This is a genomic window from Enterococcus sp. HMSC061C05, assembly GCF_001814765.1.
GTDB classification, from domain to species: domain Bacteria; phylum Bacillota; class Bacilli; order Lactobacillales; family Enterococcaceae; genus Enterococcus_B; species Enterococcus_B lactis.
The window spans coordinates 157,457-213,954 of record NZ_KV817725.1; the positions used below are offsets into that span (position 1 = coordinate 157,457).

Sequence of the window (56,498 nt, forward strand, 5' to 3'; positions counted from 1 at the left end):
TGTGACACGATTTTTGTCACATTCCCTTTTCGCTTCTTTTGAAAATTGGATGAGATAAAAATATGCCAATTGGCTGTTTTTCTTTTTTGAAAATTTCGTTATACTCTTATTCATGGAGGGAAATGTTATGAAAAGAATCTTGACGATTGGTGGTTCTGATCCATTTGCTGGCGGAGGAATCCAAACTGACTTAAAAACTTTTGAAGATTTTGGTCTATTCGGGCTAAGCGCTCTGACATCTATAGGGGTACTAGATACGAATGGGCGATTTATCTTGGAATCTATTCCTTCAGAGTTGCTTGAACGACAGTTGGCTTCAATTGATCAAATGACTACATTAGATGGAATCAAGATCGGGTTATTAAATTCAAGTGAAGCAATCATGGTTGTTCGAGACTTCATAAAAGCAAAACAAAATATCCCAATCATCTTAGACCCTGTTTTGGCATTCAAAGAAACTGAAACTGTGATCAATCAATTGTATATTTCACAGCTCATCGAAGAACTTTTTCCACTTGTTACGATGATTACGCCTAATTTGGCAGAAGCTGCTTTACTTTCTGGTCAAGCTCTCCCCTCTTCGTTGATAGAAATGATCCATCTCGCTAAAGAGCTCACTGCTTCAGGAGCAAAGAAAATTGTAATAAAAGGCGGCACAAGGATGGCTGGCGAACAAGCTGTGGATCTTCTCTATTCAGTTGACCATCATGAGGTGTTTTCTCAGAAAAAAGTCGACACCCCAACAGTAAATGGTGCCGGTTGTGCCTTTTCTTCTGCAATAACAGCGAATCTTGTATTAGGATTAGATGTTTCAAAAGCCGTAGCAGAAAGTAAACAATTTGTTGCCCATTGTATTTCCAATGGTGTGCTGATGAATGATCATACGGGAAGCGTCTGGTCTGGCGGTATCCAAAAAGGAGGAACGATAAATGAAAACTAAACAACTAACAATCTATGCGATGCTGATTGCGTTGACCGTTGCACTTTCATTAACTATTTTGATCCCTGTGCCGGCTACGAACGGTTTTGTGACATTATGTGAGGCTGGAATCTATACTGCTTCTTTTCTTTATGGTCCAATGGGTGGATTAGTTGTCGGTGCTTCCAGTGGACTATTAATCGATTTGATTTCAGGGTATCCGCAATGGGCTATTTTTTCATTAGTGATTCACGGATTACAAGGATATGTTGCCGGATCTTTCAGTAAATCTTCTACTCGCATGTGGCTATTTGGTCTTTTTTTAGGAAGCTTAGTTATGATCGTCGGCTATGGTATCGCCGGTTGGATTTTGTATGATTGGCCGGCTGGAGTGGCTTCTATCCCAGGGAATATCTTTCAAAATCTTATCGGTATGGGCCTTGCCTTTCCTATAACTGCAAGTCTTCAACGTATTCAAGCACGGAAGCAATATTAATTGAAAAGAAGGTTTTAGAGAATGAAGTTGTCAGAAAAAGAATTGAAAGTTCAATTGACTGAAATAGTTAATGACGTATTGGCTGAGGCACACCTGAAAAAAGGAGATCTCTTTGTTTTAGGGTGCAGCACAAGCGAAGTCGTCGGTGGACATATTGGAAAAAATTCCAGTGCGGAAGTTGGTCAGTGGATCATTCGTACGTTAAAAGAGCTATTAGATCCTAAAGAAATTGCGTTAGCTGTCCAAGGTTGCGAACATCTGAATCGAGCATTGGTGGTAGAACGAACAGTGGCAGAAGCAAAAAAATTCGAAATCGTCTCTGTTATTCCTGCATTACATGCTGGAGGTGCTTGTTCTGTTGCTGCTTTTGAGCAGTTCAATGATCCTGTCGAAGTAGAGCATGTAATTGGGCAAGCCGGCATCGATATCGGTGACACTTCGATTGGTATGCATATCAAACATGTCCAAGTGCCTGTCAGACCTCGTTTGAAAACCTTGGGACAAGCCCATGTGACAGCCCTTCGCTCTCGTCCTAAATATATCGGTGGTCCTAGAGCAAATTATTAAGATGGGTAAATCAGAAAAACTTCCTCGGAAAGTCCAACTATTGAACTTTAACGAGGAAGTTTTTTAATTGTTTGTTTTATACAGACAAGCTTCATAAGGTGCTAGTGTTCCTTTTTTTTCAAAGTTTCCGTTAGAAGAATTTGACAAGAGTAATGTCCATGACTGATCTGCTTCTTTTGGGAGTTCATAGTCAGCAAATGATTCTGTCAAGTTTACCATAATAAGATACTGTTCATCTTCTAAATCTCTTTCATAGACATATAGTTGTGGATGTTCATGAAGATATTCTTTAAAAGAACCGTATATCAGGCCTTTATTGATTTGTCTAATGCGGATCATGTTCTTATAGAATTGCAAGATCGAATCCGGTTCATGTTCTTGTTGTTCTACATTGATCGTTTTGGTATTTGGATTAGTGATCATCCAAGGCTCCTGTGTAGAAAAGCCAGCATATTCTTCTGAAGTCCATTGCATGGGTGTTCTGCTATTGTCTCTGGTGGTTTCACGAATAATATCCAATGCTTCTTCTCTTGTCTTACCTTCCGCAAGAAGCCTTTCATAAAGTCTTTTCGAATCCACTGCATCAACTTGATCGATCGATTCAAAAGGCATATTCGTCATTCCGATTTCTTGTCCTTGATAAATAAATGGTGTTCCTTGCAAAAAGAAATACATCATAGCGATTGCTTTTGCAGACATAGCCCAAAATTCGGGACGGGTATCTCCGAACACAGAAACGGCACGAGGAACATCATGGTTTTCCATATATAAAGCGTTCCATCCGATACCATCTAGGGAAGTTTGCCAAGCACTTAATGCATGTTTTAACTTAAGGACGTCTAATTGCCCTTCTTTTTCTTGCTGCCAAATATGGATATGATCGAATTCAAATATCATATCGAAATAACCGTCTTTTCCTACCCATTCCGGCCCTTCTTCTGCAGTGACGCCGCTTGCTTCTCCGACTGTCATGATATCGTACTCTTCGAAAACATGTTTTAAATCAGTCAAATGTTCTTCGATTCCCGAGACATTTTGAAAGGGTGAAAAAGGGTTCTCTGTGGCTTTTACTGAATATTCATCTTTTTTTACATGAGAAATCGCATCTAAGCGAAATCCGTCTATCCCTTTATCTAGCCACCATCGAATCATATTGAATAGTTCTTCTTTCAATTTCTCACTTTCCCAATTTAAGTCTGGTTGTTCTTTCGCAAAGACATGCAGATAATACTGTCCAGTTTCGTGAGAATATTCCCAAGCAGAGCCGCCGAAAATCGATGTCCAATTATTTGGTTCTTTGCCATCTACTCCATCGACCCAAATGTAATAATCTCGATAAGGACTTTCTTTGGATTTCTTCGATTCTTCAAACCATTGATGCTGATCCGAACTGTGGTTGATGACAAGATCCATAATGACTTTGATTCCTAGTTCATGTGCTTCTTTCAGCAATAAATCAAAATCTTCCATCGTTCCGAATCGCTTTTCTATGTCTTGATAGTCACTTACGTCATAACCATTATCGATAAATGGAGATTGATAGATTGGATTGATCCAGATAAATCCGATGCCAAGATCTTTCAAGTATCCAAGTTTTTCGCGGATCCCATTGATATCTCCTTGTCCATCGCCGTTGCTATCTTTGAAACTGGCCGGATAGATTTGATAGCCTACTGCTTCTTTCCACCATTTTTGTTCTTGTATCATATCGTTTCACTCCTTTAACGGTCCCTCTTGATTATAACCGATTCTATTTTAGAAGTATCCTTGTTACCGGTAACTAGAAACGAAAAGCTCAACGAATCTGCTAAGTGCGTTCGTTGAGCTTTATTTTATCATAGATAACGGGCAATCAATTGAATCATTTGCTTGGGAAATTCATTTAGGTCAGTAATATCTACAAAACGGCTTTCACCGTAGATCGACTTGATCTCTTCTTTGTCTTGACCAATAGCTGCGGAAACAAATAATATGCCTTGACGCTCGTATTCTTTCAAAACAGACTGGATGTCCTCTTTTGCTTTTTTGCCAGTATAATCTGGCAACGCCTTTGGCTGACCGTCACTAATATTAAGCAACAGTTTGGTTGTGGCGGATTGTCTGTTTAATTTTTCCGCTGCTAAACGAAGTGCCGCTCCATCACGATTGTTTTGTCTTGGTTTCATAGTGACTAATTTTTCATTTAACCATTGAAACCCGTCTTCAAATTCTTTATAAGAAAACAAAGAAGTCTTTTCTCTTGCTGAACGGTCTGCTGTATCCCCGTAAATCAACAAGGGGATATCGACTTTCTTAGCAAATTCGGCAATGGCGATCGCTGCTTTTTTTGCCGCTTCGATCCGATCATCCCGTATCATTGATCCAGATTCATCGATCCGCACAGCTACTGCTAAGGAAGGTTGCTCATGTGGCGGGTTCTTTTTGTCAAAATTTCTCAAATCACCATATGCTACTCTGCTGGCGTTAAACCGCTGTCCTTCATATTTTCCCTTTTGGTACGTCTCTGTTTGTTCATTATCCAGTAATTCTAAAATTTGTCGGCTAAGTGATTCTACTATCGGCATGACTTGCATTTGTAGCTCACGTGCTTCTTGCGTTTTTCCTTGGAAAGCTGGTCGGTGAACGATGAGACCTTCTTTTTCATGAATCGTTTCCTTCATGATTTGCCGCGCTTCTTTATTTAATTGCTTCTTGATTTCCTTATCATGTGTTTCCATGTCAGAGGCAGACATTTCTTGGGAATCCTCTTCTGTTTGTTGTTCCTTCTGATTTTTCCCTTCGATATCGCTCCTGCGTTCTTTTTGCATTTGAGGAGGCATCTCGTTTTTTTCTGTTGTTTTCTCTAGTCTCTCTTCTTCCACATTTGGTTCTTCAGCAGACAGTTGTTTCTTTTCATCTAAGCGCAAAGTTTCTTCAGCATCTTCAGTGATGTTTCGTTCGTTTGCTTCTTCGGCGCTGATAGTTCTTCCTTTTGCATGCTCAGATTGAGGTTCTATTTGAGGATCGCCCCATTTTTCTTTTCTCAAAATGTCTTGAAGTTCCAATAGCAATCCACTCTCAGACAAAGCTTGCTCAAGGATCGCCAATTCATCTGGATCAGTGGATAATTTATACAAAACTTTTGGATAAATCGACTGGAGTAAATCTTGTCCTTGCTTATAGGTATTCGCCCAATAAAAATACGAACGCATTCCTGCTACACCTTTGATGGCATTTGCTTTTGCAGTTTCATCCAATAAACGGATAATCTCTGCCATCTTCATAAGGAGTTCTTGATTTTGAATCTGGGTTTTCGCCATCGCACGTTCTGCCATGACTTCTAAGGCAGGAAGATCCATTTTTTCCGCATGCTGCATCCGATCTCTTAAGGATTCATTTAAGGGTCGATTTCCTTGATAGTTTCGATTTGTGGTAATGACAATAATACAATCTGGATGGCGACGAATGATTCCTGTTGGCAAATTCAACATCCCATTGGGTTCGAGCGCTGAGTTAAGTGCCACAAGAACAGAAGCATCACGGATGACAGTCGGCTCTTGGATCTCTAATAGATATCCTTTTTCGATCGCTCGAACGATTTCAGAAGGATAATAACTATAATGGATTGCATCTGGATAATCGGCTTCGATTCTTTGAACTAACTCTGCTAATTTTTCTTTGGCAGAAAAAGAATCAATGCCGTAATGGTTCTGGATCAGTGTCAGTACAGCTTCAAGTGTATCTGTTTGGTAAATAGCTTCCAGCAATTCTTGGTCTTGTTCTTTATCGGAATCTACTACAGGTAATAAGGCGCCGAACACATCTGATTTGTCCATATCTGCAAAACATGTCACTTTTGTATAGGGAAGTTGCAAATCAGCAGATAGTGCTTTTGCTAACTGTGTCTTACCCGATCCGGCGTCTCCTTCTAAAAGAACGTTACTGATTTTCATTTCAGGATCTTGCCAATTTTCTTTGATTTCAGAGGCGATCCGCCACTCTTCTGCACTTGTCCGATGGCTTTTCGGTTTCTTCCAGATCATTTGCTTTTCTAGCCGTGAAAAGGTCCGGTTTTCTGTTAGTGAGAAATTCTCCATGCTTCTCTTCCCCTTTTGATCATCTCTGTCTATTAATATCCTAACTCATCTAAAAGACGTTTTAAAATACGGAATCGTTCCCCAATCAGTTCTCCGTCTTTTTGTAGTGTATCGTAATACAAAATAATGTCTTCATCGATCTTTGGATTTTTGGTATCTACCTCGACTGTCATCCGGTTTCCCTGCAAACCAATGATGTCCACAACTGGATTTTCTGGATCATAGAATTTTTCATAACGATAAGCATCTTGAAAGTATAAACTTCCTTGTGCAGCTAAGATCGCTAAATCTAAAATACGTGTAATTGGTAATTCTTCTGATTGTCGAGACCATTTTTCTCCAGTATGTCGCCATACTTTGCCTGATATGTCGACTTTTCCACGGTCATTCCATTGAGCGAGACCCAAAGAAAGACCTTTTGCGTCCGTATTCAATGCATTTCTTCCATCAACTTTATCGTAGTCTTCTACAACGAGCACTGGTTTATGTTTTAAATTTGTAGGTATTTCCATGATTTTAACTCCTCGTCTTTCTATTTTTAGTAAACTAGTAAATCAGTAGTTTACTAATTTACTAAACTATATGCGACATTATAAATGACTGAAGAGAGAAATGCAAAGAAAAAGAGCCTGTTTGTTAGAAACACATAAAAACATCATCTTGCTCTTCTGCACGTTCATTTATCGCGTGAATAAAGAGCAAGATGATGTAGAATATTTTTGGTATGTTTTTTGAATAAAAGGAATTATTGCGCTGAAATGGCGATGCCGATGGCTTTTTCGCCTAAATGTGTACCAATGACTGGTCCAAAATGACCAACTTCGATTTCTGCATTTGGATATTTTTTCTGCAATTTCTCTTTTTCCGCAATCGCTACTTCTAAATTGTTTGCATGTATCACGTAAAGTTTGACTGGCGGTTGTATTTCGTTATTTCTTTTGCCAATGATTTCTTCAGCCCGAGCAAATGCTTTTTTACTTGAACGGATTTTTTCGAATAAAACAATTTTTCCTTCAGAAAATGTCAGGATCGGTTTGATTTTCAATAGGCTACCAATCAGTGCAGCGCCATTGGTCAATCGCCCTCCCCGTACTAAATTGTTCAAATCATCTACAATTAGATAAGCGTAAGTATTATCTCGAATTCGATCGACATGCGCAAGTATCTCATCAAGGGGCTGACCTTCATCATTTAAGTCTAAGGCAGCTTCTACCATATGTCCCATCGGCATACTAGTGATCTTAGAGTCATAAGGAATGACCGTTACTCCACTGATATCGTCTTTCATCGCAAATAAGGTGTTGACGAAACCAGAAATACCTGAAGAAAGATGGATACTTAAAATCGTGTCATACCCTTTCTCTTTCAATTCCTCATATAAAGCCAAAACTTCCCCTACGACAGGTTGTGAAGTAGTAGGAAAATCTTTACTGTTTTTTAAAAGTCCATAATATTCATCCGCTTCGATATCGATTCCTTCGTTATAAATTTTCCCATCCATAATCAAAGGGATTGGAATCACGAATAAGTCGGGATGGTTCTTGATACGTTCCGGCAGATACGCCGAACTATCTGTAACTACTGCAAGTTTCATGTGTTTAATTTCCTCGTTTCAAAGAATTTTTCCAGACCTCATAACTATATCATAAGTAAGATTAGATATGAAACTAAAATTGGAAAATAGAAAAACGACAAGCGTAATCATACGAGTTGCCGTTTTTCTAGCGACAGCAAAAAGACGACTAGTTAGCCTATTCTTTGCTTCCGCTACGATGTTTAACATTTTTCAACATTCGGAACCCATTTTTTCCGAATTGAGAAAATAAAAATACTAAACCCCCAATACTTCCTAAAGCCACACAATAAACCATTGCATAACTTTTTGATTCCATTGACAATCGCTGATTCAGCAAAAAGAAAATGATAAAACATACCGCAAGCATAATCAAGGTAGATCGGAAAGTTTTTAAGAAAAAACTGCTGATTTTTGCTAAAGGTGCTATTCGGTATTCTTTGCACATAAAGTGATAACCACGAACAAAGACGATGCCGAATGCCAAGCCATTTGATAAGCTCATCCCGTATCCGCCAACTAGACCTAGTCCGATTACTTGGAAGATGACTTTCAGGATAATTGCTTCTACAGTTAGTCGAATCGCAAAACGATGGTGGTTCAGAGATTGAAGCATCGTAGACAGAATCGTGAATAAAGAGAAAAACAAAGAAGCTAACAAAGCCATTTGGAAATAACCAACACTTTCAGGATCATAACCAAAAAACAATGTGTATAATGGACCAGCTAATAAAGACATCCCGGTCAATGAAGGAAGAAGGATCAATAACGCAATCGAAAAACTGTCTCCTACTGTCTTTTCGATTTGTAAACGATCTTTTTTCTTCATTGTGCTTAGTATTGGCAAACTACTTATAGCAACTGTTCCTACCATGGAAATCAGGATCAATGTCAGTTTGTTTGGATTAACAGAAGCACGACTGAATAAGAATTCCAGTTGCTGATCTGCAATCTCTGGACGGAAAAAGTGAAGCAGTGGTTTCATCGTTACTTGGTCGATCATTTGAACGATAGTAATGACGGAGCCGACAAAAATGAACGGTAGTGTTTCCCGAATGATAGAGACAGAGGCAGATCGGTTTTCTCTTTCGAAGTAACGGCTGGAAATCAAAAAGTCTTTAAGTTCAAAGAAGTCTTTTCTGCGTCCGACGATATACATATGGATAATCGCAGCTAATCCACCAAAGAAAGAAGCAACTGTACTGATCAATACAGCTTCTAATATGGTTCCGTCAGTCAATACGCGCAAGTAATAAGTACCAGCCAAGATAACGATCACTCGTACAGCTTGTTCAATAATCAAAGAAGTTCCATAAGGTCGTAAATCGTTTTTCCCTTGGAAGTATCCTCTCATTGCACTCAAAATCGGGATAGCAACCAAAGATGGGCATAAACTTCGGATAGCTAGTATCCCGTTGTTAACGTTAGCGATTGGACTGATTCCGGCTAATAAAGGAGCAAATAAATACATCAACGCAGCAGAGGCGATACCGATGACGAACATGATATTGATCGTACTTCGAAAAATCAGCCGACAAGCAGCGTTATCTCCTTCTTTTGTTGCTACAGCTACTTTTTTTGCAATCGCATTTGGAAATCCGACTGTACCAAGCATCAGGAACAATCCATATGGAAGATAGCCAACATTGTATAATGTCGTAGCAAGCATACCATCTTGATTGTTCCCCATCATACTTAGCCAGGGAATCAAATAGACTACCCCTAAAACTTTACATAGAAGATTAGCAAAGGTTAGCCAAAATGTTCCTTGCATCAATTTTTTATTCATCTAATTTCCCTCAACTATTCTTTCATAAAATAAACATCTTCCCTATTATAGCAAAAAAACATAGAAGGACAAATCCCTCTTTAATTCTTAAAACAAAAAAGAGCTTGCATCATAAGTCAACACTAATCTTTTTCTCCGAATAAATGAACTTGCATCCACAATTGGCTGATGCAAATGCAGTTTGGATAGATCAGTTTGAACAACTTATGTCGCAATCTCTGTTTTTTTAGGGAATAAAACAGTTTAAAGCATGGACAGTAAAAAGACAGACGCAAGTCCTGTCAAAACTGACAATGCCATCGAACGTGTTTTGTAAGCCACACCTGCTACTAGAATCATTGCAGCTATTTTGATATTCCAAGCAATATCCAGATGTTCATGAGTAATGAAGACATCTTTGAAAGCTAACGCCGCAAACAATGCTACTGGTACATACTTCATCCAGTCACTAAACCAAGATGGCACTTTTCGATGAGTAAAATAAAGCATCGGGAACAAGCGCGGAATATACGCAACGATGAACAGACAAGCAACTAAAAACAGCAAATATAGTTTAGTCATGATGGTTGGCCTCCTGTTCCGGGAAGTTGAAGAGCGGTTCATTGACATCTTTGCCGCGATCCCTTAGTTTCTTGGCTTTTTCTTTTTTAAATGCCTTCTCCAACATAAATCCGGCAAATGAAGCAATAACAGTAGCTGCAATCAAGCCGAATGTGTTTTGGAATAATACCATGAAGATCACCCCTAATACACCTGAAAACAAACCTGTAAAGATCAGTAGTGCGTTTTTCATTTGCATGACAAACATAAATATGAACATAGCAGTCAAAGCAAAATGGACAAGGTCAGCATCTACTCGAATCACCGAGCCAAAAAAATTACCGATCATGTTGCTACCGGCCCATGCAGCCATTGAGAACCAATTGACATATAAAGCCTTTCTTTTGTTCCAAGAGGGGTCAGTTGAGAACTTTAAGTAGTTCACCGCATAGTTTTCATCATTCAGGGATTGAGAAAAGACAGCTAAAAACGTCCGCTTTTCTTTTTTCATAAAACCGGCAAGACTTGCTCCTAATAATGTATAGCGTAATTCTAAAAAGAAAACCATCAATAATGTCGTTGCAAATGATGCTTGCGTCGTAAGCATAGATGCAACTAAAAACTGCGCGCCGCCGGAAAAGACCAGAATCGATAACAGCCCTGATAAGAGAGGATCAAATCCAACTTTTTGCAACAATACTCCGCAAGCTAATCCCACTGGTATATAGCTTATACAAAGCGGCATCACTGCATGCAAAGCTTGAAGCCATGGCGCACTTTTCTTTTTGTTCATTAAAATATCTCCTTTAATTACAACAAATAAACAGCGGACTCATTGTAACATAAATTCGCTAAATTGTAGCCGTTTTATTTAAAAACAAGATTATATTTTTCTCATTTTTGCTTCAATTCATGAACATACGTTTTATTTGTGAGAATAATTTGGGTCATATTTATCTGTTTCAATGTATATATACATCTTCTTGTCAGGAAGAGACTGACGCATATTTTTTTCAATATCATTGATGATCGAATACGTTTCATTTTCTTTGTTTCCAACAATATCTGCTTTTGCAGCGACTAAAATTTCCGTTGGACTTAAATGAACGGTTTTGATATCAATTAGCCGACTGATCTCAGGTCGTTCAAAGGCTAACTTGATTTTTGATAAATCGCTTGCTGTCACACTTTCACCAATGATCAGACTATAAAATTCTTTTGCTAGGAAAATCGCAGCTCCCATCAGTAAGAAACCGATCAGTAATCCGCTGATAGCATCAAATGCAGCAATCCCGGTTGCATAAGTCAAGATTGTTCCCGCTAAAGCCAAGACCAAACCGATTACAGCACACAAGTCTTCCGTAAATATAATCAGTATTTCACTATGTCGACTTTCGCGCAAAAAGCGCATCGTGGAAAGATTTTCAGTATTCAATTCTTTGATTTCCTTCATTGCGACACGCAAAGAACTTCCTTCGATTACCAAACCAAATAACAAAATGGCAATGACAATGATTGGATTACCAACTTCATGGGATGGATGCGTCAATTTTTCAAAAGCTTCCATCACCCCTAGTGCTCCCCCACCGAAGAAAAGCATCATTGCGACGATCGTACTAAAAAAGTATTTTGCTCGACCTTCACCAAATTGATGCAAGTCGCTCTGACCTTTATTAGCTTGTTTATCGCCAAATAGCAGCAAAATCTGATTACTACAATCAACGATACTATGGATGCTTTCATTCAGCATGGCGGCACTGCCACTGATTGCATAGCCGACAAATTTGCTGATAGCGACTAGAATATTAGCCCCTAGAGCAGCAATTACGGAAAACATTCCGCTTTTTTTAAAATTTTCCATATTCTTTTCCTTCTTTCATCAAGTGAACTGGCTAAAGTGCGGCAATATCCGCCCTTTAACAGTTTTTATGAAACTTATAGTTTAGATAAATTGAAAATGACCGATTGTCCATTGTTCAATTCGATCTCTTTTGCCCCAGTAGTAGCACTTTTCCCATCCACAGTAAACATCCAATAGGTTTGATTCTTTTCATCCTGAGAATGCCCTTCAAGCGAAGTGATGAAGCCATCATTTTCCTCGACTTCAAAATTTTGTTTCAAAATAGTCAGCAAAGTTTCTCCTTTTTTGAAAGTCACTTCTTTTTTCAAAAAGTTTTGACCATTTTCTTGTAACGTGATCGTTGCTTTTTGCGATGTTTTTACTTCCTCCTTTTGGTTGGAAGCCGATGGTGTGTTGGTTGTACTACAACTTGTCAACATGAGTACACTGACACTCATTGCAAGCAGACTATAAATTATTTTTTTCATTTTTTCCTCCTGAATGATTGTAAAAACGTTTGACGACTGGCAGAAAAACAAGGAAGAACACAACATTACCTATACTGTGCATCAGATCAAACGACACCCCTTGAAGGTAATAGACCCAAGGTTGAGGTAAATGATAGAGCAGCGTATCGAAAACAGTCATCCCTATTCCATAAACTATACCTGCTAGAAAAAAGCAGGTTCCTTTTAACCAGAGATACCTTCGGATTGTTCTTCTCGAGCAGAAAATTGAAAACAACGCCAGAACGACGGTATAGCTGAGCCACTGACCGAAGACCCATGGACCCACACCAAAATAAAAACTGCTGATTGCGATAGAAAGACTCATGACAATTAGCGCATCTTTCAAGCTTAAGTAAAGAACTATAAACAAAAAAATAGCAGTCATTGGCTGGAAATTCGGAATAAATTGAAAAGCGATCCTACCTGCTACACAAGCAGCAGACAATAAGCTAAGCTGGGCGATTTTATTTGTGGACATTCTTGATGTAACTCCTCCTTCACCAGCAGATGATTCACGTTCATTCAGTACATACAGAAAAGACTTGTGACAATTATTCTGGATAACTGCCGCAAGTCCTTTGGAACAGAATTATCTGAATGACCTCTGGTAATCCAACTTATCCAATCAGGACTTTCTCACCATTAACGGAACCAAGAATTCGTAATTGATAAAGAAATCAATGACGGATCGTGGGTAATCTCCAGATGAGATCGACAAGACCGTTTGATCTTTTTCGTTTGTTGCTATCGTTAAAGACTGTCCTTTATCTAATCGTACTTGATAAGTAGTTTCGTTGATCTTTTCCATATCATAGGATGGATTTTTCATCGCCACGATAAAAATATCATCCAATACTTCATTCGTCAATTCAAATTCGCTCTGAAGGTTCAAACGAAGTGGCTTCGTATTGTCTAGTAGTGTCTGATTAACTGTAAAACCAAGTGTTCTAGCGTGGGCTAATAATTGATTCAATTTGTGATTGAAAATCGTGATCTGTCCTGCTGAGAATACTCGATCAACTGACCAGTATCGGATCAAAGAAAGCACTCGATCATCTTGGACATCGATTTCCATCGTCTCTGGTGATACATTTAGAAGACTCATCGATTCCACTTGGTATCGTTGATCGATGGTCGGTAATACAAAGGAAAAGACTAATTCGTTTTGTCCATTCAACGTATAATTGATAGAGAAATGTCTTGTTTTCCATGTGTCATAAGCTGAATTTGATCGTTCCAGACCAATATCATTCAACGGTTTCAGTAATTCATATGTGAAGTATTCGATCAGACTTGTCTTTCCAATCGTTGAGATCGGTTCTTCATTCAATATAAAGCGGTCATATGATTCTAATAATTCGGGAAAATCTGATTCAATCAAATATTTTCTCATACGTAAATCCGCTAATTCTGCTTCCGCTGTTTCAATCAAACTGACGATATCTTGATGATCTTGCTCTTTTCCTTCTAAATACCCGGGATTTTCAGATACTTCATAAGCATGCGTGTTTTCTGAAGTATCCGTATTCGTCGGAGTTACTTTTTCTTTTTCATGGATTTTTGTTTCTTCTGGCATAGGGACTTCTTCTGTGTCATCCAGTGGCTTACTTGTTTGTTCCTCTAATGAAGTGTTCGTTTCTTCATGATCTTCTGTCTGTGCTTCATTTTTTGTCCATTCTGCTTCATCGTGTTCATTCATACTCGGAACCTCCTTCATTAGATTGATTATTAGGATTTTCATTACCAAGATAATTCATCAAGAATTCATGGATTGCTTGACCAAACCCCTCTTTGCTACCGAAATAGCGACTGATTTGCCGTTGCTCTTTTTCTACGATGGCTGCGCGAAGTTGGTCCGCTCTTGCTTCTTGTTTCAATGCTTCTTTTTGCTGCTGGATTGTTTCAGGTGTCTCGATATAAGGAAGCCAGCCTAATTTTTCATTAGATAGCACTTGCTTCTTCTTCTCTAATTCTTGAATTTCTTCCTCGATTTTCTTACGATTCAAGAATCCTTTATTATCGTCCAAATCAGTCATCTGCCGATTGATTTCTTTTATCTGTTCGTCTAGACGTTCGATCTCTGTCTGGGCTGTGATCACCTTCGCGTCTAGCTCATTGATTTTTTTGTCATAGTCCGTTGTCTCCGGTTGGGAATATTTCTCCCACTCTTCATCGATCCTAGGCAAAACAAAAATTTCTGGCAAACTTGCATCGATACCAATTGTAGGGCGATCATGGTAATAAGTGCCGATTTTGTAATAGCTCATCGTTGGTGAGATGCTTTCTACTTGTTCCATAAAAGGAAATTCTTGCAAAAAACGATCATGGATCTTACGCATCAGCAATTGGTCAATCTCGTGATTTTCATTTGAGCTTCGTTTTAATTCTTCGTTCAATCGGCCGTTGTACAAACGGTAGATCTCAGGAATATCTTCTTCGCGGACAGCTTTTTCAAAAGCCTGTAAATCTTCTAATAATTGGGAAAGATTCATGCTTGCTTTTTCTTTGATATCATAAAAAGAAGACGATTCTTTTGCTGTATCCTGATTCGTGCTCGTCTCCTCTAGTTCGCCTTGCTCATAATTTGTGTTTGTATCTGGCTCTTTCATACTACTTGCCTCCTCTTACTCATCTGATTTTCACTTATTAATACTTCAATAGTACCATTTTCTGTAAAAAATTGTTATAAAAAAGAGCGGGCAATGCTCCATAAAACAGGCTGCACCAAAATTTGGCACAGCCTTTTTTTCGATCAACTAGTCTTTGATATCTGATTCATCTGATAGGACAGAATCGAATACAATGACTTTTATCATATTCTTTTATTTACTAGGCAGATCTCTTGTTGTGAAATGAATGCGCTGATGGTCATCACGAGTTAGTTGCGTTTCTTCGTTTAAATAAGTAAACGTCAATTGTTCTAATTCGGGATCTTCAAGCATTTTTTCATAACCGGTAAAAATCGAACGGATATAGTGTTTATATGCGTTTTTCTTTTTCTGTCTTTTTTTCATGTAGCACCTTCCTTATCAAAAACTATCATACCAATGAATAACTATATAGACAAGTTGGTTTAAACCATTTTCTTTGTTTTTTTGAGGAATTTTGCTCTTCCAGTTGACGAATCCAAAAAAAAATGAAAAAATGCTTTAGTACTTAAGGAGGGAACCCAGTGAAAAAAATTGGTTTTGATTCAGAGAAATATATTGAAGAGCAGTCCGCGTATATTTTGGAACGAGTGAACCACTATGATAAATTATATTTGGAATTTGGTGGAAAGCTAGTGGATGACAAACATGCAAAACGTGTACTTCCAGGATTTGAAGAAGATGCGAAAATCAAACTGCTACAAAAATTAAAAGATCAGGCTGAAATACTGATTTGCGTCTATGCCGGAGACATTGAACGTAATAAGATCCGCGGTGATTATGGGATTACTTATGATATGGATATCTTGCGGCTGATTGATGAATTACGTGGTTATGGATTATTGATCAACAGTGTCGTTATCACTCGCTATAGCGGCCAGCCTGCCACGAAAGTCTTTATCAATAAACTAGAAAGACGAAATATCAAAGTCTATAAACATTCAGAAATCGAAGACTATCCAGTCAACGTAGAAAAAATCGTTTCAGAAGATGGGTTTGGGAAAAACGAATACATTGAAACAACTAAACCAATCGTTGTAGTGACAGCTCCTGGACCAGGAAGCGGAAAACTCGCTACTTGTTTGAACCAACTGTATCATGAAAGCCAAAAAGGACATGCGGCTGGTTACTCCAAGTTCGAAACTTTTCCAGTATGGAACGTTCCGTTGAAACATCCATTGAACATTGCCTATGAAGCAGCCACAGTCGATTTGAAGGATGTCAATATGATCGATTCCTTCCACTTTGACGCCTACAATAAAGTAGCTGTAAATTATAATCGAGATGTTGAAACCTTCCCTGTAATCAAACGTATTATTGAAAAAATTACTGGTAAAGAATCTGTTTATCAATCTCCTACTGACATGGGTGTGAATCGTGTAGGATTTGGTATCGTGGATGATGCGGTTGTCCAAGAAGCTTCTAAACAAGAAATCATCCGCCGCTATTTCCAAACAGAGTGTGACTTCAAAAAAGGATTGATTGACGAAGAAGCAGTTAATCGAATCAAACTGATTATGGAAGAAGTCGGATTACGCCCTGAAGACCGAAACGTTGTCGTTCCTGCCCATGATTATGCAGATAAAATTCAAGCACAAAGTCCTACAAAAGATCCTTCTGCTGTGATTGCCATCGAATTACCAGACGAAGTCATTATTACCGGACGTACAAGCTCATTGATGGATGCGTCAGCGGCAGTCATCTTAAATGCAGTAAAACATTTAGCGCATATTGCAGATGACATTCCTTTATTATCACCATTAGTTCTTGAAACAATACAAGGATTGAAGTCAAAGACACTTCATTCCTCTTTGGATGCACTAAGCATCAATGAGGTCTTGATCGCTTTATCAATCAGTGCAGTAACGAATCCAATCGCTCAAGTTGCTTATGATAAACTAGCTGAACTTGAGGGAGCGCAAGCCCACTCCACTGTGATGGTCAATAAAAATGATGAACAAACATTGAAAAAACTAGGAATCGATATTACTTGCGCACCTGTCTACCCTTCAGAAAATCTATACTACCAATAGAAAAAGTTTACTTATAAAGTTTGAAAACGAAACTATTAGCATTAGCTTAAACAATAGTTTCGTTTTCTTTTTTTAATAGCATAAATAACATTGACGCTATCAATAATGTCTTTATTTGTTTATTCATTTCCGACTTTCCTCCTCTATTCTTAGGACCTGTTGAAATTCTGCAGGAGATACCTCTAAAATTCCTCCTCCATAGTAAACAGTAATCTTGTCTCCTATCTGAAACCCATCATTTTTTTAACGGAAACACTAAATATCTGTCATTTTATTTTTTTTAGAATAGAAAAACATTTAATTCCTACAAGAATACTGCCGATAATAAAAAAATTTTTTTCATAACGACTTCCTTCATACATCAGAAAATATATTTCATACCCATTAATTATCAAAAACCTCTTAATTAGTCCTTTAATAGTCTTTTGGAAAGTAAAAAAAACAATGGAATATCAGTTTTTTTAGCGTCTTTTATCTGTTTTTTCAATTTATTTTGGTTGCTTTGTATTCTAATGGAAAATGAATGCGTTTTACTCTAAAAAAGTAATGAAAATTTCACTAAAGATTAGTATTTTATTTACAAAACAGGTAAAATAAAACGGAATTTGGAATAGGAGTGATTATTTGAGTTATTTATTAGGTATTATTGGTTTATTTGTCACATTAGGTCTTGCTTATTTGATTAGTAGCAACAAAAAAGCAATCAAATTGAAACCACTAATTGTGATGTTCGTTTTACAGCTTGTTCTTGGTTTCGTATTATTACGTACAACTTTTGGTACAGCGGTTGTTTCTGTATTGGCAAAAATGTTTGATCATCTTCTTGCTTTTGCTGGGCAGGGTGTTGACTTTGTTTTTGCCGGTGTAGCAAATAAAGGAAGTGCACCTTTCTTTCTTTCCGTATTGATGCCAATCGTATTTATTTCTGCTATTATCGGGATTTTACGTTACATCAAAATTCTTCCATTGTTTATGAAAGCCGTTGGTCTTGGGTTAAGCAAAATCAACGGAATGGGCAAATTAGAATCCTACAATGGAGTAGCTTCTGCTATTTTAGGGCAATCGGAAGTATTTATTTCCATAAAGAAGGAATTACCTTTCTTATCTGAGAAACGTTTATTCACCATGAGTGTCTCGGCTATGTCTACAGTTTCTATGTCAATCGTCGGATCTTATATGGCACTAATCGATTCTAAATATGTGATCACTGCCCTTGTTTTGAATTTATTTGGCGGATATATTCTGGCTTCGATTGTGAATCCCTATGTATTAGAAGAAAAAGAAGACGAACTAATTATTGAAGAAAACAAAGAACAGACCTTTTTCCAAATGTTGGGAGAATACATTCTTGATGGTTTCCATGTGGCAATCACGGTTGCTGCTATGCTTATCGGATTCGTTGCCTTGATTGCCATGATCAATGCTATCTTTCACGGGATATTCGGTATTACTTTCCAAGAAATCTTAGGTTATATCTTTGCCCCTCTTGCCTTCATCAGTGGAATCCCATGGAAAGAAGCAGTGGATGCTGGTAGTATCATGGCGACTAAATTGGTTACAAATGAATTTGTTGCTATGACAGAATTAGCTAACGGTCATTTCCAGTTTACTGAACGCACAACAGCGATCATATCTGTTTTCCTTGTTTCATTTGCCAACTTCTCTTCTATCGGGATCATTTCCGGTGCGATGAAGGGGTTAAACGAAGAAAAAGGAAATCTTGTTGCAAAACATGGGTTGAAGATCTTGTTAACAGCGACTTTAGTCAGCTTTTTAAGTGCTATTGTGACTGGATTACTGGTATAATAAACAAAAAAGCAATGTTGCTTTCAAAAGCTTTGGAAATATTTCCAAAGCTTTTTCAGTTGCTCAAATATCAAAGGAGAAATGATGATGAATTATTGCTATGTGTTTATCGGTCCTTCTGGTTCTGGGAAAACTTCACTCGCAGAAGCTGTTTTTCAGCCGGAACAAAAGATCATTACTTACACGAATCGATCACCAAGACCTGGAGAAAAAGATCAAGAGGATTATTATTTTGTATCTGACGATACATTCAATCAGATGATCAAGCGAGACGAATTTGCAGAGTGGGATCAATATGCTCAACATAAATATGGTTCCAGCAAAGCAGAGATTACCAAAAAACTGAAGGAAGGAAATTGTTATGCCGTTTTGACGGCAAATGGTTTTTGGCATTTATACGAGTATTTTGGCACGGTAGTCCGTCCGATCTTTATTACGATTTCTAAAGAAACATTACAATCGCACCTGAAAAAGCGTGGAGATTCACCCGAACAGATTTCGGCCAGAATGGCAGTTTATGCGGAAGACTTAGCTCAACTGAAACGGTTGGCAGCTATTCCCACACTTTTAGTCGTGTCAAACGATGGAGCGTTCCAAGAAGCAGCAGATAAAATAAAAAAAGGATTATTGATAGAAACAGATTAACAAAATATCCATAAGATAAGCTGAGAGGCCGCGACAAAAATGGTGTCACGACCTCTCGTTGAACGGTGTTTCAGAAGTAGCTTCTTCGAAAATTATTTCTTGAAGCTCACCACTACTGTCCCACCCTCTTAGCGATCAGCTAGTTGTTTTTCGTATTATTAAGTCTTCATCCTTGTGAAGATGCTTTTATACTCACTTGATTATTTTTTGATACGCTTTTCTTTCACCATGTTCAAAAGGGAATTCAATCATCCCTTGATAAGTGAATCCAGCAGAATAGATGGTCTTTTCCATCGGTTCATTAGCTGGATAAGTATCGATACGGACATCTTGAATATCTTTGCTGGCTGCAATCGTCAACAAATGTTCTAAGAACGGTTTTGCTAGTTTTTTTCCTCGAGTACTTTCTGCTAAAGCAACACGATGAATCGATAAATAAGGACCAGTTGATTCTTTCCAACTACCATCTATTTTTGTGTAAACGGGATCCACGCCTGAGACTAATGCAGCTGTTCCAACAATTTGATCTTCGACTATTAATACATAGCTTTCTTTTCTTTCAATATCGTTCAAAATCGTTTCTTTTGTTGGTTTCTGCCCGTTCTGCCATTGGGGAGAGCCTTGCGAAGCAATAAATTCCGCTGCAGCATCAATAATTTTTACCACTTCTTCTACTTCTTCTTTTCTTGTTAGCCGAATATACACATCCAGTTACCTCTTTTCTGTTTCTTTTTCATTTATATTCTCTAATTTTGGATCACTTCATACAGTTCAGGAACTTTTGAATAACTTCTAAGCCAATCTTTTGGATGATCCAGTAGTTGACTGATAAGTTCCAAATGATGCATTAGCGACCATTTTTTCAATACTCCGAGTCCTGGAAATTTTTGTTGCTGGTAGAGAGCCAGTAATTCAATCATTCCTGAAGTGATTAAGAGCTGATGATGGTGACGCATGATCCATTTTTTCATTTTATCTCCTGCTTCAAGAAACTTCAATGCTTGATCTTTAGCGGAATCATTACTGTCAGAGACAAAATGCTTTACGCGGATATTACCGTAAGCATCGATATACGTTAGATGGATAGCAAGCGCTCGGCTAGGAAACCCTTTATCGAAATAACGGCTGCCTTCGATCGTGAAATCAGAAAATCCACTATATCCGTCTTCGTGGAAAAAAAGATAGTCATCGCTAAAAAAGTCGTCCGTTTTATCTGCATAACTTTCAACATGCTTTCTCGTTTGAAAAGAGTCACGGATCACAATTTTGTTTTCGGGCAGCCAGATGCGAAAGCGGCTAGCATCTGGTATCAAGAATTTCGAATCGACTCCTGCCAGCTGTTTCCATACCTCTGCGTCTTTTGGGTAGTGTTGTCCATCGAAAATCAGAAACGTTGGAGGTGAATCCAGTACGTCGTTAAGATTTTCTGGCGTTAAAATCTGTGCAGAGACGACAGAGCTATGTTCCTTGACTGTCCAACTGTGCACATGCTGATCGAATAATTTGAATTGTCCTACTTGGGGATTTTGGATCACAGCGATTGGATGGTGCTTTTTTTGAAATAATTCGATCACGTTTTTAAGCGTAGCGGAATCACGTACTGGTTCGATCACCGGATGGATTTTATTGGAGAGCAGTCCTCGCGACAATGCTTCTTTTAATGCTAATAGGTCAAATTGTTTTCCTCTTAAATAAGGATAGTACATATTTTTCACTCCAATGGCTCTGTGGGCAACCGCCGGATCTGCTGTTGTTGCCTTAAGTATTCATAATCATGTTGAAGCGCAGCAACTTCTTCTTGCAACTCATTGATTGCCTGACTAGCTATTTCCTCTAAAAACCGTTCATAATATCGTTCGTTAGAAAATGGATCTTGGTTTTCTGAACGTCTTTTCAATTCTTTGTACAATTGATCTGTTGGAAAATATTTTACGCCTCGCTCCATTTGCTTTGCTTTTCTTACTTCTCTGAATAAAGAAGCCATAAAACGGTTTGTCAAAGCTTCTTCCGGTACAGCAAGCTCCTTCTTTGCTGCTTTTTTCGCAATCATAAATGTACCAGATGCAGGCATTTCCTCTTCGATCGTGTACGGGCGATATACTAGTACACCTATTCCTGTAGGGATCTCTGTTTTCACTTCTTCATATAGTTTACTTGGCAAAACAAAATAATTATAATGCCCGACAAATGACAGTTTGGCTGTAGAACGAAAATCTGCTTTTGTCACTTTCAGCTCATAGCATCGCCATTCTCGGCTTCCATCAAATTTTGTCAAGCAGCTAAGCGTATCTACAATTCCTTGGTCATCAGGCATCGTGACTTCTTCTACGACTAAGCCGCCCTGCTCGATGCAATATTGGTATAATGAGGATTCTATTTCGATGGTTAGCGGGGTTTTCATGTTTTTACCTCCGAACATATTTTCGTCTTACATTTTACATGAAATGATTTTAAAATACTAGACAGAATACACAAGAAACAAAAATAGAAATGATGCTTGCCGCGCTAGCACCATTTCTATTTTTCAGATTGACTGATGGACGGAACGTTTTTCTAAATACTGTTGCACTTTTTCGATCCCGATACAAATGACCCAATAAATCAATGCAACTAAAATATAGAGAGAAAAATAATCGAAAGTCCGACCACCTATGATCTTTGCTTTTTGAAATATTTCTGGCACTGTGATCGTTGCCGCTAACGAGGTACCTTTCACTAAATCCATAGCTACGTTACTGAGTGCCGGTACCGAGATTCGAAAGGCTTGCGGCAAAACGATATATTTCAAAACCCCAAAGAAAGAAAAACCAGAAGCTAAACCAGCGTCCCACTGACCTGAAGAAACGCCTGCTAGTGATCCTCGATAGATTTCACCAATAAATGCACTGCTGGTAATCGTAAAGCAGATGACTGAAGCCGTTAAGGCACTTAATTGATAAGGTAACCCGAAATATAGCAAGAACAGCAAGACTAGTGCGGGAATACCTCTAAAGAACGATAAATAAAAACGAATAAATACATTCAGAGGTAGCCAATCCAAAAGACCTAGAACTGTCAAAAGCAACCCTACCAAGTTTCCTAAAACAAAAGACACGAAGCCGATCCCTAATGTGTATACCAAGCCTTGCAGTACGAAAGGAAGTGAAGTCCACATGAGGGAAAAATCAATGAGAGGAAAGTACATCAATCACTCACCGACTCAGTCATCGTTTCTTTCGGTTTGACTGAAACATCAGTTTGAAAATATTTTTCAGATATTTTCTTTGTCGTCCCGTCTTCTTTCATCTCTTTTAATACGCCATCGATTTTCTTTTTCAGAGCATCATTTCCTTCTTTCAATAAAAAACCACTTTCGTTTTCATTGAAATAAACGTTCTCTAAGATTTTTACGGGGATATCTGGTAAAGCAGATACGGCCATTTTCTGTAAATAATAATCATTTAAAATAACGTCTGTTCGACCGTTTGCTACATCGCTTAAATATTGATCATTCGTGGCGTTATCGTAAGTGACTAATTTAGCTCCGTGTTTTTCCGCTAAACGCATATAGCTAGTATTGGGTTCGCCAGCTGCTTTTTTTCCTTTAAGATCATCAAGTGAGTGGATTCCTGAATCATCTTTTTTTCGTACGATCATACTGTCAAATGAATATTTGAAAGGCTCTGAAAGGGAGAATTTTTTTTCTCTTTCTTTTGTGATACCAAAATCGTTCGCAGCAAAATCTGATTCTCCTTTTGAAACAGAAGTGATTTGTCCATCCACATTGTATTCTTTAAAGGAGACTTTGACATTTAAACGTTTGGCTACCTCTTTCGCCAAGTCTACGTCATAACCAACTAATTCATTTTGATCATTATAATAAGAAGCGGGAAATAGTGTGCCAGAAGTTGCTACTACCAATTCTTTCTTTTTTTCCACATTACTCCAGCTGTGATCTTCTTGGTTAGCGGCAGCTGTACCGCAAGCGCTTAAAATAAAAAAGGCGCTAGTTATTAGAGCAAACAATCTTTTTTTCTTCATTTTTTCTTCTCCTTGTTTCTGCTATTTCCATGGATTTGGTAAATGGAACTGGTGACTTGCTTCAAATAGATAGCCGATTTGAAGCAGCAAATCTTCTCTTCCTCTGGCGGACATAAATTGAATTCCGAGAGGCATGTTTTCTTTTGTCAAATGAGTAGGCAAGCTGATTGCTGGTTGTCCAGTCAGATTAGCCAATTGTGTATAAGGTGTGATCTTCAAGCTGTCCTCAAACATAGAAGAAACAACTTCTAAAGCTTGTACTTCAGAACAATCATGGATGTGTTCCATCTGTGCTCTTATCGTATCACTTTGCAAATCTTCGCTGATTTTAGGGGCGGTAAATGCAGTCGTTGGTGAAAGGAATAAATCATATTCTTGATGCAAGTTTTCCATGGCAATTGCTGCTTCATCCCATACATGCAGAGAATCGATGTAAGTAGCGGCAGAAAGTTTCTGACCATATTGGAACAAAGTCCAAGAGATCGGCTCAAGTTCTTCTTTTCTGACAGTTCGTTGGATGCCTGCTTCAATCGAGTGGATCATTGCTGCTGTCTCTGCGCCATTCATCTGATAATAAGACGTAATCAGTTTACGACCATCTAGTGGATAAGGAATCTCCGTCAAATCATGTCCTTCTTTTTCAAGGAAATCTACAGCTTTTTTTACAGCAAGTACTGCCTCTTCACTAATCTGTGAGTGGATCGGTGAATCGATACAAAAAGCTATCTTCAAACGTTTTTTTCTTGGATGTGTTTGCCATTCAACTGGCGATACTTGATATGGCGCACCGGAATGGATGCTTCTCATCCCATAAAATAAAGCCTCCGTGTCTCTCATAGAAACCGTTAAACCGAAATCAATAGCAGCTCCTTGCCATCCTCGCCAAGCATATGGACCAACTGGCATCGTCCCTCGCGAAGGTTTCAGCCCAATCAATCCGCAAAACGAAGCGGGTATTCTAATAGAACCACCACCATCACTAGCGCCAGCTAAAGGAACGATTCCCGCTGAAACTGCAGCAGCAGCGCCTCCGCTTGATCCGCCCGGTGTACATTCAAGGTTCCAGGGGTTTCTTGCTGGGCCATAGATGACGGGGTCTGTAATATTTTTGAAACCAAACTCTGGCGCATTGGTTTGTCCAAAAGGAACTAGCCCTATCGCTTCTGCTTGCTGTACATAATTGGATGTATGAGAAGCTCGATGTGTTTCAAATAAACGAGATCCTGAAGTAGCTAGCCATCCCTTTTTTTCTTGACCGAGCATTTTTAAAGGGAATGGAATACCTGCCAATGGTCCTTTTTCTGACTGGGGAATCAATCGTTCAGTGGAACTATTCTCGAATGGTTCAAGTGCAACAAACGCATTCAATTCATGATTTTGTTTCTTTATTTTTTTCTGTACATCAGCAGCTAATTCTTGAAAACTAAATTCTTTTTCTTTAAGTCCTTTCGCTAATTCTATTGCATCTTTCATATTATCCTCCTTTTTTGCCCCTGTTATTTTCCCACAAGTTCGTCTAACATACAATGAGTACGCTTGCACAGAAATGAACAGACAAGTGTTTTTTATAAAAAAAGACGAAGATCATGATCGATCTTCGTCTTTTTACTAAGAAATAGTGCGTAATTTACCCTTAAATTCGTCAATAGACGCATATCCTTTTTCTGACATAATCTGAGTTAATTCATTTGTGATTCTAGAAAAGATTTCCGGGCCTTCTTTGTGAAGCTCGGTACCAATCTGCAACATGCTTGCACCGCATAGCAGATGTTCAAATGCATCTTGTCCTGTCCGAATCCCACCTGTACCGATGATTTGGATTTCTGGTTTCAAACGCGTATAAAAAGCGCGGACATTTGCTAAAGCAGTCGGCTTGATATACTCTCCGCCAATGCCGCCGAACCCTTCTTTTGGTTTGATGACCACTGCTTCTTTGTCTGTATCGATATACAACCCATTGCCCACACTGTTGATAGCATTGACATATGTCAACGGGAACTGATTCAAGATATCTGCCATCTGATCAAAATGAGCAAAATCAAAATAAGGAGGCAATTTGATTCCTAGCGGCTTAGAAAAGATGCTGAATACTTCTTTCAGTGTTTCATAAGTGGCCTCAAAATCGTAAGCTAGTTGTGGTTTACCAGGCACATTTGGACAAGATAAATTTAGTTCAGTAATCCCCTTGAATCCACTTTTTTCTATTTCCCCAAGCATTTCCAAGTTTTCTTGGACACTCATCCCGGCGATCGAAAAAAATAATGGTTGATTTGGGTTTTTCTGTGCTTTTTCATACGCAAGAGCATACTCTAGATAATAAGAAAAGCCTAAGTTGGGAAGCCCCATCGAATTGATACTGCCTAAAGGAACATCAAAATAGCGTGGTTCGGGATTTCCTTTTCGTTCATTGATTGTACAGCTCTTAGTGATAAATGCTCCTGCTTCTGAATGAGCCAGCTCGTCTAATTCCTGGGTAGTCATGCAGTGTACACCAGATGCATTCATAAAAGGGTTGGCAAAGGTATGATTGGCAAAGGTCGTTTCTAAACTCAAGTAAATCGCTCCTTCAAACAAGTTATTTTATCTAGTGTATCATGACTAAAAGAAAAATCAACTCTTGTTTTTCAACGAATTTCTTAATCATCCTGTTCGGTTGATAGTACTTCCCCTGTTTCACTATTGATCTTGACTGACATACTTTGATTGCCATCTTTTACTTTGACTTCCCAATAAGTAGTACCTAGATCTTTATCCAGATCCCAATCGGTTGCTGTACCGCTTCCTACTTTATCGACAGCAATCTTTGCGGCTTCCTCAATCGTGATCAATTTATCAACAGCTAGACCATCTTCTTTTTTCTTTTGACCATTTTGATCCTCTTGATCTAGTGTTTCTGGATTCTCTGTTTCCATTTTTTCATTCTGAGCATCGATTCTTGCTTCATATTCTTTTTGATCATCGACACCTTCTATCTTGTAGAAGTATGATCCCCAATCACTATCTAGTTCCAAACTAGTAATAGCAGTATCTGGATACTTATCTTTAAACAATTCAATCGCACGAGCTGCAGACACTTTGATAGCTGACTGGCCCATTGCCTCGCTCGAATTCTTTGTTTGACTAGATGAAGATGTACTTGCGTTTGTTGAGGATTCCGATACCTGAGAAGAGCGTTGTTCACTGCTGGAAGATGTATTCCCAGATGTTCCTTGATTGGTGTTTGATTGACAAGCAGCTAAAAACAAAGCCGCAAATAAACTAGTATAAATAACAGTTTTCTTCATTGATTCTATCTCCTTTATTATAAAATAGTATTCTATACAAGTATAACGAAGAAAAAAATTTCTGTCATGTTTAAAAATTAAAGAACAACGTTATTATTATGAAAATAAAAAAGAAACTAAGTTTTAGAGACAACCCTAGAAGTTAGACTAACATCTCACTTCGGGAGCATCATAACACTTAGCTTCCATTTATTAAATAATTAAATAGCTTTTAAACTGCCCATTTATATCAATTATGCACGATGCATTGGGATATCATTATTTCCAGGTTGAACAAGCAGATATTGAATTACATCGATATTGCTTGACTCAAATGAAGCTGCACAAGCTTGTAAATATAAATCCCACATTCGATAGAAGGAATCACCCATTTCTTTCGTGACTTGATCTTGGACTTGATGGAAATTTTTTGTCCAATGCTCTAATGTCAATTGATAGTCACGACGCAAACTTTCTAAATCGATCAATTGCAAATCGTTTTTTGTAATATTATCAACTAACTCAGTAACACCAGGAACATAACCGCCAGGAAAAATATATTTATTGATCCAAGCATTTGTCGCACCGCCTTGTTGTCGGCTGATTCCATGGATCAAAGCTGTTCCTTTTGGTTTCAATAAATCTTTTACGACTTTGAAATAACCTTCAAGATTTTCAGAGCCTACATGTTCGAACATACCTACGCTTGTGATATGATCAAACGTTTCGCCTTTTAGTTCACGGTAATCCATTAATAATACACGGCATTTATCTTCTAAATGTTCTTCTTTGATTTTTTTGGTGATCAAATCGTATTGTTCTTCACTTAGAGTGATCCCAGTTGCTTTGACGTTATATTCTTTGGCAGCAGTGAACATCAATGTTCCCCAGCCACAACCGATATCAAGCAACGTTTCGCCTTCTTTGATAAAGAGTTTGTCTAAAATATGATGGACTTTATTGATTTGTGCTTGTTCCAACGTATCTTCAGGTGTGTTGAAATAGGCACAAGAATAAGTCAAAGTTGGGTCTAGCCAAAGTTTATAAAAGTCGTTACCTAAGTCATAATGCGCATGGATATCTTCTTTGTTTTTTTGTTTTGTATGTTTTTCTTTCTTTGGCAGCCATTTTAGATAATCTTTTCCTCGTAAAAAACTGTTTGCTTGCTGATAAGCATCGTTGATCAATGCTTGGATACTTCCCTCGATCTCGATTCGATGATCCATATAGGCTTCTCCTAGTGCCAAAGAAGCGTTGCTGGTAATCTCTTTCATTGGGATTTCTTCATGGATATTGATTTTGATTTGGGGAGGAGTGTCCGTATCTCCGTATTGTTTCGTTGTACCGTCCCAATAATTTACTTCGACAGGGAGCGAGAAAGAACGTGAAAATAATTGATTGTATAAAGTTTTCTCTAACATGATTTTCCTCCTTAAAAAAACTACCCTATTACGTTAATACTAAAAAAGAAAAGAATCAACTAAGAAGTTTAATTTTTTCAGAAATTTTTCAAAAACTACTTTATTTTTCATTTTTTTCACATTCATTGTCGCACAAATCGCTTAAACTTGTCATTCGACACGCTTATCTTTGAATTTTGTCTTAGCAAAAACCCATAGAAGCAGCAAGACAGTTATCATTGTTTGGACACTTAGCATCAAGATAAAGTCAAAGTGGATAAACCCTACAACTGCTGCTACCATGGATCCTATCCCCATCACATTCAGCATCAAATTTGCACTCTCTTTGAATGTATGAATGGATGAAAGTTGGCTTTTTCTTGTCATCCACAAGAAAAAGGAAGCCCCGAATAAAATGAGACTCGTCATGACAAATAGGACAAGACCAAGACTTAAACTATAAGATAAAATGATTGTTGGACGATTACTGGCATAAAATTCTCTTTCTAAAAATCGTTGGAAATCTTCGGGCGTACGTACAGAATCTGGTTGGAAAGATGGACTATAATTCATCGTATAGCGGCGTATACCAGATTTATCCTTTTGTTGGATCACCCATTGTTCCTTCTCAAAATCAATAAAAGTTCCATGATCGGCTTGTTGTTTCTCAGATAAAGACACACCTACCAAAATTTCAGGGGTCACAGCTATCGTTTGTTGCGATGATTGTAACCCAGTTTCAGATAATTCAAGTTCAGAAAATTTTTTGGTTCCTTGTTCATCGATCAACGAATGAACAGATAGAAATTGTTCTAATGGAATCGCTTGGATCTGATTGGCATAAAAAAGAGTCACAGGCATGACCATCAAGGAAACTAAAAATACAAATATCAAGAAAAATTTTGGCCAGGATAATAGTTTGCGTCCCGCAAACACTTGAGTTGGCGTACGTAAAGTGGAAAAATAATTTAACGGAAATGTTTGCATGATCCTTTGCTCCTATCCTTTTGTTCCGCCAGATGTCAGGCCGGTAACAAAGTTCTTTTGTAAAAAGAAGAATAATAGACAAATCGGTAGGGCAATCAAGATTGCTCCAGCAGCAAACAAGGAGACCCTTTGATTTGTCACATCAGAAATAAATGTTTGCAGGCCGACAGCAACAGTCTGATTTTCAGGTGTTCGAAGCAAGAACTTCGCTAACATGAAGTCGCCAAAAGGTCCCATGAATGCCCATAATGCTTGAACGGCGAGCATTGGCTTGACAAGAGGTAATACAATCTGGAAAAAAATCCTGAAATGTCCTGCCCCATCAAGTTTAGCAGATTCATCTAAATCTATTGGTACTGTGTCAAAGTATCCTTTCATCAACCAAGTATTCATTGGAATCCCACCGCCTATATAGATCATCGTCAAGAACCAATACTTATCTAGCGCCTCTAATAAGAAAGCCATGACATAAAAGGCAGTCAATGCTGCCATAGTCGGTACCATCTGAATCACTAAAAAGAACATCAAACTTGATTTGCGTCCGATAAAACGATAACGGCTATACGTATAGCCGGCTAAAGTTACTACAGTTACTTGTACGATCATCGTTAGGACAGAGATGATTAACGTGTTTTTATACCAAGTCCCGTAAAGTGTTTCACTGAACAGCCGCGTGAAATTCCCTAAAGTCCAGTCGCTTGAAAAATCCAAACTGAAAGCCGCAATGTTCCCTGACTTGAAGGCAGTACTTGCTGTGATCAAAAGCGGATAGATAATAATGACTGATAACAGCAAAAGAAAAAAGTAAGTAAAAAAGTGAGAAAGCCGTTTTTGGAATCGTGCACTCGAATGAAATTTTTTCATTGTTTAATCCCCCATATTGAACGCATTTGTCTTTTTGAACACTAGCAAAGATACGCAGATAACGATGATGGAGATAATCAACGTGATGGCTGAAGCCATAGAATACTGCGGAGAAGTTCCAGTCGTAAGTTTATAAATCCATGAAATCAGGATATCAGTAGAACCAGCTCCTCCACCCACGCTTCCGGGGCCTCCATTGTTAAATAGGTAGATCATAGAAAAATTATTGAAATTCCCAGTATATTGGGTAATAAACGTTGGTGCTGCAACCAGAAATACAGCTGGAAGTGTGATATTTGAAAAACGTTGCCATGCATTTGCTCCATCGATTTTTGCTGCTTCATACAAATCTTCAGAAATCGACTGTAAAATCCCTGTAACCATTACATAGATATAGGGAAATCCTAACCATCCTTGAACTAAGATGATTGCCGCTTTCGTCCAGTTCGGGTCCGTTTTCCAAGAGATTGCACTGATGTCTACAAAAGGAAGCTGGTTTATGAAAGGAATCACTTGAGTATTGATGGCACCTACGCTATCGTTGAATATATTCGAAAAACTCATGATAGTAATAAAAGCTGGGACCGCCCATGGTAATAAGAAAATGATACCGAAAATACGTTTGAATTTAATAAATTTCTGGTGAGCAACAACCGCTGTGAGAATACCAAGGGTGATTTGCAAAGTTGTTGCACATAACGTCCAGATTACGGTCCATGAAAAGACTGCAAAAAAAGTATTGCGATATGAACTCAAGAAGAAGATGCTAAAAAAGTTTTTAGCCCCTACCCAATCAATCAAACTGGCTGGTGGAATATGATTAAAGTCATAATTGGTAAATGCAGTAAATAATGTGACTAAGACTGGGAAAATGATGGTAAAAATCATGAGAAGATACGCGGGAAGTGTCAATAGATAAGGAAAACCTTCATCACCTATATTATGTATGACTTCCTTCATCGTCCGATTGATTTTTTTGTCCTCTTTACGCATCCTTGCTACTCGATAGGCGTCTAAAAGATTCAAAGCGTAAAAAATCAAGAAAATGATCGTAATGATGAATTGCAAAGTGCCTTCAATCAAAATAAATAATGAATGATCTTCCATTGGTATACTTCCCAAAGTAACCAATCCTATCAATGCATGAAATCCGCCCAAGAACATCTGACCAATGAATAGGACGAATATGGCGAAAAAAATGATACCTTTAAAAGTTTGGCCATTTACAAACTGCCCCATCCCCGGAATAAGTGAACAAAGCGTGATTTTTTTTTCGTTGATCTGGCTTGTTTTATCTTGCTGCATCTGAATGCCCCCTCTAAACTTGCTGAACCGCAAACTACTTTTAAGATAATGGCAACAAGAGCAAGATAATTTTCCATCTCGCTCTTGCCACCTCTATCTGAAGCACCTGTTCCATTTTTTATAAAAATGGACGGTTATCATTTTAATCAGTATTTTTGTTCTATGGCTTCACTGATTGTTTTCACTGCTTCATCTGCGGATTCTTTTGGTGTTTTTGAACCTGATGCTGCATCGAACATCAAGTTTTCTGCACCTGTCCAAACTTCACCCATTTCTGGGATGTTTGGCATTGCTTGAGCTGTTTCATATTGTTCGATCACAGCTGTTGTTAATTCATCGTTTTTAGCCTTGGCTGTTTCCCGAGCTTGTTGATTTGCAGGGATTTCATTTACCATTTCAAAGAATTTCTCTTGATTCTCCTGATTCGTTACATAATCGAGCCATTTTTGAGAGAGATCTTTATTTTTAGCATAATTGCTGACTACCCATCCTTTTCCTCCGCCAAATGGTTGATAAGGCTGTCCATTGTTTAGAGTAGGGATTTTTGCAACACCATAATTGATATTGTTTTCTTTGTATGTTTGCGCTTGCCATGGGCCGTCAATAATTGCTGCAGTTTTATTGGACATGAATTGCTGGCTGGCGAAGTCTCCTGCACTTTTTATGTCTTGCATTCCCTTAGGCCAAACATTTTGGAACCAATCTGTTGCATAAGAAATTCCTTCTACAGCACCTGCATTATTCAAACCGATATCAGAAGGATCTGTACCATCATCACCGAATACATAGCCACCGTAACCTGCAATCAAACCATAGGAATAATAAAAGTCAGTCCATTTAGCTAAAAATCCTGTATTTTTTCCTGCTTCTGACTCAAAAGCAAAACGACTGTCTTTGGATAGATTTTCCAAATCTTTAAACGTCGCTGGTGCTGTATCGACTAAATCTTTGTTATAGTACAAAACAAGGGTCTCGATTACTGCAGGCTCTCCATAGATTTTTCCATCATAAGTCACTTGGGCCTTGTCTGTTTCATCGTAAGCTGATTCATTTCCCAGTTTTACTTCCGCCAGATGTCCTTGCTGTCCTAACGCACCGATCCGGTCATATGCTGCCATCATAACGTCAGGTCCCTTTCCAGCAGGACCATCTAACGCTAATGATTCTAACTGATCGAACATGTCCTTTTCTACCAGCTTGATCTTCACATCGTTTTCTTTTTCGAATGTATCTTTTATTTCGTTTATATAATCTTTATATCCAGAATCAACGGAGACTGTTAACGTTTTTCCTTCTTCCGTGTCCCCTTCTGCTGAAGAATTACCATTGCCACAAGCCGCTAATCCGCCTAAGATTCCTAAAGAGACTAACCCTAAACCTAATTTTTTCGCGTTTCGTTTTTTCATCTTCATTTCCTCCTGTGTATTCAACGTGCTGTTACACCATTATTATAATGGGCACAAATCTTCATTTGCAAACGCTTTCTTATTGTTACCGGTAACAGTTTTTCAACACATAATCAAAAATCCGTATTGCTGTATCTCTGCTTTCCCATCTTCTAATAACTGACAATTTTGACTAAGAATAACCTCATTTTCCTGTTCTACTATCCAAGGTTCTTCTGACTGATTGAAGTAAATATGGATAATCTGCCCCTCTAGTTCACGTACAAAATAGAGCTTATCTTCACGATCATTTACTATTAGCCATTGGGTAGCTCCTTCAGAAAGAATCTTAGACAACTGTTTCCTAAGAGAAACGAGCTCTTTTATAAAACCGAACAGTTCTAGATCTTGTTTTTCTTTTTCCCAGATCATACATTTTCGACAATCTGGGTCTTCTCCACCAGTCATCCCTACTTCTGTCCCATAATAGATACAAGGAGATCCTTTTTGAAGAAACATAAAAGTCATCACAGATTTCATCAATTCCTTGTTCCCATTACAAAGAGTTAAGATCCTTGCAGTATCATGAGAATCTAATAAGTTAAATGTCCCTTCGTTCACCTGATCTCTGTAAAGCATTTGCTGATGATTCATTCCACTGACCATTTGCGAAGCTGTAATTTTCTTTTTTGCAAAATAATCTTTAATTGAATCTGTAAATGCGTAATTCATTACTGCGTGGAATTCATCCCCTTGTAGCCAAGCTTGTGAGGAATGCCAGATCTCTCCCAGGATATAGATATCAGGTTTGATGGCTGTAACTTCTTCTCTAAGTTTTTTCCAAAAATGATGATCCACTTCGTTTGCAACATCTAGTCGCCATCCATCAATATCGAATTCTTTTATCCAATAGGTGGCAATATCTAGTAAATATTTTTGAACCTCTGGATTTGCTGTATTTAGTTTGGGCATGAATGGAGTAAAAGCAAAAGTATCGTATGGAATATTTTCAGCAGTTTCTGGCACATCAGTCATCTGATAGGAATCTACTGGGAAAAAGCGGATATGGAACCAGTCTTTATAGATTGAATTTTCTCCGTTTTCGAGTACATCTTGCCATTGGGGCGAATGGATCCCCATATGATTGAATACAGCATCAAACATGATACGTATCCCTCTTTTATGCGCTTCATCAATTAAGTTTTTTAAAAGTTTTTTATTTCCAAACGCGGGATCGACTTCATAATAGTCGATCGTATCGTACTTGTGATTGGATGTAGCTTTAAATATGGGACAAAAGTATATTCCATTGATACCAAGGTCTGTCAAATAATCCAGATGATCCATCACACCTTGTAAATCCCCGCCAAAGAAATCTTCACGATCTGGATCTTTGCTTCCCCAAGCCAAAGTATGATCGGGATCATTTTCTTTATCCCCATTTGCAAATCTTTCAGGAAAAATTTGATACCATACTGTTTCTTTCACCCATTCTGGTACAACGAAGCGATCAATTTGATGGAAATAAGGCATTCGAAAATAAAAATTTGGTTCAGCAATCACATTTTCTCGATAAGGAAAAACACCTTGATCCCCATAGAAACAATCCGTGCTGTCTTCTCCAATAACATGGAACGCATATTGTAATCGTCTTGTTTCACTTGTCAATTCAACTTCCCAATAATCATGCACATTTGTACTTAGACATTTTTTCATTGATCGTTCTTTTTGATACCATTTTTCAGTTGTTATGGTATACGGATCTCCGCTTAACACATATACTTTTTTGATGTCATTCTTCCGAGTACGAAGCCGGATACGGAATTTTGTATTCGTATATAGAAATGCATATTCACTTTCCGGTCGATGATAAATTGCAGCTGTGTCCATTGATTTCCTCCTTGCGATTTAATATTACGTCCTCACTATAAGTGATAGAGATAGAAAAGACAACGCTTTCAAAAATGTTATCGGTAACAGTTTTTTTGACACTTTTCTATTACTTTTTAAGCGAATTCAACAAATAGATTCAAAAACTTTTAAAAGTTTTTGAATCTATTTTCTACCTATTTCGAGTTCTATAGTTATCTTAGTTTCTCTGTTTCTCTGCTCTCTATATTCGATCCTCCTAATTGAAAAAGTTTTTTTAAGAGTTTTTGTTTGATCAAGTGATTTCAGATAAGTTGAGCATCCTAAATTAGCCAAGCCTAATTTTTTCTTAATCGAAGTTAACTTATAGTGAAAAATAAGTTATAATAAGATAAGAATGCTGTTAATCAACTAAAGGAAGTGGATAAATGAAAGAAACAAGACAATTTATATGGACATATGCCAAGATTATTTTTGCCCTCTTTATATTAGGAGTCGCTATCAATATGTTTTTAGGGCCTCATCATATCGCTGCTGGTGGTGTCAGCGGACTAGGAATATTATTGGAAGCTGCTTTCGGTTTTGACCGTGCTATAGTCATTTTAGTATTGAATATTGTTATGTTAGTGCTAGCTCTTCTGTTTTTAGGTAAAAAACCTTTTTTCAAAGTGCTTTTTGGAAGCTTAGTTTTTCCTTTGATCATCGCGGTAGTACCAGAGATGATGATTACTTCAGATCGGTTGTTATCTGTCATTTTTGGAAGTGCGATTTTTGCTTTAGGAGTGGCCATCTTATATAAAAATAACTCTTCCAGTGGCGGCACGACGATCCCTCCCCTCGTTTTTAAAAAATATTTCCACTTGAACACTTCGATCGGCCTATTTCTTACAGATGCTTTCGTCGTTTCTCTCAATCTGTTTGTTTTTGGAATAGAAGAATTTCTTTACGCTATCTTATCTATTGCAATCACTTCAATCGTCATGACCTATATCGAAACAGGGATCAATCGGAAGAAATCCGTCATGGTCATGAGCGAACATTCTTTGGAAGACATTCGCCTTCGCTTAAGTGCTGAAATCGGACGCGGGCTTACCTTGCTGGAGGCAAAAGGCGGCTATAACCGAAAGTCAAAAGAAGTGTTATTGATCGTTGTGACCGATCATGAATTCTCTCGAATGAAACCTCTGATAAAAGAAATTGATCCAAGCGCCTTTGTCATTGTCAACAGCGTAGCAGAAGTAATGGGACGCGGATTTACTTATCATCCAATCGAATGAGTTGGTAAGTAATCAATACCATTATTTTGAATGCGTTTTCTTTAACTGGTATAATAATAGAAGAAGTAAGTAAATGTTCGATTGAAAAAGAGAGGAGAATTTTATGCATAAAGGAACAGAAATCGATTTTGTATTAAATGACAGTTTGAAAGCTCTAAAACTTTATCAAACGATCTTTGATGAAATAGAACTGATTGAGGCAACAGAGTATCCTAGAGGCAATAATGAAGTCATTTTTTCCTTGTATGGCACGCGGTTCCATATGCTGGATGAAAATCCGCCCCTTGGTCTGACTGCCCCTACTGCTGAACATCCAAATACGATCTGGTTCAATATCATCGTCTCTGACATTAAGGGCACACATAATAAAGCATTACGAAATGGCTGTGTAGAGATCCAAGAAATGACAGAAATGATGGACTTTGGTGTGACCAATTCGATGTTCAGGGATCCTTTTGGTTATTTATGGATGCTTCATCAGGTTCATCGTGAAGTAAGTTTTGAAGAAAGAAAACAACTTTTTGAAAAATATATGTAAAGTTTATGATGAGATTAGTTCTTGTCACTGATATTTTTTTGTAAATGTTCTTATTAGAGGAAGCAAGTTTGTTCCATGTGCTTTCTCTTTTTTCTTGAATAATCAATTTCTTTGCTTTTCATAATTAAGTTGTGTACAATCTAATTGTATCAAATATAATAAAAGGTGGTAATCTTATGAAAAAAATGTATTCTACAAAAATGATCAACACAGGCGGACGTTCTGGAGAAGTCCATAATCCTGATCACACATTCGAATTAAATATTGCAGCTCCTGGTAAACGTGTTGAAAACGCAACAAATCCTGAACAATTGTTTGCAGCTGGTTTCAGTGCCTGTTTCAACAGTGCATTGGAGTTGATTAAACAACAAAAAAATATTTCTGGCGCTTCTACTGTCAGCGCACAAGTTTCTCTTTATTCCGAAAGTGAAATGAGCTTTGTCTTAGGCGTAGAGATTGAAGGATCTATCGAAGGCCTTTCTCTAGAAGAAACCCAAGAATTATTAGAAGCTGCACATAAAGTGTGCCCCTATTCAAAAGCGACAGCTGGAAATATCGAAGTTACTCTGAAAGCTGTTAGTGAATAGACTTTTTTGTGTAAATCCGCTATGATACACTATAGTGAAACAGCGGAGGTGGAAAAATGGAAGATCTATATTTAGCTAATCAAGTATGTTTTCCTTTATATGCCGCCTCTAAGGAGATCATCAGGCACTACACTCCCCTTCTCAAACCGCTGGATCTTACCTATACCCAGTATCTTGTGATGCTAGTTTTATGGGAAAAGAAAAAGACTACAGTGAAAGAGCTAGGAAATGATTTGTGTCTGGATTCTGGTACGCTAACCCCCTTACTGAAGAAGTTAGCAGAAAAAAATTATATCAAGCGTCAGCGTGAAACGGATGATGAAAGAATCGTAAATGTTACGCTCACTTCTCAAGGAGTTGCGTTGCAAAAACAAGCAGAAGGTATTCCACAAAAGATCAAGTCTTATCTTCCACTTGAACAGGAAGAATTGGATACACTGCAACATCTGACCCGAAAAATGCTAGATAATTTTCATCAAGACCAGAAAAAGGGCTGAAACTGCTAGATGAACGATTTTATGAGGAAAACCAACTCGTAAGATAACGTCATTTAGCGGTTTTTCTTTTTGCTCTTTCCCTTTCTTATTTTCGTATTCCATCATATAATGAATAACGTGTTTATTTTTGTTATTTGGAGGTTGTCAAATTGTCCGTTTATCAGCGTTTTTTGGCGAATGAAAAAATACGTCGCCTCACTGTTTTATTATCTGTCATTTTTGTACTTTTCTTAGTGAGAAGTATGATTACAACCATTTTACTCACATTTATCTTTACTTACTTGATGATCCACCTTGTTCAGATCATTCAGCGATTTGTCCGAATCCCTACAGGTATTTTAGCCATCATGATTTATACATTGATCGTTTATCTTATCTATCTGGCATTCACAAAGTATATCCCGATGCTTATTCATCAAACATTCGATATGATTCAATCTGTTATTGATTTTTACGAGCATCAACCAAAAGATGCGGATCCAGTTTTACAATACATCCACAATTATATCGAGCGGAACGATTTCTTTGAACAGCTTCAAAATGGTGCGTCAATTGCGCTTGGCTATTTACAAGATATAGGAAAACTGGCCGTGGCGTTCGCTATGTCGTTCATCTTAAGTTTCTTTTTTATGATTGAAAAGCAAAAAACGATTTTATTCTCACGGTTATTTCTAAAAAGTGAATTTTCTTGGTTCTTTCAAGATCTATATTATTTCGCCGATAAGTTTGTCAATACATTTGGCTTAGTATTAGAAGCTCAATTTATTATTGCTCTTTTAAACACATTACTGACTACTATTGCTTTGGCCGCATTTGGCTTTCACCAACTGCTGAGCTTAGCAATTATGATATTCATCCTAAGTCTGATCCCTGTAGCAGGCGTTATTATTTCTTGTATTCCTCTATCTTTCATTGCTTATTCCCAAGGAGGAATCAGAGATGTTGTTTATATCCTGATGACGATTTTGGTTGTGCATCTGATCGAATCTTATGTACTGAACCCAAAATTAATGTCTAGCAAAACAGACTTGCCGATTTTTTATACATTCGTGGTCTTGCTTGTTAGTGAACGATTCTTTGGCGTTTGGGGATTGATTGTCGGCATCCCGATTTTCACCTTCTTTTTAGATGTGCTGAAAGTGAAAAAGATTCCGAATCATTCACCAAGAGAAACAGATCTCCTTTAAATTAAAAATGAAGAAAGATAAAAATTAGAACGACCCTAAATATCAGATTTAGAATCTGTTATTCAGGGTCGTTTTATTAATATTACTTTTTCGTTTGTAAAAATGTGTTCTCCGACATTCTTCAAATGTCAGTGTCATCTATTTTGTTTAAATCTTTTTACAGAAAACATTGTTGTTATACTTAAAAGAATGATTCCGCTCCACAGTATGACTTTATTTTGTGCTTCTCCAGATTTTGGCAGCTGTTTATTTTTCGTATCAGGACTAGCAAGGATTGTATCTTTTCTACTTTTTAAAGTCTCAGCTGGGTGAGGGCTATCAAATCGTTGTGTGTCTGTATTCTGCTTCTCTTCATTTATTTGTTGAATGGTTGTATTTATTTTTTGACTCTCTTTCTTTTCATCCTTTTGGGTGCTTATCTCTTTTGCCGTTATATTTGTTTCAGGTGTTTTTTCTGGCATTTCTGGGGCCACATCTGGCTTTTCTTCAGGAACCCTATTTGGTGTTTCTGGATTCTCAACCTCATTATCCGTGTCTGGTTTTTCTTCTGGTGTTACTTCGTTGCTAGAGTCCGTATCTGGTTCTGGAGTCACATCTGGTTTCTCTGGATTCTCGGTTTCATTATCTGTGCCTGGTTTTGTTTCCGGTATTGTTTCGTTTCCAGAGTCTGTATCTGGTTCTGGACTGACATCTGGTTTTTCTTCGGGAGTTGTTTCAGGTTTTGATTCATTGTCTGGCTCTGGCTTCATTTCTGTATCAGGCTCTTCACCAGGTTCTATTTCCGGTTGTTGTTCTCCGTCTGGATTTTCTGTAGGCGGTATATCAGGCTTGTTTTCATTTTCTGGTTTATCCGTTGGTTCCCCAACAAGATCTCCTCCTCCTGAGTCGATTGCTGAATCTTGCTCAACTGTCTGCCGTTGACTATACGGCGTCAGATAATGAAGATCGTTCGGTAAGCCATCTGATACTTTGACAGTAAACAGTGCTGGTTTTAGCAAGTCCTGATTTAATGTGACGGTGAAAGTAAATGTTGCTTGCTTGTGTTGGATAGACAAAGTATTCTCGTCGTAACTGATCAATAAAGCAGGGTCAACATTCTCAAATGTAACAGCTGATTGTCGTATCGGTGCTAAGTCTCCCGAATAATCAACTGTTGCTTTGATGGTCGCTGTTTGTCCTTTTTTTAATTTTGTGACACCTGAATTGAAGGAAGAAAATTCATCTTGGAAAGTAATTCGATTGACATTGGCCCATTTGGTTTCTGCCCAATTTGCTGTTCCTATCTCCTCTGTATGCACTGTCTGATTTATAGTAAGCGATAAGCTTAAGGCTGTAAATGTTGAGATTAAGATGATTGGATATCTCATAACTCTCTCACTCCTTGATTTTTTTGTATGCAAGAAATAAGATAGTAGAGATTGTGCCTATATGTTTACTGTCTTTTTGTCTAGTTTCATGAAAAAAACAGTAATATTTTCAAGTTTTAACAATTTAACTAAAAAGGAGCGCCCTTCATGCAAACCCAAGAAGCGATAAAAACGTATCTTTTGAAGAAAAAAAGCAATACAAAATTAGATATTTTTCTTTACCTGTCTGAACATCGTTTCTTTATTACTACACAATATTTAGCAGATCATTTCCATATGTCTGAATCAAATTTTTTATTATACATCAAAGAATTAGAACAAGATTTTGAGCGTCTCAATCTAACAAAACTGCATATTGATAAACAAAAACCTTTTTTGAAGTTGAATTTTGAAGGAATTGATCCGGCTTATTGCTACTATCGTCTATTTGGAAGGTACTGCAACGAATCGGTCAGTTATCAGATCTTGACTTCTTTGTTCAGTTGTCAGACAAATTCGATTATCAGTTTAAGTCAGCAAACGAACTATAGTGCCTCTTATCTGTATACGAAAATGAAAAAAATCAATGCATTTTTAGCATTGTATGGTTTGTCTGTCTCCTTTTCTAATAATGGAAGAAAGTCCTTTTCTGGAAAAGAAGTACAAATCCAATATGCAGCATTAGATATTTATTGGAATATCTTTTCAAGTACTGCTACAGATTTTTATGATGAAGAACCACAGGTAGTTGCTTTTATGATGAATACTTTTTTTAAAAAAGAGGTACTTGACCGACTGAATAGCGGTATGATGGATAAATTATATTTGCTGTTGAAAATATGTAAAGAGAATTTTCCGGCTACTTCTGTGAAAGGTGTACAAAGAGAATTTGAAGAGTATGAATATATTGACTTTTTTATTGATCCCTCTGTCGATATTTTGCGCCCCAATCTGCCAATTTGTCGCGAACAACGCATCTTAGTGAATATTTTAGCTCGGCTCTCTATCACGAAAATCGAATCAGATAAAACAAGTTTGGAGCAATACGAACTTTTAAGAAAAGCAAATGTTCCTCATATTCTTTATTCAAGAAAAATGGTGGAATCCTTTTGTACAGTATTTGATTTGTTTATACCTGAAAAAGAAAAGATTCTTTACTCGTTGGCGTTCGCACGAAATAAACTTTATAATGGATTTCTTAACTTCAATCAACCAAATACGCCCCTTCCTACTTTTATGCTTTATCAAGAGCACAACGTATTGAAAGAAATCCAAACAGCTATCGAACGATTTTACATGGATTTCAGAGAACAAAATCAACATATGCTGCCAGATATTTTAGAAAAAGAAAATGTGCTATGGATGGTCGAAGATCTAGTACATTTATATGATCGTTACAAAAAACAACCGCTGATCGTGATTGGTGTGAACTATACGCGTGATTTTTATATCAGTAAAGATTTGATTGTTAAGATAGAACAAATTTTTTCAAATGAATCGATCAAAATACAAAACGATTTTATGGAGAACTGTAACATCGTTATCAGTGACTGCCCTTTGAAACAATTGCCTTCCCACATCAAAAAAATATATATTTTAAAGGGAATCATCACACCAGAAGATTGGAAAAAAGTGATTATGAGGATTTCAGAATATATTTTTGAATTAAAAGAAGAGGCTCTTATAAACCAATCAGAAAAAGAAAATCAAGATAACCTCTAGTTCCTAGACCAAAGAAGTGACATAAATCCGTATACTGTTAAAAAGCATACGGATTTATGTCACAAAAGTTTGAATATCTTTTTCGTTTACATAATAAAATTATAAATTATTTACTGATTTTCTTTACGTTCATTTCCTTTTTCAATTGCTTCCCATAATCCATTTAGATATACCGCACCTAATGCTCGATCATATAAGCCATATCCTGGTCTTCCTGTCTCATTCCAAATCATTCTGCCATGATCAGGGCGGATGTATCCGTCAAATCCGTTGTCATACATTGTTTTTAGAATACGGTACATGTCTAATGAACCGTATTCTGATTTATGCGGTGCTTCATAGAAATCTCGATTATCTAAAAACTTGATATTTCGAACGTGAGCAAATGGGATCCGATCTCTTTGGCAAAATTCTGCTAAAATTTCATACACATCATTTTCTGGATCTTCTGCAATACTTCCTGTACAAAGAGTGATTCCGTTAGAAGGACTGTCTACTACTCGGCACAACCAATCTAGATCTTCTCGATTCTTTACGATTCGAGGTAATCCAAAAATCGAGTACGGCGGGTCATCTGGGTGTACAGCCATTTTGATCCCTACCTCTTCACATGTCGGGATGATTGATTGAAGAAAATAGGCAAAATTTTCTCGAAGTTTTTCTTCGTCTACTGATGCATACGCTTCAAGCAAAGATTTGATATGAGCTAAGCGTTCAGGTTCCCACCCCGGCAACTCGAATTCATTGCTGGACTGTTCGATGCGTTCGACGATTTCTTTTGGATCATCTGGAATATCAGCGGATATAAAAGCTAACGTAGACGAGCCATCTTCTAAGCGGTAATCAAGATCAGATTTGACCCAATCAAATACAGGCATAAAATTATAGCAGATGACTTCTATTCCATATTCTGCCAAGTTTCGAATCGTCTGCTTATAGTTTTCGATATACTGCTCACGGGACGGTAATCCAATTTTAATGGCATCATGCACATTGACGCTTTCGATAACCTTTAGTGTCAATCCACGAGACTCAATTTCTTCTTTTAATTCTTTGATCCGTTCCCTAGGCCACACTTCTCCTACTGGTATATCCATCAATGTGCCTACAATACCTTTGACTGCAGGTATTTGTCTGATTTCATCTAAAGTAATCTTTTCCTCTTGTGAACCGTACCATCTAAAAGTCATTTCCATTATAAAGTTCCTCCATGTTCTTGTAAGTAATTCTGTAATGTTTTTCGTACGGCATTGGGTCCTGCCAACATTTTGATGAACATTCCTTCTATTTTTCTGCCAATCTCAGCTTGATAAAGATCTACACCAAAAATTTCTTTATTTGACAAAATAGGAGCAATTTTCTCTTGGATATGTGAGATATCTTGCGTACCCAATTGAATGTCAGAAAGCCTGTGCTGAAGTTCTATCAGCAAAGGATCTGGACTCGGTGTGAATGGTTTTCCTTGATCATCAAGGCCAATAAGGTATCGAAGCCAAGCAGCGAGAATCAATGGGATGAACACAAGAGTCTGCGGGTCCTTATTTTCTATTTCCATATATTTTTTAATCGTCTCACCGTAACGAATCGCCACCTTTTGAGAGGTATCCGTGGCGATTCGCTGAGGCATGTCAGGAATATTTGGATTAGGAAATCGCACAGTGACTACTTCTTCAAGAAAGGTCTTTGGATCAATGATTCCAGGCGATTCTACGACTGGAAGACCTTCATTGTACCCGATTTCAGAAACTAACAGCGACAAATCTGGATCATTCATCTCCTCAGCTATACTCCTATAACCCAGTAAACAACCCATAATAGCTAAAGCCGTATGCAAAGGATTAAGACAAGTCGTCACTTTCATCGTATCTGCTTTATCTACCGTTGCACGATCAGTCAAGAACACTCCAGCTTTTTCGAATCTCGGACGTCCGTTTGGGAAATGATCTTCCATGATTAAATAATGGATGTCTTCTGTATTGACGAATGGCGCAATATTGGTTCCCTTTGCGGTTTGCAAGATCGACATATTTGAAAAGCCTTCTTCTGCCAACATTCTGCTAACTGATATGGAAGGATTCGGAGTGATACGGTCAATCATTGTCCATGGAAACGCAACGATTTCTTCATTCGATAAGTATTGGATAAATGTTTCTGGTACATAACCTTCCTTTTGCCATTCTTTTGCGATCGCTAGCAACGAAGTACGTAATTGACTGCCGTTTTGTGAAAAATTATCTGTAGAGACAAGTGCAATCGGCCAAGCTTCCGATAAAAACCGTCTATAAAGTAGTGCAGTAAGAATACTCATCGTATGTGATGGCTTTTTCGGACCATTTTTTATATCAACTGCAATCGGTCCTATATATTTATTACTTGTATCTTTCAATCGATAACCTTTTTCAGTAATAGCAAAAGTAACTAATTGTAAACTCGGATTTTCAAAGTGCCCAATCATCTTAGCAAAGTGTTCCGAGCAATCTGGATGACAATACAGACTGTCAGCTGTCGCAGCTAATATACGTTTGACAAATTTTCCACTGCTTGGCATGACCACTTCAAGAATCAAATCATCAAAATCTCGGTAAGCCTTTTCAATTATTTCTTCATCGAATGTTTCACAAACAATGACACCAGTGGGCAATTCGCCTTGATCCGCTAAACGTTGAGCGATTTCTGCATGAAATCCTCGATAAAGATTTCCGCCACCAAAATGGATCCAGACAGGATTTCTTTGTCCAGTTTCTCTTAATGATGCACGGTCAAAATGAGGTATTTCTACTTCTTTTTGAGATAATTCAGGAATAAAATTCTCCCAGTTGTTTAAATCAATCATTTTTCCCCTCCTAAACTAACATATCAGTTTTCGTCTTCAAATGAATTTTATGCAATAAAAACCGCTGTGTCAATCAAAATTTTACTTTTTATACAAATTTACTAGTTTAAGTGACATATCAGATTGTTTTTCAGATCTCTTCTGTTATACTACGTTCATAGAAATGATTTTGGAGGTATAAAAATGAAAAGTAGCTTGCAATCTCAAGCTTATCAAGCGATTCGTAAACAAATCATCTATGCGGACCTAGAACCTGGAAGGAAAATATCTGAAAAGGTGTTGGAGGAACATCTTTCTATCGGCCGAACCCCCATTCGCGAAGCATTGATTCAACTACGTCAACAAGAACTCGTGTACACAGTTCCTCAAAGTGGTACGTATGTTTCAAGAATCAATCTCTATTCTGCAGAAAATGCTCGATTTGTTCGAGAGCAATTAGAACAGCAGATTATGATCGAATGCTGTTCCAAATTGGACCATCAAACACGAATAGTGTTAGAAACGATTTTAGAAGAACAAGAAAAAGCAGCCAAAATAAAGGATGAACGTGCGTTTTTTCGTGCAGATAATTTATTTCATGAAGCTTGTTTCGAAATTGCCGGCAGAAAAGAAGTTTGGAACTGGTTAGATGACCACAATACCCATTTAGAACGTTTTCGTTGGTTAAGAGTGACCATACAAGGGCTTCCATGGGAAACGATCATGGAACAACATGAAGATTTATTCAGAGCATTAGTCGATAAAAAACCAGAAGAAGCTCGTTTTCAAACGGGATTGCACTTGCACATGATGCTGAAAGAACAAGAAACTGTCACTCAACGTTATCCTGAGTATTTCAAGTAGTTGTATTTTCTTATGCCTCTTCCATTTTATAATTAACCAGCGTTTTTGAGTAATCTTTATTAAATAACAAAATATTCATTGACTTTCTAACTCCAACTAAATTACAATCATTATAAATAAATAATTATTATTGGAGGTTTTACTATGTCATTGATTGGGAAAAGAATCGAAGAATTTAACGCTCAAGCTTATCATCAAGGAGAATTTTTAGAAATTAGCGAGAAAGACCTTATGGGGAATTGGAGCATCCTATGTTTCTACCCAGCAGATTTCACTTTTGTTTGTCCTACTGAATTAGAAGACTTACAAGAACAATACAGTACATTGAAATCTTTGGGCGTTGAAGTCTTTTCTTGCTCTACAGATACCCACTTTACTCACAAAGCATGGCATGATACATCAGATGCTATTGGTAAAATCGAATACACGATGATTGGCGATCCTTCGCATCGGATTTCTCGTATTTTTGATGTGTTGGATGAAGAACAAGGATTAGCTCAACGAGGAACATTTATTATTGATCCAGACGGCATCGTTCAAGCCATGGAAATCAATGCAGATGGAATTGGTCGTGATGCTAGTGCACTGATTGATAAGATACGGGCTGCTCAATATGTACGTACCCACCCAGGTGAAGTTTGTCCGGCAAAATGGAAAGAAAGTGGCGAAACATTGAAACCAAGTTTTGATCTTGTTGGAAAAATTTAGGTAGTCGATATGTTAGATAAAGAAACTAAACAAAACCTCGAACAATATTTAGCGCTGATTGAATCTCCTATTGTTTTTTCTGTTAGTCTGGATACTAGTGAAAATAGTCAAAAATTAGCAGAATTTACGAAGGAAATATCAGAAATGTCTCCTAAAATCTCTTGGGAAAAAAAAGAGTTGACGCGGACACCTAGTTTTTCTATCAGCCCTCTTGGCAAAGAAAGTGGAATTGTTTTTGCTGGTATCCCCCTCGGTCATGAATTTGCTTCTTTTTTACTAGCACTGTTGCAAATTAGTGGACGGGCACCGAAAATCAGTGAATCTTTGAGTCTCAAAATCAAACAAATCAAACAAACGCTGCATTTTGACAGTTATGTCAGCTTGACTTGTCATAATTGCCCCGACGTTGTACAGGCATTGAATATATTAGCTGTATTAAATCCAAATATTACTCATACGATGATTGAAGGCGGTATGTTCCAAAAAGAAATCGATGATAAACAAATCATGGCAGTGCCAACAGTTTTTTTAAATGGTGAAGAATTTAGTAGCGGACGCATGACGATCGAACAAATCGTTGAAAAAATCACTGGTCCTTTGGTTGAAGAAGAATTAGTTGAAAAAAAACCTTATGATGTATTAGTGGTCGGTGGAGGACCAGCAGCTAGTAGTGCAGCTATCTATGCAGCACGTAAAGGAATCCGCACAGGGATTGTTGCTGACTCCTTCGGTGGACAAGTCGTTGAAACACTGGGAATTGAAAATATGATTGGTACCCCTTACACGGAAGGGCCAAAATTAATGCAACAAGTAGAAAATCATGTGCGTAGTTACCCTATCGATATTATGATCAATCAACAGGCTGTTTCCTTAAATAAAGAGCAAGATTTTATCACTATCGGCTTGGCTAACGGCATATCACTTCAAGCAAAAACGGCAATTATTGCGACAGGTGCGCACTGGCGTTCTATCAATGTACCGGGCGAAAAAGAGTTTAAAAATAAAGGAATTGCTTATTGTCCACACTGTGACGGCCCTCTATTTAAAGGAAAAGAGATTGCTGTTATCGGTGGTGGTAATTCTGGTGTTGAAGCAGCAATCGATTTGGCTGGGTTAGCAAAACATGTATATGTTCTAGAATTCTTACCAGAATTAAAGGCAGATCAAATCTTACAGGATAAACTAGTCTCTCTTGCGAATGTCACTGTTATCAAACATGCAGCGACGAAAGAAATCAGCGGTACGAATCAGGTAGAATCTCTCTCCTATATCGATCGCCGTACGATGGAGATGCATACACTAGCTGTTTCAGGTGTATTCATTCTAGTCGGCTTACTTCCTAATACGGATTGGCTAGATGGAACGATCGAAATGAACCCAAGAAATGAAATAGTGACCGAGAAAAATGGCGCAACGAATATCCCCGGCGTTTTCGCAGCTGGTGATTGTACAGATAGTCCATACAAACAAATCATCGTTTCAATGGGTTCAGGAGCTACTGCAGCTTTAGGAGCATTCGATTATCTGATGCGCACTTGAGCGATGAAGATTGTAAAAAAGTCAGATAGAGGTTGTGAGCCTACCGTTCAGCTCCGAGTCACAAGGAACAATTTCAATAAACAGTTTCTCGTGTTTGTTGAATATTGTGACTTGTGACTGAGGAGTTGGCAGGAAAACACCGTTTATTCGGAAAAAAGGATTGTGATAAGAATTTTGCCACAATCCTTTTTGTCTTTTTTTTTGAATAATCACTTTTTCTTCTCTTTTTCTTATATACTATAAGTAGTAAATAGTTTGAGAGAAGAAAGGTGACTGATTGTGGCGCAAAATCGTATTTTTAAGACAAGTTTTGCAAGCGTTTATCCCATGTATGTAGCAAAAGCAGAGAGAAAAGATCGTACAAAAGAGGAAGTAGATGAAATCATTTGCTGGCTGACAGGTTATTCCCAAACAGAACTAGAAGAGCAACTACAAAAACAAGTGACTTTCGAACAATTTTTTGCGGAAGCCCTTGCCCCCAATCCTTCTCGTTCTTTGATTACAGGTGTTGTTTGTGGTGTGCGAGTAGAAAACATCGAGGATAACTTGATGAAAGAAATTCGTTATTTAGATAAAATGATCGATGAGCTAGCAAAAGGCAAAAAAATGGAAAAGATCCTCAGAAAATGATCTTTCTTAAGAAGCTCTTCTCCTTCACTCGTTTTGTACCGTTTGATTTGGTAATATGACTGGTTCACGTTAAAATAAGTCAAAGGAGGTTTTCTTATATGTTTGAGACGATTAAACAAAATATTCAAAAATACGCCTTATTAAGAGCTGCTGTTTATATTATTTCTGGGATTGCGATTGTGCTAAACCCTTCTGCTGTTTTTCATTTTATCGGTTATCTGATCACTGCCTATCTTGTTTTGCTTGGGTTGTTGAATCTTTTTGAGGCTTACCGTTTTAAAAGGAAAACAGGTTCTTGGAGTATCGGTCTGTTTAGTGGTCTTTTTTTCCTGATCTGCGCGCTGATCGTTTATGCTTTTGCACCTGCAATCGTTTCTATCCTGCCGATTCTTCTTGGATTAGCTGTTATCATCAACAGCTTGTTCCAGTTGTTCTTCAGTATGAATACAAAAGCTAAAAGTTGGAGTGTTTATAGTATTCTGTTGTTGATTGGCGGATTCGTCTTATTGTTCAATCCATTCAAAAGCTTGATGGTTCTATTTCAAATATTCGGTTTCATCTTGATTTTCATGGGCATCCAGGAGATCATCAATTTTATCAGAATAAGAAGAATGTATTGAGTTTTATGCTTTAAAAACAATTCCATTGATTGTAGTATACACAAGAAGACCTTATTTTATAATTACGGGACTGATGAATCAGAATTGATTCTTCGGTTTCTGTTTGTATGTTATGAAAACCCTAGTTATGCTAAGGTCTGCAGAGAGTTTCCCGCGTGGTAGTAAAAAAACTCGTTAAACTATTAAGTTGAAGTGGATTTCCGATGAAAAGAAAACCTCCAGTTCACACTGGAGGTCTTAATTCACAAAGATAAAAAAATCTCAGAATTTTTCTTTTTATAATAAAAGAAAATGAACAACTCCCTATCTTTCGCTATATGCCTGAACAGTTCTGAGCTGTAATCTATTCTGCTGGCACCTTTGGACTTCCTTTTTTATAGTATCCATTGTTTTTTTTATTTCATGATGAGAAACGATAGTTCCAACATTCTCGATAATCTTTTGCTTATCTAAATCTGTTAAAAAATAAATACTAGTAGAGTCATTTGTTTTATTTTTACCCAAAAGTTTTTTTAATTTATTATATTTAGTTCCAGTATGGTTATGTTTAAGAGAGGCATTTAACATAGGTAAAGCAATCCGATCAAGCGGAAGCTTATTTTTAGTTTCAGTAAAATATTGATTGAACAACCTACTATTTTCCTGTTTTTTTGAAAATTTATTATTCATATCTTTTCTCTCTATTTTATTATAACTGTATAAGCTGTTCAATTCTCTAAAATAATAGATTGTTTTGGGACCATAACCTGCTTTTTCTAATTGACGACAGGCAATTTCTGTAAGTATTTTATTCAATGACTCATTACTCGGCTTACTTTGTTCTATACGAAACTGTTCCAATTTATCTTTCAATGCTCCTGTCCATGATTTTACGCAACAATTTCCTATAATTTGCGCACTTCTGATCTTATCACCATAATATTCCTTGGTTGCTACTTTACTGAGGAGTCTTAAAGGAATATACTCTTTATAATTTAGTTTTTTATTATTGATATCCAAAGGAATATTGAATTCTCCTCTGCCGTTCTCAAGGGCATAAATCATCTCTGCAAAATTTTTTTCTGTGTCTTTTATTTCATAAATGTAACTTACTTTCCTCTTCATCTGTTCCCTATTTTTAACAACTAAAGATTTCTCTGATCTTTCAGGAGGAGCTATTCCAGCTTTATCAAAAATTTCTATCTGAAAAAAACCAGCTTTTTTTTGGATGGATGCTGTTACAAGATGTGAACTTTTTTCAGTTTTGAAAGAAAGAGGTATCATAATAAAACTACTGGAATCATTAACAACCAATTCATTGGTATATTTGCGAAATAATTCAGCATTTTCAAGCGCATAAGTACTTCTTACAAGAGATTCTTTCATATTTTTTGTATCTATTTTAAATTCATCTTCACTTAAATCAACTAAGTTAATAAATAAAGGGGTCAAATCTGAAATAAAATTTGTTTTATTAAAGCGATTGATATCGTTTGTTTTAAAATGATATTGCTGAGCAAAGGCATTAGCAATATTGTTAACCCATTGATCATTTTCGATACGTGCTAATCTTTCGTTATCTATTTCTTGTATTAATTTATGCTCGCCCATAAGCTTCCTCCACTGTGATAAATATTTAAACGTTCTGATAAGTCATCTTAACATATTTATCCAATCCATAATTTTAGTATAAAAACTATTTTTTTCTATTAAAAGAAAAAATTGTGACTATAAGATTTGTTTACAAGTATATTGTCCGAAAAAATTAATAATATATGTTATGCTAAGTTCGGGCTATATTTTATACAAAGGAATGATGAGAATGGAATTTATTGGTATTCTATGCCTGATATTGATTTCAACAACGATTGGCTCACATATCTCTAGGAGATTAGGTATTCCAGCAGTAATCGGACAATTACTTGTTGGTGTTTTGCTAGGACAAGCTGGATTGAATTGGGTCAAACCGGATATTCTAGTCCATGACTTCTCGGAGATTGGTGTAATCTTATTGATGTTTTTAGCTGGTCTGGAAAGTGATTTATCTCTTTTGAAAAAATATTTCCGACCAGGCATGTTCGTTGCTTTACTTGGAATCATCTTCCCTGTTGTTTTTGGTTGGCTAACAGGCGAAGCATTCCAAGTTTCGGGAAATGAAGCGATTTTCTTTGGGATTATTCTTGCAGCAACTTCTGTCAGTATTTCAGTTGAAGTATTAAAGGAACTAAACGTGGTGAATACGAAAGAAGGCTCAACTATTTTAGGCGCTTCAGTTGTAGATGACATTTTGGTCGTTTTAGTCCTAAGTTTCAGTCTATCTTTTCTCACTGGAGAAGCTTCTAGCAATGCTTCTTTACCGCTTGTTTTGATTGAACAGCTCGTTTACTTTGTTTTTATTTTCTTATTAGTCAAATGGATTGCACCCTTCTTGCTTTCATTTGCAGAAAAAGTGTACGCAAATTCTTCTATTATCATCGTATCGCTAGTTATTTGTTTAGGTATGTCTTACGTAGCGGATCTTGTAGGTCTTAGTTCTGTCATTGGTGCCTTTTTTGCTGGGATAGCAGTCAGTCAGACAAAGGTCAAAGAAGAAGTATACCACAATGTTGAAGCCTTAGGATATGCAGTATTTATACCAGTATTTTTTGTCAGTGTAGGATTAGAAGTTGATTTTTCTGACTTTGGTGAGCAGCTGCTCTTTATTTCTATATTGACGCTTGTAGCGATTTTGACCAAATTGCTTGGAGGGTATTTTGGTGCTCAGATTGCCGGTTTTTCTCAACATAGTTCGTTGATGGTCGGGGCTGGTATGATTTCGCGTGGAGAAATGGCTTTGATCATTTTGCAAATTGGACAGCAAAGTCAATTGATCGAACCACAGTACTATTCACCTTTAGTAATCGTGATTTTATTAAGTACACTTATTTCTCCACTTGTTCTGAAATATTTTACAAAAAAAGTTTATGAAGTGTGAGTGACCCAGAAAGCGGTCGTGAACCTGTCGTTTATTCGAAAAAAAGGACTGTGACGATCCCGTCACAGTCCTTTTACTATAGTTAAGAAGTCGTTCTTTATTGATAATTTTGGTTGAGGTATTGTAATAGTTCGGGTGCTCGTTTAGTTGCTGAATCATCATCTTCTTTATTTTCCAACATGCTAACCATCATATAACCTTGGTTATCAGGGTTGAAAGCAAACAAGAAACTGTTCTCTTTCCCTTTTTCATCCTGTTTTTCTTTGATTTCCGCTGTACCAGTTTTCGCTGCCAACGGAATCCCTAAAGCAGAAAGAGAATGTGCTGTACCATTTACATCTTGCACAACTTCTCTCAAATCTGGCACGATCGTCTGTACCGCTGTTTCGCCGATGACATTCTTCTTGTCTTTTGTCTCTTTATCTGCAATCAATTTAGGATAGACAAGTGTGCCATTGTTGGCAAAAACAGAATACATTGCTGCTTGCTGGATAGGATTAATTAGAAGTTCGCCTTGTCCATATCCAGTATCAGCTAGCAAGATATCTGAATTAAAGCTCTCTTCATTAGAAATTTGTGCTGGATTCATACTGATTGGCAAATCAAGGTCTTCACCAAAAATAAATTTATCCAAACCTGCACGGAAATTCTTCTCCCCCATTTTCAACGTTTCTTGCGCCATATATATATTATCGGAATAAATCAAAGCAGTTTTTAAGTCTACTTGTGACACATCACTAACACGAGTTACTTGATACGATCCCCAAGAACTGTCTTTTTGCCATTTAAGTCCGTTGATCGTCAACACTTCATTTGGATCGATAGTGCCGTTGTCGAGACCGATTGCTGCTGTGATCATTTTAAACGTAGATCCAGGAGCATAACCTGTCGCAAATCGGCTGATGAATGGTTGTTCAGGATTTTCTTCATAAGCTTTGTAGTCTTCTTGTGAGATCCCGTTTGTCATTTTGTTTGGATCATAGCTTGGAGAGCTAGCAAGCGCAAGAAGATCACCGGTTTTTGGCGTTGTCGCAACAGTCGATCCAGCTTTTCCTCCTAGACTGTCGAAAGCTGTTTTTTGTGCCTTCGCATCGATTGTCAATTTGATATCTTTGCCGTTTTGGACTTCATGCTCGATCAGAACCTTTTTCTCGACACCGTCTGCATCTGTGATGCTTAATTTTCCACCTGTAGTCCCACGAAGATCCTTATCAAAAGCCATTTCCAAACCAGATCGTCCGATTTTTCCATTACTGCTTAATTCTGGATTTTTATCAATATCTTCTGCTGTGATATCTCCCACGTAACCAATCAGTTGAGCAGCTGCTTCACCCAAAGGATAATATCTGCCGTCTACTTCTTGGATGGTAGCTCCAGCTGGAAGTTCTGGCGTTGCTCCATCAATGATTTTCAATGGGACAAAGTAATCGGGTTGTACCCAGCTTTGTGAAATAGCCTGATTGATAGCATCTTCTGTTAAATCGAATGCGGAAGCAATGGCTTTGATATTGGCCGTTTTTTCGTCCCCATCTCCAAGTTTGCTTGGAACGACTCCTAATTGTTTTAGTTTGCCGGTTGTTGCTAATGGTTCCCCATTTCGATCTAAAATGTTCCCTCTTGTTGCTTCTTGCGTGGTCAGGCTTACTTTGTCATTTCCTTCCATTTCTGGAAAAACCAAGTTAGGCTGCCAGTTGATCGTGGTTTGACCATCATTTCTGTCTAATGTTCCTTTATAAGAAAGATCTTTCAATTCACCTAATGAGGTATTCATCTTTGCTTTATATGAAAAGCTATAAGTAGAATCATCTTTTTTATCTACTTTTAGATTTGATATCTCAAGTCCTTTGACATCGGCAGCACCGTATATATTTTGGTATTTTTCTAAAATCTCTTTTTCAGATAATGCACTTTTATTTTTGGCCTTTTTCGATGCCATTCCTGCAGCTTTGTTATAATCTCCTTTGTTCAAAGCTTGGACAAATTGCTCAACCGTCTTTTCTCCAGCTTCTACTGCTTGGGTTTCTTGATAGTGCCGGTAGTAAAAATAACCGCCACCTGCAGCTGCTATTAGGATCACTGCGCCGGCAATATAAGCGCCTGTTCGATTTTTGCCGTGCTTGTCACTTCTTTTCATTTTTTCCTCCTTCTTTTGCTTGCTATTCCTTTATTTTCACTATTTATACCTGTTTATTCTAACATAATAAAAGAAGTCAGAACATAACATAAATTGTTATTTCTAACTTCTTTTATTTTCTTTTCTTTCCTTAATTATTCAGAAATTTTTTGATTGCTTCTTGGTTTTTGGTCAAATCTAATTCCAGAACACTTCCGGAAGGCGTATTGTCGTTGAAGTCCCAACTGCCGTCTACTGGTACGGATAATGTATCGATCTTTTTATTATCGTCTTTGAGGAAATCCATACCGCAATCCAGTAGCACACTCTCAGGAAGGTTCGTTTGGATACTACCAAGTAGTTTTCCCACTGCTTTCGGTAATTTAAATATCGAAGTGACGTCTTTCAGCTGCTGAGAGATAGCTTTAATCACTTGTTGCTGTCTTCTAATCCTCCCAAAGTCCCCTTCTTCGTCTTCACGGAATCGAGCATACTGCAGTAACGTATTGCCATCCATTACTTGCTTCCCTTTTTTTATATATACGCCATCTAAATCTAAAGATTTTTCTGCATCAATCTTTACTCCATCAGGAAACAGTTCATTGACGCAATCGATAAAATCTTGAAATGTGATACTTGCATAATACGGGGCTTCAAATTTGAAATTTTCCTTTAATGTTTGGTTCAATAAATCAACTCCTCCGTAAGAGTACGCTGCATTGATTTTATCCATTCCATAACCTGGTATATCGACATATGAGTCTCTCATGATAGAGATTAGTTTTGCTTGTTGTGTTTTCTGGTCGTATTGTGCAACCATAAGTGAATCTGAGCGACCATTTTCGTCTTTCGAACGGGCATCCGAACCAATCAAAGCCACGTTTAGTGTGGTAGGGACACTTTTCGGCTCTACCTTTTTTACAGTTGAGGTCTGTTTTGCAGACGAAAATCCATGGACAAATTCAATCGAAAAAAAGCCGACTACTAGTGTAAGCAGTAACAAAACAGATAATATGATTTTTTGAAATACTTTCATTGCGAATTCCTCTTTCTAAAAAGAATCTCTCGCTTGAAAAATAAAAGATAGTCCTTTATGATAATTCAAACTGAGAGATTCTCAGTTTCTCTTTATTGTTTTTCAGGTCGATAGAGCGGCAACTCTTCGGCCTGTATCTTCGAAGAAATATTCAACGTGATCCCGATTCCTAAAGAAAGGATCAGATAACTTGTTCCTCCATAACTAACAAATGGTAATGGCACGCCAGTCATTGGCATAAGCCCTGCGATACTTCCCACATTCATTATCGTCTGAACGAATAGCAAAGTTCCGAATCCTAAAAGAAACAATCCAGCTTGCTGATTTTTACAACGACTGCTTAAACAAAAGATTCTCATGCATAATGAGAATAATAAGAAAAGTACACACAATGCACCAATTAGCCCAAGCTCTTCTGTAATGATCGAAAAAATAAAATCTGTTTCTGTCTCTGGAAGATATCCCTTTTTTGTGATACTGTTTCCTAATCCTCTCCCCCATATGCCACCATTGTATAGTGCATAAAACGAATGAGTCATTTGATAGCCCGCACCATGACTATCTATGAAAGGATCTCTTAAAGTCGCAATCCTTTCATAAGCATGATTGAACATCTGGGGAAGCCAGCCTTTGTTTCCTAAATATAATACTCCGCCGGCTGCTCCAATCAATAAGGCGGAAAAAGTAACAATCAGATAGATTCCTTTTTTAAATGGAACTGCTGCTGCCCAAAAAATGACCCACGCAATCGAAAGAATCATCAATGCTCCAGCAATCTTTGGCTGGAATAAAATCAGCAAAGTTATGCCTACTGTAATCAAGAAAGGTTTTTTTAGGTCTTTTGGCGGATTATTTCCGTCACGAAAAAACCAGCTTAGATAAAAAATCAGAAAAAGATTTGCTAATTCTGAAGGCTGAAATTGAATGCCAAACAGAGAAATCCAACGTTGCGCGCCATTAACAGTGACACCGAATATTCCTACTCGTACTAAGATCAAAAAGAAAATCGATAAAGCTAAACCATATCCTGCTATTTTAGGGTGAAGTAAATAGTGCAGTTTGATTGAACGAGCTAAGAAGATTACGCCCCAACTCAAAAATATGAAAATCAGTTGGCGCAATAATAGACTTTTTGTATTTTCATCTGCTTGCAATAAGCGATAAGAACTAGCACTGTATACTTCTAAAAGACCGATCATGGACAAAGTCAAATAAGGACCCAAAATCCACCAATCGATCTTTTTTCTTTTTTTCACCGCATCTCCTCCTCACACAGTAAACCACTTGTCAGGTGAGGAGCGAGTTTGTCTCATCAAATAAGTCAGTCTTGAAAATATAAAGAAAAGGTCAGAAACCTTTTCGAACAAGAATTCTGACCTAGCATCATCTCATCGTCCGAGTTTTAGCACTATACAACGTAAAGAAAACATTCTTAGCTATTGGAAAAAGCCTTAATCCGACAGTTTCTGTTTTACCCATTGGCGACTTTCGACGTTTCTGGGCAATAGCCTATGTTTGTATAGGAGCCTCACCTA

At 37.6% G+C, this 56,498-nt stretch carries 52 protein-coding genes and 1 riboswitch; of the genes, 18 read left to right on the top strand and 34 right to left on the bottom strand.

All coding sequences use genetic code 11. From position 1 onward, the window contains the following. Positions 1–127 precede the first annotated feature (127 nt). Genes HMPREF2988_RS02170 through HMPREF2988_RS02180 form a run of 3 tightly spaced genes read left to right on the top strand, consistent with a single transcriptional unit; the run spans position 128 to position 1,982 of the window. The gene (locus HMPREF2988_RS02170) at positions 128–940 is read left to right on the top strand and encodes a hydroxymethylpyrimidine/phosphomethylpyrimidine kinase (protein ID WP_070769909.1); all 813 of its coding nucleotides are present in this window, start codon (positions 128–130) and stop codon (positions 938–940) included. Then, positions 930–1,415, top strand: a complete 486-nt coding sequence (locus HMPREF2988_RS02175) for an ECF transporter S component (RefSeq protein ID WP_002290784.1) — start codon at positions 930–932, stop codon at positions 1,413–1,415. Before HMPREF2988_RS02170 ends, HMPREF2988_RS02175 begins: the two co-directional genes overlap by 11 nt. Before the next feature lie 21 nt (positions 1,416–1,436). Continuing rightward, on the top strand, positions 1,437–1,982 hold the full coding sequence (locus tag HMPREF2988_RS02180; RefSeq protein ID WP_002290783.1) for a TIGR01440 family protein: 546 nt from the start codon (positions 1,437–1,439) through the stop codon (positions 1,980–1,982). Between the two features lie 63 nt (positions 1,983–2,045). Here the strand turns inward: HMPREF2988_RS02180 and HMPREF2988_RS02185 are convergent, their stop codons facing one another. The 13 genes from HMPREF2988_RS02185 to HMPREF2988_RS02245 all read right to left on the bottom strand — a co-directional run bounded on the left by HMPREF2988_RS02185 (position 2,046) and on the right by HMPREF2988_RS02245 (position 15,323). Then, the gene (locus tag HMPREF2988_RS02185; RefSeq protein WP_002290782.1) at positions 2,046–3,689 is read right to left on the bottom strand and encodes a glycoside hydrolase family 13 protein; all 1,644 of its coding nucleotides are present in this window, start codon (positions 3,687–3,689) and stop codon (positions 2,046–2,048) included. 128 nt (positions 3,690–3,817) lie between these two features. Further along, positions 3,818–6,058 carry an AAA family ATPase gene (locus HMPREF2988_RS02190; RefSeq protein WP_070769910.1) on the bottom strand — a complete coding sequence of 747 codons (2,241 nt, stop codon included), beginning with the start codon at positions 6,056–6,058 and terminating at the stop codon, positions 3,818–3,820. Positions 6,059–6,090: 32 nt separating this feature from the next. Further along, on the bottom strand, positions 6,091–6,570 hold the full coding sequence (locus tag HMPREF2988_RS02195) for a DUF6530 family protein (protein ID WP_002290778.1): 480 nt from the start codon (positions 6,568–6,570) through the stop codon (positions 6,091–6,093). Positions 6,571–6,803: 233 nt separating this feature from the next. Beyond that, the gene (locus HMPREF2988_RS02200) at positions 6,804–7,652 is read right to left on the bottom strand and encodes a DegV family protein (RefSeq protein WP_002290771.1); all 849 of its coding nucleotides are present in this window, start codon (positions 7,650–7,652) and stop codon (positions 6,804–6,806) included. 157 nt (positions 7,653–7,809) lie between these two features. After that, positions 7,810–9,420 carry a polysaccharide biosynthesis protein gene (locus HMPREF2988_RS02205; RefSeq protein WP_002329213.1) on the bottom strand — a complete coding sequence of 537 codons (1,611 nt, stop codon included), beginning with the start codon at positions 9,418–9,420 and terminating at the stop codon, positions 7,810–7,812. Between the two features lie 243 nt (positions 9,421–9,663). Further along, complete coding sequence (locus tag HMPREF2988_RS02210; RefSeq protein ID WP_002290769.1) at positions 9,664–9,981, bottom strand: AzlD domain-containing protein; 318 nt, start codon at positions 9,979–9,981, stop codon at positions 9,664–9,666. Continuing rightward, a complete protein-coding gene (locus HMPREF2988_RS02215; protein ID WP_002306712.1) occupies positions 9,974–10,753 on the bottom strand; it encodes an AzlC family ABC transporter permease in 780 nt (259 codons plus the stop codon). Before HMPREF2988_RS02215 ends, HMPREF2988_RS02210 begins: the two co-directional genes overlap by 8 nt. A 132-nt stretch (positions 10,754–10,885) precedes the next feature. Next, positions 10,886–11,821, bottom strand: a complete 936-nt coding sequence (locus HMPREF2988_RS02220; RefSeq protein WP_002290766.1) for a cation diffusion facilitator family transporter — start codon at positions 11,819–11,821, stop codon at positions 10,886–10,888. A 74-nt stretch (positions 11,822–11,895) separates the two neighbouring features. Continuing rightward, positions 11,896–12,288: a DUF4430 domain-containing protein gene (locus tag HMPREF2988_RS02225; protein WP_070769911.1), complete on the bottom strand. Its 393-nt coding sequence runs from the start codon at positions 12,286–12,288 to the stop codon at positions 11,896–11,898. Continuing rightward, on the bottom strand, positions 12,269–12,787 hold the full coding sequence (locus HMPREF2988_RS02230; protein WP_070769912.1) for a hypothetical protein: 519 nt from the start codon (positions 12,785–12,787) through the stop codon (positions 12,269–12,271). Before HMPREF2988_RS02230 ends, HMPREF2988_RS02225 begins: the two co-directional genes overlap by 20 nt. Before the next feature lie 147 nt (positions 12,788–12,934). Then, positions 12,935–14,008 (bottom strand): hypothetical protein, encoded by a 1,074-nt coding sequence (locus tag HMPREF2988_RS02235; RefSeq protein WP_002290763.1) that lies wholly within the window; start codon positions 14,006–14,008, stop codon positions 12,935–12,937. Next, the gene (locus tag HMPREF2988_RS02240; protein WP_002290761.1) at positions 14,001–14,918 is read right to left on the bottom strand and encodes a coiled-coil domain-containing protein; all 918 of its coding nucleotides are present in this window, start codon (positions 14,916–14,918) and stop codon (positions 14,001–14,003) included. The genes HMPREF2988_RS02235 and HMPREF2988_RS02240 overlap by 8 nt, the downstream gene beginning before the upstream one ends. Before the next feature lie 213 nt (positions 14,919–15,131). After that, positions 15,132–15,323 carry a hypothetical protein gene (locus HMPREF2988_RS02245; protein ID WP_002290760.1) on the bottom strand — a complete coding sequence of 64 codons (192 nt, stop codon included), beginning with the start codon at positions 15,321–15,323 and terminating at the stop codon, positions 15,132–15,134. Between the two features lie 158 nt (positions 15,324–15,481). On the opposite strand from HMPREF2988_RS02245, the gene HMPREF2988_RS02250 reads away from it, so the two are divergent. The 3 genes from HMPREF2988_RS02250 (at position 15,482) to HMPREF2988_RS02260 (ending at position 19,441) form a co-directional block, all read left to right on the top strand. Beyond that, the gene (locus HMPREF2988_RS02250) at positions 15,482–16,990 is read left to right on the top strand and encodes a DUF1846 domain-containing protein (protein ID WP_002290758.1); all 1,509 of its coding nucleotides are present in this window, start codon (positions 15,482–15,484) and stop codon (positions 16,988–16,990) included. Between the two features lie 624 nt (positions 16,991–17,614). Then, complete coding sequence (locus tag HMPREF2988_RS02255; RefSeq protein ID WP_070769913.1) at positions 17,615–18,796, top strand: NupC/NupG family nucleoside CNT transporter; 1,182 nt, start codon at positions 17,615–17,617, stop codon at positions 18,794–18,796. Positions 18,797–18,883: 87 nt separating this feature from the next. Next, entirely contained in the window at positions 18,884–19,441 is a 558-nt protein-coding gene (locus HMPREF2988_RS02260; RefSeq protein WP_070769914.1) for a guanylate kinase, read from the top strand. 192 nt (positions 19,442–19,633) lie between these two features. Here HMPREF2988_RS02260 and HMPREF2988_RS02265 read toward each other — a convergent pair whose 3' ends face one another. The 14 genes from HMPREF2988_RS02265 to HMPREF2988_RS02330 form a co-directional block, all read right to left on the bottom strand. Continuing rightward, complete coding sequence (locus HMPREF2988_RS02265; RefSeq protein ID WP_002335053.1) at positions 19,634–20,146, bottom strand: GNAT family N-acetyltransferase; 513 nt, start codon at positions 20,144–20,146, stop codon at positions 19,634–19,636. A gap of 41 nt (positions 20,147–20,187) precedes the next feature. After that, the gene (locus HMPREF2988_RS02270) at positions 20,188–21,147 is read right to left on the bottom strand and encodes a sce7725 family protein (RefSeq protein WP_070769915.1); all 960 of its coding nucleotides are present in this window, start codon (positions 21,145–21,147) and stop codon (positions 20,188–20,190) included. 5 nt (positions 21,148–21,152) lie between these two features. Further along, the gene (locus tag HMPREF2988_RS02275; RefSeq protein WP_002290743.1) at positions 21,153–21,842 is read right to left on the bottom strand and encodes a hypothetical protein; all 690 of its coding nucleotides are present in this window, start codon (positions 21,840–21,842) and stop codon (positions 21,153–21,155) included. A gap of 123 nt (positions 21,843–21,965) precedes the next feature. Further along, entirely contained in the window at positions 21,966–22,625 is a 660-nt protein-coding gene (locus HMPREF2988_RS02280) for an amino acid ABC transporter permease (RefSeq protein WP_002290742.1), read from the bottom strand. Continuing rightward, a complete protein-coding gene (locus tag HMPREF2988_RS02285) occupies positions 22,625–23,461 on the bottom strand; it encodes a transporter substrate-binding domain-containing protein (protein ID WP_070769916.1) in 837 nt (278 codons plus the stop codon). Before HMPREF2988_RS02285 ends, HMPREF2988_RS02280 begins: the two co-directional genes overlap by 1 nt. A gap of 21 nt (positions 23,462–23,482) precedes the next feature. Then, positions 23,483–24,934: an amidase gene (locus tag HMPREF2988_RS02290; protein WP_070769917.1), complete on the bottom strand. Its 1,452-nt coding sequence runs from the start codon at positions 24,932–24,934 to the stop codon at positions 23,483–23,485. A gap of 135 nt (positions 24,935–25,069) precedes the next feature. After that, entirely contained in the window at positions 25,070–26,014 is a 945-nt protein-coding gene (locus HMPREF2988_RS02295; protein WP_002329225.1) for a dihydroorotate oxidase, read from the bottom strand. A gap of 83 nt (positions 26,015–26,097) precedes the next feature. Continuing rightward, on the bottom strand, positions 26,098–26,745 hold the full coding sequence (locus HMPREF2988_RS02300) for a PepSY domain-containing protein (RefSeq protein WP_070769918.1): 648 nt from the start codon (positions 26,743–26,745) through the stop codon (positions 26,098–26,100). 233 nt (positions 26,746–26,978) lie between these two features. After that, positions 26,979–28,145 (bottom strand): SAM-dependent methyltransferase, encoded by a 1,167-nt coding sequence (locus tag HMPREF2988_RS02305; protein WP_002290735.1) that lies wholly within the window; start codon positions 28,143–28,145, stop codon positions 26,979–26,981. Between the two features lie 150 nt (positions 28,146–28,295). Further along, positions 28,296–29,111: a maltodextrose utilization protein MalA gene (locus tag HMPREF2988_RS02310; protein ID WP_002290733.1), complete on the bottom strand. Its 816-nt coding sequence runs from the start codon at positions 29,109–29,111 to the stop codon at positions 28,296–28,298. Between the two features lie 12 nt (positions 29,112–29,123). Next, positions 29,124–29,975: a sugar ABC transporter permease gene (locus tag HMPREF2988_RS02315; RefSeq protein ID WP_002290731.1), complete on the bottom strand. Its 852-nt coding sequence runs from the start codon at positions 29,973–29,975 to the stop codon at positions 29,124–29,126. Positions 29,976–29,978: 3 nt separating this feature from the next. Then, complete coding sequence (locus HMPREF2988_RS02320; protein ID WP_070769919.1) at positions 29,979–31,280, bottom strand: carbohydrate ABC transporter permease; 1,302 nt, start codon at positions 31,278–31,280, stop codon at positions 29,979–29,981. Positions 31,281–31,426: 146 nt separating this feature from the next. Then, positions 31,427–32,686, bottom strand: coding sequence for an extracellular solute-binding protein (locus HMPREF2988_RS02325; protein WP_002290727.1), 1,260 nt, complete (start codon positions 32,684–32,686; stop codon positions 31,427–31,429). A gap of 102 nt (positions 32,687–32,788) precedes the next feature. Further along, positions 32,789–34,555: a glycoside hydrolase family 13 protein gene (locus HMPREF2988_RS02330; RefSeq protein ID WP_070769920.1), complete on the bottom strand. Its 1,767-nt coding sequence runs from the start codon at positions 34,553–34,555 to the stop codon at positions 32,789–32,791. A gap of 407 nt (positions 34,556–34,962) precedes the next feature. On the opposite strand from HMPREF2988_RS02330, the gene HMPREF2988_RS02335 reads away from it, so the two are divergent. From HMPREF2988_RS02335 to HMPREF2988_RS02355, 5 genes are all read left to right on the top strand, one after another. Further along, on the top strand, positions 34,963–35,811 hold the full coding sequence (locus HMPREF2988_RS02335) for a YitT family protein (RefSeq protein WP_070769921.1): 849 nt from the start codon (positions 34,963–34,965) through the stop codon (positions 35,809–35,811). Between the two features lie 103 nt (positions 35,812–35,914). Continuing rightward, a complete protein-coding gene (locus HMPREF2988_RS02340; protein ID WP_070769922.1) occupies positions 35,915–36,349 on the top strand; it encodes a VOC family protein in 435 nt (144 codons plus the stop codon). A 176-nt stretch (positions 36,350–36,525) separates the two neighbouring features. Next, complete coding sequence (locus tag HMPREF2988_RS02345) at positions 36,526–36,936, top strand: organic hydroperoxide resistance protein (protein WP_002290719.1); 411 nt, start codon at positions 36,526–36,528, stop codon at positions 36,934–36,936. Between the two features lie 56 nt (positions 36,937–36,992). Further along, positions 36,993–37,433 (top strand): MarR family winged helix-turn-helix transcriptional regulator, encoded by a 441-nt coding sequence (locus HMPREF2988_RS02350; protein ID WP_002290718.1) that lies wholly within the window; start codon positions 36,993–36,995, stop codon positions 37,431–37,433. A 149-nt stretch (positions 37,434–37,582) separates the two neighbouring features. Further along, positions 37,583–38,620 (top strand): AI-2E family transporter, encoded by a 1,038-nt coding sequence (locus tag HMPREF2988_RS02355; RefSeq protein ID WP_002290717.1) that lies wholly within the window; start codon positions 37,583–37,585, stop codon positions 38,618–38,620. A 134-nt stretch (positions 38,621–38,754) separates the two neighbouring features. Here HMPREF2988_RS02355 and HMPREF2988_RS02360 read toward each other — a convergent pair whose 3' ends face one another. Then, positions 38,755–39,987 (bottom strand): LPXTG cell wall anchor domain-containing protein, encoded by a 1,233-nt coding sequence (locus tag HMPREF2988_RS02360; protein ID WP_070769923.1) that lies wholly within the window; start codon positions 39,985–39,987, stop codon positions 38,755–38,757. A gap of 147 nt (positions 39,988–40,134) precedes the next feature. On the opposite strand from HMPREF2988_RS02360, the gene HMPREF2988_RS02365 reads away from it, so the two are divergent. Continuing rightward, complete coding sequence (locus tag HMPREF2988_RS02365) at positions 40,135–41,688, top strand: helix-turn-helix domain-containing protein (protein ID WP_070769924.1); 1,554 nt, start codon at positions 40,135–40,137, stop codon at positions 41,686–41,688. 110 nt (positions 41,689–41,798) lie between these two features. On the opposite strand, the gene uxuA is transcribed toward HMPREF2988_RS02365, so the two are convergent. Next, positions 41,799–42,884 (bottom strand): mannonate dehydratase, encoded by a 1,086-nt coding sequence (gene uxuA / locus HMPREF2988_RS02370; RefSeq protein WP_070769925.1) that lies wholly within the window; start codon positions 42,882–42,884, stop codon positions 41,799–41,801. Beyond that, positions 42,884–44,521: a mannitol dehydrogenase family protein gene (locus tag HMPREF2988_RS02375; protein ID WP_070769926.1), complete on the bottom strand. Its 1,638-nt coding sequence runs from the start codon at positions 44,519–44,521 to the stop codon at positions 42,884–42,886. The genes uxuA and HMPREF2988_RS02375 overlap by 1 nt, the downstream gene beginning before the upstream one ends. 183 nt (positions 44,522–44,704) lie before the next feature. Here HMPREF2988_RS02375 and HMPREF2988_RS02380 point away from each other — a divergent pair, with 183 nt between their 5' ends. The 5 genes from HMPREF2988_RS02380 (at position 44,705) to HMPREF2988_RS02405 (ending at position 48,861) form a co-directional block, all read left to right on the top strand. Further along, a complete protein-coding gene (locus tag HMPREF2988_RS02380; protein WP_070769927.1) occupies positions 44,705–45,364 on the top strand; it encodes a GntR family transcriptional regulator in 660 nt (219 codons plus the stop codon). Between the two features lie 144 nt (positions 45,365–45,508). Next, entirely contained in the window at positions 45,509–46,072 is a 564-nt protein-coding gene (ahpC, locus tag HMPREF2988_RS02385; protein ID WP_002400252.1) for an alkyl hydroperoxide reductase subunit C, read from the top strand. A gap of 9 nt (positions 46,073–46,081) precedes the next feature. Next, positions 46,082–47,611, top strand: coding sequence for an alkyl hydroperoxide reductase subunit F (gene ahpF / locus HMPREF2988_RS02390; protein ID WP_070769928.1), 1,530 nt, complete (start codon positions 46,082–46,084; stop codon positions 47,609–47,611). A 279-nt stretch (positions 47,612–47,890) separates the two neighbouring features. Further along, positions 47,891–48,241 carry a DUF2200 domain-containing protein gene (locus HMPREF2988_RS02400; RefSeq protein ID WP_070769930.1) on the top strand — a complete coding sequence of 117 codons (351 nt, stop codon included), beginning with the start codon at positions 47,891–47,893 and terminating at the stop codon, positions 48,239–48,241. A 98-nt stretch (positions 48,242–48,339) separates the two neighbouring features. After that, positions 48,340–48,861 (top strand): HdeD family acid-resistance protein, encoded by a 522-nt coding sequence (locus HMPREF2988_RS02405; RefSeq protein WP_002290703.1) that lies wholly within the window; start codon positions 48,340–48,342, stop codon positions 48,859–48,861. A gap of 303 nt (positions 48,862–49,164) precedes the next feature. Here the strand turns inward: HMPREF2988_RS02405 and HMPREF2988_RS02410 are convergent, their stop codons facing one another. Further along, positions 49,165–50,451, bottom strand: coding sequence for a hypothetical protein (locus HMPREF2988_RS02410; RefSeq protein ID WP_070769931.1), 1,287 nt, complete (start codon positions 50,449–50,451; stop codon positions 49,165–49,167). Between the two features lie 211 nt (positions 50,452–50,662). On the opposite strand from HMPREF2988_RS02410, the gene HMPREF2988_RS02415 reads away from it, so the two are divergent. After that, positions 50,663–51,814 (top strand): cation:proton antiporter, encoded by a 1,152-nt coding sequence (locus tag HMPREF2988_RS02415; protein ID WP_002319954.1) that lies wholly within the window; start codon positions 50,663–50,665, stop codon positions 51,812–51,814. Positions 51,815–51,911: 97 nt separating this feature from the next. On the opposite strand, the gene HMPREF2988_RS02420 is transcribed toward HMPREF2988_RS02415, so the two are convergent. From HMPREF2988_RS02420 to HMPREF2988_RS02430, 3 genes are all read right to left on the bottom strand, one after another. Further along, the gene (locus tag HMPREF2988_RS02420) at positions 51,912–53,948 is read right to left on the bottom strand and encodes a penicillin-binding protein PBP4(5) (RefSeq protein ID WP_070769932.1); all 2,037 of its coding nucleotides are present in this window, start codon (positions 53,946–53,948) and stop codon (positions 51,912–51,914) included. Between the two features lie 130 nt (positions 53,949–54,078). Further along, positions 54,079–54,963 carry an LCP family protein gene (locus tag HMPREF2988_RS02425; RefSeq protein WP_024635234.1) on the bottom strand — a complete coding sequence of 295 codons (885 nt, stop codon included), beginning with the start codon at positions 54,961–54,963 and terminating at the stop codon, positions 54,079–54,081. A 92-nt stretch (positions 54,964–55,055) separates the two neighbouring features. Further along, entirely contained in the window at positions 55,056–56,219 is a 1,164-nt protein-coding gene (locus tag HMPREF2988_RS02430; RefSeq protein ID WP_002290697.1) for an FtsW/RodA/SpoVE family cell cycle protein, read from the bottom strand. A 123-nt stretch (positions 56,220–56,342) separates the two neighbouring features. Then, positions 56,343–56,498, bottom strand: a riboswitch (M-box (ykoK) riboswitch).

Excerpts from the sequence above, each read along its gene's own strand:
- HMPREF2988_RS02170 (WP_070769909.1), top strand. The coding sequence starts at position 128 with ATGAAAAGAATCTTGACGATTGGTGGTTCTGATCCATTTGCTGGCGGA.
- HMPREF2988_RS02175 (WP_002290784.1), top strand. The coding sequence starts at position 930 with ATGAAAACTAAACAACTAACAATCTATGCGATGCTGATTGCGTTGACC.
- HMPREF2988_RS02180 (WP_002290783.1), top strand. The coding sequence starts at position 1,437 with ATGAAGTTGTCAGAAAAAGAATTGAAAGTTCAATTGACTGAAATAGTT.
- HMPREF2988_RS02185 (WP_002290782.1), bottom strand. The coding sequence starts at position 3,689 with ATGATACAAGAACAAAAATGGTGGAAAGAAGCAGTAGGCTATCAAATC.
- HMPREF2988_RS02190 (WP_070769910.1), bottom strand. The coding sequence starts at position 6,058 with ATGGAGAATTTCTCACTAACAGAAAACCGGACCTTTTCACGGCTAGAA.
- HMPREF2988_RS02195 (WP_002290778.1), bottom strand. The coding sequence starts at position 6,570 with ATGGAAATACCTACAAATTTAAAACATAAACCAGTGCTCGTTGTAGAA.
- HMPREF2988_RS02200 (WP_002290771.1), bottom strand. The coding sequence starts at position 7,652 with ATGAAACTTGCAGTAGTTACAGATAGTTCGGCGTATCTGCCGGAACGT.
- HMPREF2988_RS02205 (WP_002329213.1), bottom strand. The coding sequence starts at position 9,420 with ATGAATAAAAAATTGATGCAAGGAACATTTTGGCTAACCTTTGCTAAT.
- HMPREF2988_RS02210 (WP_002290769.1), bottom strand. The coding sequence starts at position 9,981 with ATGACTAAACTATATTTGCTGTTTTTAGTTGCTTGTCTGTTCATCGTT.
- HMPREF2988_RS02215 (WP_002306712.1), bottom strand. The coding sequence starts at position 10,753 with ATGAACAAAAAGAAAAGTGCGCCATGGCTTCAAGCTTTGCATGCAGTG.
- HMPREF2988_RS02220 (WP_002290766.1), bottom strand. The coding sequence starts at position 11,821 with ATGGAAAATTTTAAAAAAAGCGGAATGTTTTCCGTAATTGCTGCTCTA.
- HMPREF2988_RS02225 (WP_070769911.1), bottom strand. The coding sequence starts at position 12,288 with ATGAAAAAAATAATTTATAGTCTGCTTGCAATGAGTGTCAGTGTACTC.
- HMPREF2988_RS02230 (WP_070769912.1), bottom strand. The coding sequence starts at position 12,787 with ATGTCCACAAATAAAATCGCCCAGCTTAGCTTATTGTCTGCTGCTTGT.
- HMPREF2988_RS02235 (WP_002290763.1), bottom strand. The coding sequence starts at position 14,008 with ATGAATGAACACGATGAAGCAGAATGGACAAAAAATGAAGCACAGACA.
- HMPREF2988_RS02240 (WP_002290761.1), bottom strand. The coding sequence starts at position 14,918 with ATGAAAGAGCCAGATACAAACACAAATTATGAGCAAGGCGAACTAGAG.
- HMPREF2988_RS02245 (WP_002290760.1), bottom strand. The coding sequence starts at position 15,323 with ATGAAAAAAAGACAGAAAAAGAAAAACGCATATAAACACTATATCCGT.
- HMPREF2988_RS02260 (WP_070769914.1), top strand. The coding sequence starts at position 18,884 with ATGAATTATTGCTATGTGTTTATCGGTCCTTCTGGTTCTGGGAAAACT.
- HMPREF2988_RS02270 (WP_070769915.1), bottom strand. The coding sequence starts at position 21,147 with ATGTACTATCCTTATTTAAGAGGAAAACAATTTGACCTATTAGCATTA.
- HMPREF2988_RS02275 (WP_002290743.1), bottom strand. The coding sequence starts at position 21,842 with ATGAAAACCCCGCTAACCATCGAAATAGAATCCTCATTATACCAATAT.
- HMPREF2988_RS02280 (WP_002290742.1), bottom strand. The coding sequence starts at position 22,625 with ATGTACTTTCCTCTCATTGATTTTTCCCTCATGTGGACTTCACTTCCT.
- HMPREF2988_RS02285 (WP_070769916.1), bottom strand. The coding sequence starts at position 23,461 with ATGAAGAAAAAAAGATTGTTTGCTCTAATAACTAGCGCCTTTTTTATT.
- HMPREF2988_RS02290 (WP_070769917.1), bottom strand. The coding sequence starts at position 24,934 with ATGAAAGATGCAATAGAATTAGCGAAAGGACTTAAAGAAAAAGAATTT.
- HMPREF2988_RS02300 (WP_070769918.1), bottom strand. The coding sequence starts at position 26,745 with ATGAAGAAAACTGTTATTTATACTAGTTTATTTGCGGCTTTGTTTTTA.
- HMPREF2988_RS02305 (WP_002290735.1), bottom strand. The coding sequence starts at position 28,145 with ATGTTAGAGAAAACTTTATACAATCAATTATTTTCACGTTCTTTCTCG.
- HMPREF2988_RS02310 (WP_002290733.1), bottom strand. The coding sequence starts at position 29,111 with ATGCAAACATTTCCGTTAAATTATTTTTCCACTTTACGTACGCCAACT.
- HMPREF2988_RS02315 (WP_002290731.1), bottom strand. The coding sequence starts at position 29,975 with ATGAAAAAATTTCATTCGAGTGCACGATTCCAAAAACGGCTTTCTCAC.
- HMPREF2988_RS02320 (WP_070769919.1), bottom strand. The coding sequence starts at position 31,280 with ATGCAGCAAGATAAAACAAGCCAGATCAACGAAAAAAAAATCACGCTT.
- HMPREF2988_RS02325 (WP_002290727.1), bottom strand. The coding sequence starts at position 32,686 with ATGAAAAAACGAAACGCGAAAAAATTAGGTTTAGGGTTAGTCTCTTTA.
- HMPREF2988_RS02330 (WP_070769920.1), bottom strand. The coding sequence starts at position 34,555 with ATGGACACAGCTGCAATTTATCATCGACCGGAAAGTGAATATGCATTT.
- HMPREF2988_RS02335 (WP_070769921.1), top strand. The coding sequence starts at position 34,963 with ATGAAAGAAACAAGACAATTTATATGGACATATGCCAAGATTATTTTT.
- HMPREF2988_RS02340 (WP_070769922.1), top strand. The coding sequence starts at position 35,915 with ATGCATAAAGGAACAGAAATCGATTTTGTATTAAATGACAGTTTGAAA.
- HMPREF2988_RS02345 (WP_002290719.1), top strand. The coding sequence starts at position 36,526 with ATGAAAAAAATGTATTCTACAAAAATGATCAACACAGGCGGACGTTCT.
- HMPREF2988_RS02350 (WP_002290718.1), top strand. The coding sequence starts at position 36,993 with ATGGAAGATCTATATTTAGCTAATCAAGTATGTTTTCCTTTATATGCC.
- HMPREF2988_RS02360 (WP_070769923.1), bottom strand. The coding sequence starts at position 39,987 with ATGAGATATCCAATCATCTTAATCTCAACATTTACAGCCTTAAGCTTA.
- HMPREF2988_RS02365 (WP_070769924.1), top strand. The coding sequence starts at position 40,135 with ATGCAAACCCAAGAAGCGATAAAAACGTATCTTTTGAAGAAAAAAAGC.
- uxuA (WP_070769925.1), bottom strand. The coding sequence starts at position 42,884 with ATGGAAATGACTTTTAGATGGTACGGTTCACAAGAGGAAAAGATTACT.
- HMPREF2988_RS02375 (WP_070769926.1), bottom strand. The coding sequence starts at position 44,521 with ATGATTGATTTAAACAACTGGGAGAATTTTATTCCTGAATTATCTCAA.
- HMPREF2988_RS02380 (WP_070769927.1), top strand. The coding sequence starts at position 44,705 with ATGAAAAGTAGCTTGCAATCTCAAGCTTATCAAGCGATTCGTAAACAA.
- ahpC (WP_002400252.1), top strand. The coding sequence starts at position 45,509 with ATGTCATTGATTGGGAAAAGAATCGAAGAATTTAACGCTCAAGCTTAT.
- ahpF (WP_070769928.1), top strand. The coding sequence starts at position 46,082 with ATGTTAGATAAAGAAACTAAACAAAACCTCGAACAATATTTAGCGCTG.
- HMPREF2988_RS02405 (WP_002290703.1), top strand. The coding sequence starts at position 48,340 with ATGTTTGAGACGATTAAACAAAATATTCAAAAATACGCCTTATTAAGA.
- HMPREF2988_RS02410 (WP_070769931.1), bottom strand. The coding sequence starts at position 50,451 with ATGGGCGAGCATAAATTAATACAAGAAATAGATAACGAAAGATTAGCA.
- HMPREF2988_RS02415 (WP_002319954.1), top strand. The coding sequence starts at position 50,663 with ATGGAATTTATTGGTATTCTATGCCTGATATTGATTTCAACAACGATT.
- HMPREF2988_RS02420 (WP_070769932.1), bottom strand. The coding sequence starts at position 53,948 with ATGAAAAGAAGTGACAAGCACGGCAAAAATCGAACAGGCGCTTATATT.
- HMPREF2988_RS02425 (WP_024635234.1), bottom strand. The coding sequence starts at position 54,963 with ATGAAAGTATTTCAAAAAATCATATTATCTGTTTTGTTACTGCTTACA.